This window comes from Chromohalobacter sarecensis (genome assembly GCF_023061135.1).
Lineage (GTDB): Bacteria > Pseudomonadota > Gammaproteobacteria > Pseudomonadales > Halomonadaceae > Chromohalobacter > Chromohalobacter sarecensis.
On sequence record NZ_JAKGAN010000013.1, the window covers coordinates 1 to 45,181 of the forward strand.

36 protein-coding genes and 3 pseudogenes are annotated in these 45,181 nt (G+C 60.2%); 22 read left to right on the forward strand and 17 right to left on the reverse strand.

Annotated features, from left to right (window positions below):
- The first annotated feature begins 244 nt into the window (after window positions 1-244).
- The 8 genes from L1071_RS15445 (at window position 245) to tusA (ending at window position 8,514) form a co-directional block, all read left to right on the forward strand.
- Window positions 245-958 carry a response regulator gene (locus L1071_RS15445; RefSeq protein WP_246976754.1) on the forward strand — a complete coding sequence of 238 codons (714 nt, stop codon included), beginning with the start codon at window positions 245-247 and terminating at the stop codon, window positions 956-958.
- Window positions 955-2,397, forward strand: coding sequence for an ATP-binding protein (locus tag L1071_RS15450; RefSeq protein ID WP_246976757.1), 1,443 nt, complete (start codon window positions 955-957; stop codon window positions 2,395-2,397). The genes L1071_RS15445 and L1071_RS15450 overlap by 4 nt, the downstream gene beginning before the upstream one ends.
- A 346-nt stretch (window positions 2,398-2,743) precedes the next feature.
- Window positions 2,744-3,997 carry an ABC transporter substrate-binding protein gene (locus L1071_RS15455; protein ID WP_246976760.1) on the forward strand — a complete coding sequence of 418 codons (1,254 nt, stop codon included), beginning with the start codon at window positions 2,744-2,746 and terminating at the stop codon, window positions 3,995-3,997.
- 72 nt (window positions 3,998-4,069) lie between these two features.
- Complete coding sequence (locus tag L1071_RS15460) at window positions 4,070-4,999, forward strand: carbohydrate ABC transporter permease (RefSeq protein ID WP_246976763.1); 930 nt, start codon at window positions 4,070-4,072, stop codon at window positions 4,997-4,999.
- Entirely contained in the window at window positions 4,992-5,870 is an 879-nt protein-coding gene (locus L1071_RS15465; protein WP_246976766.1) for a carbohydrate ABC transporter permease, read from the forward strand. The genes L1071_RS15460 and L1071_RS15465 overlap by 8 nt, the downstream gene beginning before the upstream one ends.
- Window positions 5,871-5,884: 14 nt before the next feature.
- Window positions 5,885-7,015, forward strand: a complete 1,131-nt coding sequence (locus L1071_RS15470; RefSeq protein WP_246976769.1) for an ABC transporter ATP-binding protein — start codon at window positions 5,885-5,887, stop codon at window positions 7,013-7,015.
- A gap of 116 nt (window positions 7,016-7,131) precedes the next feature.
- Window positions 7,132-8,205, forward strand: coding sequence for a 23S rRNA (cytidine(2498)-2'-O)-methyltransferase RlmM (rlmM, locus tag L1071_RS15475; RefSeq protein ID WP_246976773.1), 1,074 nt, complete (start codon window positions 7,132-7,134; stop codon window positions 8,203-8,205).
- Between the two features lie 57 nt (window positions 8,206-8,262).
- Window positions 8,263-8,514 carry a sulfurtransferase TusA gene (gene tusA, locus L1071_RS15480; protein ID WP_246900451.1) on the forward strand — a complete coding sequence of 84 codons (252 nt, stop codon included), beginning with the start codon at window positions 8,263-8,265 and terminating at the stop codon, window positions 8,512-8,514.
- A 12-nt stretch (window positions 8,515-8,526) separates the two neighbouring features.
- On the opposite strand, the gene L1071_RS15485 is transcribed toward tusA, so the two are convergent.
- The 8 genes from L1071_RS15485 to L1071_RS15520 all read right to left on the reverse strand — a co-directional run bounded on the left by L1071_RS15485 (window position 8,527) and on the right by L1071_RS15520 (window position 22,117).
- Window positions 8,527-9,228, reverse strand: a complete 702-nt coding sequence (locus L1071_RS15485) for a hypothetical protein (protein WP_246900450.1) — start codon at window positions 9,226-9,228, stop codon at window positions 8,527-8,529.
- A 167-nt stretch (window positions 9,229-9,395) separates the two neighbouring features.
- Entirely contained in the window at window positions 9,396-11,573 is a 2,178-nt protein-coding gene (locus L1071_RS15490; protein ID WP_246976776.1) for a TRAP transporter permease, read from the reverse strand.
- 87 nt (window positions 11,574-11,660) lie between these two features.
- The gene (locus tag L1071_RS15495; protein WP_246976779.1) at window positions 11,661-12,638 is read right to left on the reverse strand and encodes a TAXI family TRAP transporter solute-binding subunit; all 978 of its coding nucleotides are present in this window, start codon (window positions 12,636-12,638) and stop codon (window positions 11,661-11,663) included.
- Between the two features lie 232 nt (window positions 12,639-12,870).
- Complete coding sequence (locus L1071_RS15500) at window positions 12,871-14,256, reverse strand: sigma-54-dependent transcriptional regulator (protein ID WP_246976783.1); 1,386 nt, start codon at window positions 14,254-14,256, stop codon at window positions 12,871-12,873.
- A complete protein-coding gene (locus L1071_RS15505) occupies window positions 14,249-16,162 on the reverse strand; it encodes a sensor histidine kinase (protein ID WP_246976786.1) in 1,914 nt (637 codons plus the stop codon). The genes L1071_RS15500 and L1071_RS15505 overlap by 8 nt, the downstream gene beginning before the upstream one ends.
- Window positions 16,163-16,361: 199 nt before the next feature.
- Entirely contained in the window at window positions 16,362-19,505 is a 3,144-nt protein-coding gene (locus L1071_RS15510) for an efflux RND transporter permease subunit (RefSeq protein ID WP_246976789.1), read from the reverse strand.
- 9 nt (window positions 19,506-19,514) lie between these two features.
- Window positions 19,515-20,549: an efflux RND transporter periplasmic adaptor subunit gene (locus L1071_RS15515; RefSeq protein WP_246976792.1), complete on the reverse strand. Its 1,035-nt coding sequence runs from the start codon at window positions 20,547-20,549 to the stop codon at window positions 19,515-19,517.
- 152 nt (window positions 20,550-20,701) lie between these two features.
- The gene (locus L1071_RS15520; RefSeq protein ID WP_378110142.1) at window positions 20,702-22,117 is read right to left on the reverse strand and encodes an MATE family efflux transporter; all 1,416 of its coding nucleotides are present in this window, start codon (window positions 22,115-22,117) and stop codon (window positions 20,702-20,704) included.
- A gap of 190 nt (window positions 22,118-22,307) precedes the next feature.
- Here L1071_RS15520 and L1071_RS15525 point away from each other — a divergent pair, with 190 nt between their 5' ends.
- Window positions 22,308-22,853 carry an elongation factor P hydroxylase gene (locus L1071_RS15525; protein ID WP_246976798.1) on the forward strand — a complete coding sequence of 182 codons (546 nt, stop codon included), beginning with the start codon at window positions 22,308-22,310 and terminating at the stop codon, window positions 22,851-22,853.
- A 26-nt stretch (window positions 22,854-22,879) separates the two neighbouring features.
- On the opposite strand, the gene L1071_RS15530 is transcribed toward L1071_RS15525, so the two are convergent.
- Both L1071_RS15530 and L1071_RS15535 read right to left on the reverse strand, forming a co-directional pair.
- A complete protein-coding gene (locus tag L1071_RS15530) occupies window positions 22,880-23,356 on the reverse strand; it encodes a hypothetical protein (protein WP_246976801.1) in 477 nt (158 codons plus the stop codon).
- 1 nt (window position 23,357) lies between these two features.
- Complete coding sequence (locus L1071_RS15535) at window positions 23,358-24,206, reverse strand: TatD family hydrolase (RefSeq protein WP_246976804.1); 849 nt, start codon at window positions 24,204-24,206, stop codon at window positions 23,358-23,360.
- 120 nt (window positions 24,207-24,326) lie between these two features.
- On the opposite strand from L1071_RS15535, the gene L1071_RS15540 reads away from it, so the two are divergent.
- The gene (locus L1071_RS15540; RefSeq protein ID WP_246976807.1) at window positions 24,327-26,276 is read left to right on the forward strand and encodes an ATP-binding cassette domain-containing protein; all 1,950 of its coding nucleotides are present in this window, start codon (window positions 24,327-24,329) and stop codon (window positions 26,274-26,276) included.
- Between the two features lie 47 nt (window positions 26,277-26,323).
- On the opposite strand, the gene L1071_RS15545 is transcribed toward L1071_RS15540, so the two are convergent.
- On the reverse strand, window positions 26,324-26,779 hold the full coding sequence (locus L1071_RS15545) for a universal stress protein (protein WP_246976810.1): 456 nt from the start codon (window positions 26,777-26,779) through the stop codon (window positions 26,324-26,326).
- 96 nt (window positions 26,780-26,875) lie between these two features.
- Between L1071_RS15545 and L1071_RS15550 the strand changes: the two genes are divergently transcribed.
- Window positions 26,876-27,373, forward strand: a complete 498-nt coding sequence (locus tag L1071_RS15550) for a preprotein translocase subunit YajC (protein WP_246976813.1) — start codon at window positions 26,876-26,878, stop codon at window positions 27,371-27,373.
- 81 nt (window positions 27,374-27,454) lie between these two features.
- Here L1071_RS15550 and slyA read toward each other — a convergent pair whose 3' ends face one another.
- Both slyA and L1071_RS15560 read right to left on the reverse strand, forming a co-directional pair.
- Window positions 27,455-27,901 (reverse strand): transcriptional regulator SlyA, encoded by a 447-nt coding sequence (gene slyA / locus L1071_RS15555; protein ID WP_246976816.1) that lies wholly within the window; start codon window positions 27,899-27,901, stop codon window positions 27,455-27,457.
- 80 nt (window positions 27,902-27,981) lie between these two features.
- Window positions 27,982-29,112: a DUF5924 family protein gene (locus L1071_RS15560; protein WP_246976819.1), complete on the reverse strand. Its 1,131-nt coding sequence runs from the start codon at window positions 29,110-29,112 to the stop codon at window positions 27,982-27,984.
- 341 nt (window positions 29,113-29,453) lie between these two features.
- Between L1071_RS15560 and fadB the strand changes: the two genes are divergently transcribed.
- The 3 genes from fadB (at window position 29,454) to L1071_RS15575 (ending at window position 33,671) form a co-directional block, all read left to right on the forward strand.
- Window positions 29,454-31,637 (forward strand): fatty acid oxidation complex subunit alpha FadB, encoded by a 2,184-nt coding sequence (fadB, locus tag L1071_RS15565; protein ID WP_246976823.1) that lies wholly within the window; start codon window positions 29,454-29,456, stop codon window positions 31,635-31,637.
- A 26-nt stretch (window positions 31,638-31,663) separates the two neighbouring features.
- Window positions 31,664-32,842, forward strand: coding sequence for an acetyl-CoA C-acyltransferase FadA (gene fadA / locus L1071_RS15570; protein WP_246976826.1), 1,179 nt, complete (start codon window positions 31,664-31,666; stop codon window positions 32,840-32,842).
- 226 nt (window positions 32,843-33,068) lie between these two features.
- Entirely contained in the window at window positions 33,069-33,671 is a 603-nt protein-coding gene (locus L1071_RS15575; protein WP_246976830.1) for a Yip1 family protein, read from the forward strand.
- A 51-nt stretch (window positions 33,672-33,722) separates the two neighbouring features.
- On the opposite strand, the gene L1071_RS15580 is transcribed toward L1071_RS15575, so the two are convergent.
- Window positions 33,723-34,607, reverse strand: a complete 885-nt coding sequence (locus L1071_RS15580; RefSeq protein ID WP_246976833.1) for a LysR family transcriptional regulator — start codon at window positions 34,605-34,607, stop codon at window positions 33,723-33,725.
- Window positions 34,608-34,715: 108 nt separating this feature from the next.
- Between L1071_RS15580 and L1071_RS15585 the strand changes: the two genes are divergently transcribed.
- From L1071_RS15585 to L1071_RS15610, 7 genes and pseudogenes are all read left to right on the forward strand, one after another.
- Complete coding sequence (locus L1071_RS15585) at window positions 34,716-35,597, forward strand: HalD/BesD family halogenase (RefSeq protein WP_246976836.1); 882 nt, start codon at window positions 34,716-34,718, stop codon at window positions 35,595-35,597.
- A 91-nt stretch (window positions 35,598-35,688) separates the two neighbouring features.
- A complete protein-coding gene (locus L1071_RS15590) occupies window positions 35,689-36,972 on the forward strand; it encodes a M24 family metallopeptidase (protein ID WP_246976840.1) in 1,284 nt (427 codons plus the stop codon).
- A 55-nt stretch (window positions 36,973-37,027) separates the two neighbouring features.
- Window positions 37,028-38,515 carry a CoA-acylating methylmalonate-semialdehyde dehydrogenase gene (locus L1071_RS15595; RefSeq protein WP_246976843.1) on the forward strand — a complete coding sequence of 496 codons (1,488 nt, stop codon included), beginning with the start codon at window positions 37,028-37,030 and terminating at the stop codon, window positions 38,513-38,515.
- A 445-nt stretch (window positions 38,516-38,960) separates the two neighbouring features.
- A complete protein-coding gene (locus L1071_RS15600) occupies window positions 38,961-40,058 on the forward strand; it encodes a protein NO VEIN domain-containing protein (RefSeq protein WP_246976846.1) in 1,098 nt (365 codons plus the stop codon).
- Between the two features lie 804 nt (window positions 40,059-40,862).
- Window positions 40,863-41,111, forward strand: a pseudogene (locus tag L1071_RS15605) (aldehyde dehydrogenase family protein); the annotation flags it as partial.
- A 642-nt stretch (window positions 41,112-41,753) separates the two neighbouring features.
- Window positions 41,754-41,900 (forward strand): zinc ribbon-containing protein, encoded by a 147-nt coding sequence (locus L1071_RS16315; protein WP_378110139.1) that lies wholly within the window; start codon window positions 41,754-41,756, stop codon window positions 41,898-41,900.
- Between the two features lie 506 nt (window positions 41,901-42,406).
- Window positions 42,407-42,636 (forward strand): annotated as a pseudogene (locus tag L1071_RS15610) (aldehyde dehydrogenase family protein); the annotation flags it as partial.
- Between the two features lie 88 nt (window positions 42,637-42,724).
- Here the strand turns inward: L1071_RS15610 and L1071_RS15615 are convergent.
- From L1071_RS15615 to L1071_RS15625, 3 genes are read right to left on the reverse strand one after another with little or no spacing between them, the layout of a single operon-like run.
- The gene (locus L1071_RS15615) at window positions 42,725-43,606 is read right to left on the reverse strand and encodes a glycine betaine ABC transporter substrate-binding protein (protein WP_246976849.1); all 882 of its coding nucleotides are present in this window, start codon (window positions 43,604-43,606) and stop codon (window positions 42,725-42,727) included.
- 35 nt (window positions 43,607-43,641) lie between these two features.
- On the reverse strand, window positions 43,642-44,316 hold the full coding sequence (locus L1071_RS15620; protein ID WP_246976852.1) for a cysteine hydrolase family protein: 675 nt from the start codon (window positions 44,314-44,316) through the stop codon (window positions 43,642-43,644).
- Window positions 44,303-44,899 carry a GbsR/MarR family transcriptional regulator gene (locus L1071_RS15625; RefSeq protein ID WP_246976854.1) on the reverse strand — a complete coding sequence of 199 codons (597 nt, stop codon included), beginning with the start codon at window positions 44,897-44,899 and terminating at the stop codon, window positions 44,303-44,305. The genes L1071_RS15620 and L1071_RS15625 overlap by 14 nt, the downstream gene beginning before the upstream one ends.
- Window positions 44,900-45,056: 157 nt before the next feature.
- On the opposite strand from L1071_RS15625, the pseudogene L1071_RS16320 reads away from it, so the two are divergent.
- A pseudogene (locus L1071_RS16320) lies at window positions 45,057-45,181 on the forward strand (aldehyde dehydrogenase family protein); the annotation flags it as partial.

Consider the following 45,181-nt stretch of genomic DNA (forward strand, 5'->3'; position numbering starts at 1 on the left):
AATGCTGAGTGTGGCTCTGGTGAATGAAAAGCTACTACATCGAGTATCGTTCAGGCGCCTATAAAACCCACCCATATTGCGTATGTACGTTATATTCCTCCCCCTTTGGTCGCGTCACGCCATGATTCGCTTGATGCACAGAGAAGCCCATCGCATCATCGATACAGAATCGTGACGATAACCAACAAATACCCGCAGTGCCTTCTGTCGAATTGAGAAGCAGCGGCAGGGAGCGTCTCCCACCATGACGATGAATCATACGACAGTGGCGGTCATCGATGACGACGCCGAAATTCGTGAATTGTTGCAAGCTTATCTAGAGCGGCATGGTTTCAAGGTCGTGTTGGGTGAAGATGGCGATGCAGTACCTGCCTTGATACGCGATGAAGCCCCCGATTTGCTGATACTCGACATCATGATGCCGGGAGAGGATGGCTTATCGCTTTGTCGTGATCTTCGCCGCCACAGCAGCTTGCCTATCATCATGCTAACCGCCAGCGTGGATGAAACCGACCGCATTCTCGGGCTCGAGCTAGGAGCCGACGACTATCTAGCCAAGCCATTCAACCCGCGCGAGCTTCTGGCACGCATCAAGGCAATATTGCGTCGTGTTAGGCCGTTACCGGCTGCGGCTACACGCATCGTTCGCTTTGGGCCCTGGTCGCTGGACCGTATTACACGTGAGCTGATCGATGATGCGGGTAATCGGAGCCATTTGTCGGGCGCGGATTATCAGTTGCTCGGCGTGTTTCTTGATCATCCCGAGCAGGTTTTGTCTCGCGAGCGCTTGTTTGACCTGAGCCGGGGACGTCGCGCGCCGCCCCTGGATCGCTCCATCGATGTACACGTCTGCCGCTTGCGCCAGCGCCTCGGGGAAGACGCCCAGCATTCGCAATTGATCCGTACCGTACGCGGGGCGGGCTATGTCCTGGCCGCGCCTGTGGAATCGGTGGTGTGAAGCGGTGGTGGCGTCCGGGTACCCTGAGGGGCCGCTTCGTACTGATCATGTTGCTGGGCGTTTTAGGCGCTCAGGTTGCCAGCTACGGCATCTGGAGTTGGCAGGAAAATCGTGAGCGCCTGGTGAGACTCGACACCTTATCGCGTCATCTCGCCGAAAGTTTAGCCGCCACCGTACGTTACTTTAGTTCCTTGCCGTATGAGTATCGGCATATCGTGCTTGATCAATTGCGCGATATGGGCGGTACCCGCTTCTTCGTCAGCGTCAACGACCATCGCATCGACTTGCCGAGTACCAGTGGAGGCAAGGCGCGCGAGATGGTGGCCGCTAATTTGCGAGATGGGCTCGTGCAAGAGCTTGGGCAACGCGAGATGTACATCGGCTTTTCACGGCCCAGCGATCTGCGTGTGTTCAATAATGAAGTTCCCCTCGCGGAACTTCCCTCACATTGGGCGCATCGCAGCTTGGCCATCAGACCTTTGGCGACGCCCATTCTTGTCGTGCAAATGCCCCTCGAAGGAAGCAACTGGCTGTTCGTCGCCACCTCCCTGCCCATGGCGGAGTCCCTGGAAGACGCCACCTGGCTATCCGGTGATCGGCTCTTCGTTTCCATTGCCGTATTACTGACGGTCATCGCGCTGTCGTTATGGGGAATACGCTGGTCGACAAGGCCGCTCTCGGTCTTGGCCAAAGCGGCAAGACGTCTGGGGGATGATCTCGAGTCGCCGCCGCTTGCCGAACGCGGGCCGCGTGAACTGCGTGATACCGCAATGGCCTTCAATCGCATGAGCGAGCGGATTCGTCATCAAGTGGAGGAGCGTGAACGCTTGTTTTCTGCCATTTCTCACGATCTGAAAACGCCCATCACACGCTTGCGCCTGCGCGCCGAGATGCTCGACTCATCCGCTCAGCGCGAGGCGTTCATACGCTCCTTGGATGAAATGGATCAACTAGTGAAAGGGGCCTTGGCGTCGGTGAAAGGATTAGATCTTCATGAGACGGCTTCAGCGATCGACGTAGATGCACTGGTGAAGGGCATCATGGAGGATCTTGCCGTACATGAAGGTGCTTCGATCCACCTTGAGGGGCACGCAGGTTGGCTGTCGGCCAAGCCTTTGGCGCTCAAGCGCTGCTTGGCCAACCTTATTGAGAACGGCATTTTCTATGCGCAGCACGTGTTTATAACGCTGCAGCGAGATAGTCAGCGTATTGTCATCGACATCGGCGACGATGGGCCGGGCATTCCCCAAGCCCAGCGTGAGCGTGTCTTTCAACCGTTCGTGCGGCTCGAGCCTTCCCGAAGTCGCCACACGGGGGGCAGCGGACTGGGGCTTGCCATTGCTCGGCATATCGTGAGTGCCCACGGTGGAGAGGTCTACTTGAGTGAGTCGCGCGAAGGGGGACTGAACGTCCGGTTAAGCCTGCCCCTGGTGCATTGAGCGGCCCAAGGTGTCGTGAATATTACAGTGCTGCAATATGACGCCAAGACTTTGTAAGACTCGGTAACCCAAACGCATGTTGGCATGCGCTACGCTCAAAGCCAGGATCGGGGCGTTAGATCCGCTGGCTCATGGTCGCCAACAAGGGACTGACGTAATAACGATAACGGCTGCGGATGGCGTCATTCATTCGAGTGTTAACAGTGCTGGGCATGACTGCCCTTCGGGTCTTCTTTTTCCTTGCCCCGTCGACGCTTCGCTGGTCGCCCCCCGAGACGTGAAAGACATGAGGTTCCCTCGTGATTGAGCGACCCATGTCGCGATAACAACCATAAGGAGTTACGCCATGAAAACCATCCATGCGCTCGCCGCAGGTGCTCTGCTGGCTGCTGCCGCGGGACAGGCCAATGCCGCTGAAATCGAGGTCCTGCATTGGTGGACCTCGGGGGGCGAAGCCAAGGCTGCCAATCTGCTCAAGGAAAAACTCGAGGCCAAGGGCCACACCTGGAAAGATTTCGCGGTTGCCGGCGGCGCGGGTGATAGTGCCATGACGGTACTCAAATCGCGTGCGATTTCGGGGAATCCACCGGCGGTGGCGCAAATCAAGGGGCCCTTGATTAAAGAGTGGGGCGATATGGGGTTCCTCGGTAACATCGATAAAGCCGCCGAAGACGATGGGTGGAACGACTTTCTTCCAGAGGAAATTGCCGCCGCCGATAAAGTCGATGGTCACTATGCCGCGGTTCCCGTCAATATCCACCGTATCAACTGGATCTGGGCCAACCCTGAGGTGCTGGAAGACTCGGGCGTGGATCACGTGCCGCAGACTTGGGACGAGTTCTTCGACGCTGCCGACAAGATTCGCGAGGCGGGCTACATTCCGCTCGCTCACGGTGGTCAGCCCTGGCAGGATGCGACCGTTTTCGAAGTGGTCATGATGGGGATCGGCGGTGGCGATTTCTATCGCAAGGCGTTCGTCGACCTGGACCCAGAAGCGCTGACCAGCGACACCATGATCGAGTCGCTCAAGACCTTCAAGAAGCTACGCGGCACGATGGATGAAAACATTGCCGGGCGTGATTGGAACATCGCCACATCGATGGTCATCAATGGCAAGGCGGCCATGCAGATCATGGGCGACTGGGCCAAGGGCGAGTTCACTGCTGCGGGCATGACGCCGGGCGAAGACTATGAATGTGTGGCCCCGCCGATGACCGAAAGCATGTTCTCCTACAATACCGATAGCCTGGCCATGTTCGATGTCGACGACGAAGGTCAGCAACAGGCCCAGTTGGATCTGGCGAGTATCGTTTTGTCGAAAGATTTCCAGGTTCAGTTCAACCAAGCCAAAGGCTCCATTCCGGTGCGCTTGGACGTCTCCCTCGACGATTTCGATGCCTGCGCCAAGGCGTCGCGTGAGGCCTTCGATGTCGCCATGGACGAAGACGCGCTGGTACCCAGCCTGGCGCATGGCATGGCGGTGTCGGATAGTCAGCAAGGTGCGGTGTTCGATGTCATCACCAACTTCTTCAATGATCCTGACATGAAGGCCGAAACTGCCTCAGAACGACTGGTCAGCGCCGTACGCGCGGCCGAGTGAGGTAAGTCATTGCTCGCTGCCGAGGCTTGAGTCGGCAGCGAGTAATCGTGTCTTGTCAAAAGGATATCGTCGATGCCATCCAATGTATCTGCGCCTGCCACCGGCGAGCGACGACACCGTCGCTCTCTGGCGGGCCATATTGAACGTGTATTGCCCCGTCTGGTTGTCGCGCCCTCGCTAGCGGTGGCGTTGTTTTTCGTCTATGGCTACATGCTGTGGACGTTTCTGCTGTCGTTGACCAATTCGCGGATGTTACCGCAGTACGATTTCGTCGGGTTCGCGCAGTATGCGCGACTTTTTGCCAATGAACGCTGGCACGTGGCGGCCACTAACCTGGTGGTGTTCGGTGGCTTGTTCATCGTGAGCTGTCTGGTGATAGGGCTACTGCTGGCGATTTTTCTCGATCAGCGTATCCGCCAGGAAGGCGCGCTGCGCACGGTGTATCTCTACCCGATGGCACTTTCCCTGATCGTGACCGGGGTCGTCTGGCGCTGGTTGCTCAACCCGGGATTGGGTATCCAGGCGATGGTGCGTGGCTGGGGATTCGAAGACTTCACCTTCAACTGGCTCGTCGATAGCGATATGGCGATTTACACCCTGGTGATTGCCGCCGTATGGCAAGCTTCCGGGTTCGTGATGGCCTTGTTCCTGGCCGGTCTCAGGAGTATCGACGACAGCCTCTTTCAGGCGGCGGCGCTGGATGGCGCCAGTTTGCCGCGTATCTACATGCGTATCGTTCTGCCGAGCCTGCGCCCCGTGGTGTTCAGCGCCGTGATGATTCTCGCCCATATCGCCATCAAGAGTTTCGATCTTGTCATGGCGCTGACGGGAGGCGGCCCCGGCTACGCGACCGACCTGCCCGCCACTTTCATGTATGCGCACACCTTCACACGGGGGCAGATCGGCCTAGGGTCGGCGAGTGCGATCATGATGCTGTGCGGTGTGTTGGCGATTTTGGTGCCGTACCTGTATTCCGAATTGCGAGGGCAGCGAAATGGCTAACATGGTACGTCGACATACGACCTCGGCACGGCTATGGCGAGGTGGGTTATATACGCTGCTGATCGTGGCGGCACTCGTGTATCTATTGCCACTCGTGGTCATGCTCCTGACATCGCTGAAACCCCTGGATGACATCCGTGCCGGTGGCTTGTTATCGCTACCCAGTACGATTTCCTTCGAGGCCTGGAGCAAGGCATGGAGTTCGGCCTGCACCGGTATGCGCTGTAATGGCATGTCGGGCTACTTCCTCAACTCGATAGCCATCGTCGTGCCCGCCGTGGCGATTTCCTCTTTCGTGGGCGCGCTTAATGGCTATGTGTTGACCAAATGGCGTTTTCGCGGCGCCAACCTGTGTTTTGCACTGCTGCTGTTCGGCTGCTTCGTCCCGTTCCAGGTGGTGCTCATGCCCATGGCGAGGACGTTGGGGTGGCTGGGGCTGGCAAGTTCCACGGGTGGCTTGGTGCTCGTGCATGTAGTGTACGGCATCGCGTTCACGACGCTTTTCTTCCGTAACTATTACGTGTCGATACCCGATGAAATGATCGCCGCCGCCAAGCTCGATGGGGCGGGTTTCTGGCGAATTTTCTGGCGCATTCTGCTACCCGTATCGGGGCCCATCATTACCGTGACGGTCATCTGGCAATTTACTCAGATCTGGAATGACTTCCTGTTCGGGGTGTCGTTCGCGGGTTTCGACTCGCAACCGGTGACGGTGGCACTCAACAATATGGTCAATACCTCCACCGGCGTTAAGGAGTACAACGTCGACATGGCAGCGGCCATGATCGCCGCTTTGCCGACATTGGTGGTGTATGTGCTGGCCGGAAAATATTTCGTGCGCGGGCTGACCGCAGGTTCCGTCAAGGGTTGATTAAAGAGGTCATTATGTCCGCATTGGAAATTCGTAACGTAGACAAGACGTTTGGCATCGAAAAGGTGCTCAAGGATATTTCGCTGGCGATCGACTCCGGTGAGTTCCTGATCCTGGTCGGGCCGTCCGGCTGCGGTAAGTCGACGCTGATGAACGCCATCGCCGGCCTGGAGCCGGTCACTGCTGGCGAGATACTGATCGGTGGCGACGATGTGACTTGGCGCACGCCAGCCGAGCGCGATATTGCCATGGTCTTCCAGTCGTATGCGCTCTACCCGAGCATGACAGTACGCCAGAACATTTCCTTCGGGTTGGAAATGCGCAAGATGCCCAAGGCTCAGCGCGAAGAGGCGGTCTCGCGTGTGGCCGAGCTATTGCAGATCACGCCGCTGCTTGATCGCAAGCCGTCGCAGCTATCGGGTGGGCAGCGCCAGCGTGTGGCCATGGGCCGTGCCCTGGCGCGTGAGCCGCAGATCTATCTGTTCGACGAACCGCTCTCGAACCTGGATGCCAAGCTGCGTGTGGAGATGCGCACCGAGATTAAGAAGCTGCACCAGCGTCTCGGGACCACCATCGTCTATGTCACGCACGATCAGATCGAGGCCATGACCCTGGCCGACAGGATCGCGGTGATGCGCGATGGCGAGATCCTGCAACTGGGCACGCCCGACGAAGTCTATAACGATCCCGTGGACATGTTCGTAGCAGGGTTCATGGGCTCGCCGTCGATGAATTTCATTCCCGTGACGCTGGTCAAGCGCGACGCTGAGTATATTCTGCGTGTTCTCGATGAGCAGGATGTCTCAGGGACGCCGCTGGAATTGCCCTGGCCGGCAGCGCGCGAGGTACCGGCACTGCATGAACATGTCGGCGAACGGCTTGTGCTGGGACTACGCCCCGAGCACTTCGTTGAAGACGAGGCCCGCATGGAAACTGTCTACGACGGTACGGAGATCGAGGTGATTGCGACGGTGGTTGAACCCACCGGAGCGGATACCTTGCTGCAGGCGCGATTGGCCGGTCATGAGGTGACGGTTCGACTCGCCCCCAAGACTCACGTCGTCGCAGAGGATCGAGTAGCATTGCGTGCCGACTTGAGTCGCGCCGTCTTGTTCGATGGAAAGACCCAGCGGCGCCTGGCATAGCAAGACGTCAGATGCGCGAGGCACGGCCAGTGACGGAACCGAGTGCGGGGCATGATGGCTTGCCTCGCGTACTGTCCGCTGGTTAGACTGCCGGCCCGCTGATCCTGGAGTCGAACATGGCCGTCTGTCCGCACGAGTGGCTACTCTATTGCCGCCCCGGTTTCGAGAAGGACCTGAGCGCCGAAATCTCGGAAAAGGCCGCCCATGTGGGGCAGGTGGGATACCCTATCACGGCGTCGGGCAGCGGCCATGTGCGCTTCGTGCTCGATCCCGCCACGCCAGCCAATGACGTGCATCGTAACCTACCGCTCGCGTCCTTGGTGTTCGCGCGGCAATCGCTGGTGGCGTTTCCACCCCTTGACGATTTGCCGCGTGACGACCGGCTGACGGCAATCGTCGAGCTCGTCGTCGCCAGCGGCTGGTCGTTCGAATCGATCTGGCAGGAAACCCCGGATACCAATGAAGAGAAAGCGCTGGCCGGCTTGATGAAGGCGTTGCGCAAGCCGCTGGAAAGCACGCTCAAAAAGCGCGGTGCGCTGCGTCGCAAGGCCGGTGGCCGACGCTTGCATCTATACTGGACGGCGGGGGACCGCGTCCAACTGGCAATAAGTTTCCCCGGTAACCGTGCCGAGCATCTCGACGGCATATGGCGGCTGAAGTTTCCGCGTGAAGCCCCGAGTCGCTCGACCCTCAAACTCGAAGAAGCCTGGCATGTCTTCGTGCCGCGTGACGCCTGGCCGGTGCGCCTCAACGATGCCATGCAGGCGGCCGATCTCGGTGCCGCCCCCGGAGGCTGGACCTATCAGCTCGTACGCCAAGGCATGTATGTCTACGCCATCGACAATGGCCCCATGGACGCGACGCTGATGGCCACGGGCCAAGTCGAGCACTTGCGCGAGGATGCGTTTGTCTGGGAACCTCCGATGCGCCTCGATTGGCTGGTGTGCGACATCGTCGACAAGCCCATGCGGGTCATCGACATGGTGGAACGCTGGTTGATCAAGCAGTGGTGCCGTGAAGCGATCTTCAACCTGAAACTGCCCATGAAGAAGCGCTGGGAAGAAGTCGCACGTTGCCTGACACGCCTGGAGGAGAGCCTGCATCGAGCTGGCGTGCGGGCACAGATACGTGCTCGGCATCTTTACCATGACCGCGAGGAAGTGACCGTGCATGTGGTCCTGCAGGATTGAGGTCGTCACGGCGATAGCGCATCATCGAGCTTGAGCGAACACGAGGTTATGTCATTTATGTCCGATCCCGATACGTCCCTACCCACGCCGGATGCCGTGCTGGATACGTCCGGTCTGTATTGTCCCGAACCGATCATGATGATGCACAATCGGGTACGGGACATGCAGGTTGGCCAACTTCTGGAGGTCATCGCCACGGACCCCGCCACGACACGCGACGTCCCCAAGTTCTGTACCTTCCTGGGCCATGAACTCGTGTCGCAGCATCAGCAGGATGACTATTACCGTTACGTCATTCGCCTAGCCTGACGCTTCTCTTCGTCAAGGCGATGATGAAGGCGTTGTCATCACGGCGAGGGCCTCCATTGTAGTGGGGTCCTGCTGCTTGATCTGATTGGCGATATGACGCTGGAAGTAATACACCGTCGCATGGCGGCTATGGCCGGCGTAGAGGCAGGCATCGCCAGCCACGACCGGCGTCTGCTCGACACGCTTCTCGTCGACGAGTAGCGATTCCACGTTGCCGTCGTTATACAAGCGCCAGCCAAATACCTGCTTGAGTTGCCAGCTCTCACCGTCGCTGGCGAGGCACAGCGCATGCGTGCCCTGGGTATCGGGCAACTGCTGTATCAAGGTCGGTGCCGACGTCTCTTCATAATCGAAATACGCGGCGGCATGTTCCAGTTCATAGACTTTATGCTCGGGCGGCGCGTGGAAAATCTCTTCCGTTTCGGGATCGCGATAGCCAAAAAAGTGCCCATGATCGGGACTATCCAGCTCCTGGCAGACGGTCAGAGTCTCCATCCAGGGGACCAGGCCAACCACCTCGCCGCTTTCGCGGAGCCCCCAGGCCAATAGCGGCATGCCGTACAGCGTGTCCGGGTCCGACGCCAGGTGATACAGCATCTCGAGGCCATCCAGCTCAGGCGCCAGGCGTAGAAGGCGACGCTGCGCCTGACGTCGCTGCCTCATGGTATCCAGGTCAATGACCCGGGCGGTGCGTGGGGACGAAACGTTACCCATGGCAACCTCCTTGCGCAGCAGTAATAGGCCAAGACCTCACTTCACTATTAGCACAGGCCAACATGGAAAGTTAAGCACTGGCGTAGTGTTTTTTTCGGTTACCACACGTCACGCCCCCGCACGGTCGAACCGAACGGGGGCGTTTGGAGTAGTGCGAACCCAGGACGTTAACGCGGCGCGGCGGTCGACGTGCCATTACGAGTTCGTTGCATGGCATAAAGTCCCACGCCGATCATCAGGCCGATGATATCGGTGTAGATGCCACCATAAATCATGCACAGCGCGCCTATCAGCATCACGAGGCGTTGCCAGACTTTGACTGGCCCGAAGAACCACGCCTGCACAGTGGCCGACAGCAGCACGATACCGAGCGTTGCGGTGACGCCGACACGCAGAATCTGCAGCCACGAGCCCTCCATCAGCATGGCCGGGCTGTAGAAGAACATGAACGGCACGATGAAGGCTGCCAGGCCGATCTTGAATGAGGCCACGGAGGTGCCCATGGCATTGTCGCCCGAGATCCCCGCTGCCGCGTAAGACGCCAGTGCCACTGGCGGCGTGATGGCCGAGACCACCGCAAAATAGAACACGAAGAAGTGGGCCACCAACGGCTGAATGCCGATGTCGATCAAGCCGGGCGCCACCACGGATGCCGCGACGGCGTAAGCGGCGGTGGTCGGCATGCCCATGCCCAATAGGATGCTGATGCACATGGCGAAGATCAGCGCCAGCAATTGGCTGACCCCGGCCAGGCCGAGCAGTAAGGAAGAGAAGCGTGCCCCGACGCCGGTCAGCGCGATCACGCCGACAATCAACCCGGCACAGGCGCATACGGCGATGATCTGAATCGACATCGTCCCGGCCAGTTGCAGCGCCTTGAGGATGGCGCGTATTCCCATCTTGTTCGGCGAGATCCAGCTCACCACGGCGGCGGAGGCCGTCGCCAGCGTGCCCGCGCGAATCACCGAGTAACCCATGAACAGCGCGACGATCAGGATGATGATCGGTGCGAACAGGTAGACTTGCTTGACGAGCTTCGAGAAACGCGGGATCTCGTCCTTGCGCATGCCGCGCATGCCCTTGCGAGCGGCCTCGAAATCGACCATGAAATAGACCGAGGCGAAATACAGGATGGCCGGAATTAGGGCGGCGATGGCGATCTCGGTATACGGGATGCCGGTGATCTCGGCCATGATGAAAGCCCCGGCGCCCATGATCGGCGGCATGATCTGCCCGCCGGTGGAGGCGGCCGCCTCGATGGCGCCGGCGCTGCGTGGCGGATAGCCGACCTTCTTCATCAGCGGGATGGTCAGCGAACCGGTGGAAACCACGTTGCCGGCGGAGGTACCGTTGATCATGCCCATCAGTCCCGAGGCGAAGATCGAGACCTTGGCGGGGCCGCCACGCGTACGCCCGGCGGCGGCGAAGGCGAAGTTGACGAAATAGTCACCGACCTTGGAGGCCTGCAGAAACGCCGCAAAGATGATGAACAAGATGATGTAAGTCGAGGAAACGGCGGTGGTCGGCCCGAGAATACCGGCATCGGTGTAGACCTGACTGAAGAAGCGGCCGACCGAGAGGCCCGGGTAGCCGAGGAAACCAGGTAGATGAGGCCCGACAAAGACATAGACCAGAAAGATCGTGGAGATGATCACCAGCGCGAGACCGGCGACGCGGCGCGTCAGCTCGAGAATCATCAGCGAACCGGCAATGGCCGCGTAGGAAATTCCCATGGGGGCGAAGGGCGTGCCGGTGGAGGCGCGTAGCTGACTATTGAACATCACCAGCAAATAGCTGGCCACGGCCAGCGAGCAGACCATCAACACCGCATCCGCTGGCGACAATCCGTCGCGCACCTGTCGATAGCTCCATGACAGCACGATGCCCGCCACGGTAGCCAGCAGCAACGGATAGCCGAAGTGCCAGGCCTCGATCTCGGGGGCGATGCGCATGGCGCCATCGTTCATCGTTTGATACATCATCGCCACCCGAACCAAGGCATAGAGCGCCGGGAGCAACATGGCATAGCTCAACCAGCGCAGCCAGGCACTCGAGCGCGCTTGCGGGGTCTCGGCGAATTGTGTCCCGGCGTAGAAGCCATAGCCCAGTATCAGGGCCCCGGCGATGTGCAGAATGCGAAACGACCACGTCTCGAGGGGATAGATGTTGAGCGAGACTAGGTGAAAGAGTGAATAGGCGATGGCCAGGGCGCCGAATAGCCACCACTGCCATCCGCCGTAGAGGCGTCGATTGGACTCGACGGCGACCTCGTCGACACCGTCAGCATTGACGGACTGGACGACGTCGTCGACTCCCTCGTCATGGGATTGGGCACGTTGAGACATAAAAACACCCTTGGGTGTGAATAAGGAGGGTATGCATGCCGCCCCGCAGCGTAGCGATGCGGGGCGGCGTTCAGGTAAAAGAGCGACTTAGCGCTTCAGTTCTTCGGGAATTTCGTAGCCATTTTCCTCGTACCAACGCACGGCACCGGGGTGGAAGGGCAGCACGGTGTTGTACTCGAGATTCTCGGGAACGCTGAATTCGGCGCTGCGGTGGATATCGCGCATCTTGTCGTTGTTCTCCATGCTCAGCTTGGTGATCTCGTAGACCAAGTCCTCTGGGAGATCGCAGCCGGCGATGGTGAAGTTCCACATGGAGACCGCGCGAGCATCGTCTTCGAGGGTCTGGTAGGTATCGGCGGGAATCGAGAACGCCGAGACCGGGAATTCCTCCATTACCTTGGCCTGCTCCTCCTCGGTGAACTCGATGATATTGACGTCGGTTTGCACCTCGAGCTGGCTGACGGCGGGAATCGGAATGCCGGCGGCGAAGGCGATGACGTCGATCAGACCGTCCTGCAATTGGCCGCCCAGGTCATTCCATCCGCCGTTACGACGGTCGAACTCGACACCCAAGGTCTCGAGCATGGGCGGGAAGTAGGTGTCCGACGTGGACGCCGCCGGGCCGAAACCGATGCTGGCTCCGTCGGGGATATCCGAGATCGACTCGATGCCGCTGTCGGCAAGCGTGGTGATGGAAAACGGTGTCTCGTACATGGGGAACAGCGCACAGACATTGTCCATTTTCACACCCGGCGCCAATGAACTCTTGCCGGCCACGGCATCGGCCGCTGGCCCCATGGTGGTCAGGCCGAGCGCTACTTCACCTGTGTGTACCAAGGCCAGGTTCTGGTTGGGGCCGCCGGTGACTTCGCCACCGCCTGAAAGCCCCAGTTCGTCGGCGATCATATTGGCCCAGCCGGAGCCATACACGAAGTACGTGCCGCCCTGGCTGGCGGTGCCCACGGTAAAGTTCTCCGGCCAATCCTCACGGTCGGCTTGCGCCACGGTGGCGAAGCACATGGCCCCTGCGAGGGTGGCGGTCAAGGCGTGTGTCTTGATAGACATGGCGAATTCTCCCGATATCGATTGTGATTATGCGTATCCATTGCCGAGCTATGGGGGTATCAAGCTCGTTAAATACGTATTATCAGGGGCAACTGCCATTCCATTTTTTGATTAATATTTTATTTTCATATGGTTACGATCTTTATGTGCGACGAAGGTGGAAGAGAGATTGGCCTATCATGGCTGGAAGTCCGCACAAAGTGACCGAAACCTTGTGCGGATTTCCGCACAACTACTCTGCCTCGACGATGTGGCGATAATCCTCGGCCTTCAAGCCGTGTTTTTTCAGCTTGTCGTAAAGCGTCTTGCGAGGCACCCCCAGGCGGTCGCATATATCGGCGACGCACCCCTGGTAGCGCACCAGCGCCTGGTTGATCACGCTCTTTTCGAAGACTTCGACCTGCTGGGCAAGCGGCAGGTCGCCGTTATCTTTATGCGCGCCTTGAAGTAGCGTCTCGAGGCTATAATCACAGGTCGCCCCCAGCAACACGTAGCGCTCGGCGACATTGCGTAGCTCGCGGACATTGCCCGGCCAATCGTGGGCCAGCAGAGCGGAAATCCCCTGGCTGTCGAGCGGCGGCGCTTCCAGCCCGCTGCGGCTGGCGGAGACGGCAACGAAGTGCTGAAAAAGCAAAGGAATATCCTCGCGACGCTCGCGTAGCGAGGGAATCGGCAAAGTCACGACATTGAGTCGGTAATACAGATCCTCGCGAAATCGCCCCGCCTCGGCGGCGAGCTTGAGATCCGTCTTGGTCGCGGCGATCACACGTATATCGAGTGTCACCAGGTCATTCGACCCGAGCCGTTCCACGGCACGCTCCTGAAGCACACGCAGCAGCTTGACCTGCAGCGACAACGGCATCGACTCGATCTCATCGAGAAACACGGTGCCACCGTTGGCATGCTCGAATTTGCCCACGCGACGTTCCACGGCGCCGGTGAAAGCGCCTTTTTCATGCCCGAACAATTCGGATTCGATGGTGCTTTCCGGCACGGCCCCGCAATTGATGGCGACAAAGGGCTTGCCGCCGCGCGAGCTACGCTCATGAATCGCGCGCGCGACCAGATCCTTGCCCGTACCCGTCTCGCCATAGAGCAATACATCGGTTTCGACCTGACTGATGCGCTGTACCATCGAGGCGAGTTGCTGAATGGCGGGGGCGCGTCCTACCAGGCGTGGCCCGGGAACCGATTGCTGGGCCTCGAGCTCCGCCTTGAGATGACGGTTCTCCAGGCTCAGTCGACGCTTCTCGATACCACGCCGGACGACTTCCACCAGGCGCTCCCCGGCGAAGGGCTTCTCCAGGAAGTCCCAGGCGCCGTCGCGCATGGCCTCCACGGCGGTGGAAATATCCCCGTGGCCGGTGATCAACACCACCGGCAAGTCGGGGTCGCGGTGGCGGATCTCGCGCAATAAGGCCATGCCATCCATGCCCGGCATGCGGATGTCGCTGACCAATACGCCGGGAAAATCAGTGCTCAATGCCGCGAGCGCGGACTCCGCACTTTCATGCACCTCCGGCGCATAGCCCGCCAGTTCCAAGGTCTGACTGGCGGTGATGCGCAGGTGGGCCTCGTCGTCGACGAGCATGACGGGAATGGCGGATGTTTCATGCATGAGAGCTTTCCTCGGCGCGCACGGGATCGTCAGGGTCCGCGATACACGGCAAAGTGATACGGAAATGGGCGCCGCCATCCGAATGGTTGCCGGCGTCAAGGCGGCCACCGAGATCTTCGATAATGCGACGCGAGATCGAAAGCCCCAGCCCCAGTCCGCTTCCCATGGAATTGGTGGTATAGAACGGTTCGAAAATGCGTGTCAAATCCGCCTCGGCAATCCCTGGACCGTTATCGACGACATCCAGATGGACGCAGGTGGCCTCGGGGACGATGGTGAGCGTCAGGCATGGCGCGTGCGTTTCGCTCATCGCCTGCAGGGCATTGCCGATGAGATTCACCAGCACCTGCTCGAGACGCACTGGGTCGGCGCGTACCCAGGCTTCCAGCGAGGGCCAATGCTGCCTGACCGTGGTCTGGCTTTCCTGAATGCGTGACTGGAACAGGCGTAGCGCGTATTCGAAACAAGGTGTGACGGCCACCGCCGTGAGATTATCGCCGCTCTTGCGCGAGAATTGACGCAGTTGGGCGCTGATATCGGCCATGCGATCGGTGAGCTCGAGGACTTGTGCCAGATTGGCGTCGGCGGTCTCGATACGCTGGCGTGCGATGAAGGCGCGCGCGTTCTCGGTATAGGCGCGAATCGCCGCCAAGGGCTGATTGAGTTCGTGGTTGATGCCGGCGGCCAATTGCCCTAGAACGGCGAGCTTGGCAGCTTGCACCAGCTCGTCACGGGTGTCGCGCAGGCTGTCCTCGGCACGTCGACGCTCCTCGATTTCCGCCGATAGCTGGCGGTTGGTAGCGACCAGGTCACGGGTTCGGCTTTCCACGTGGCGTTCGAGCTCGTCGCGTGCCTGGGCGAGGGTCTGGCGTTCGCGTTCGGCGAAACGCTCCCGCTCGCGCCGCAGGCGCAGACGCTGCCAGCCGATACCGAGCCCCAGCGCGATGAGTCCATAGAGCCCGCCGGCCAGTACGGCGGCCAGCCACTGTGCCTGATGCACCGGTGTCAGGGGTTTGAGGATATGAATATGCCAGTCGAAATTGGCCATGGGTTGGGTCAAACTCAGGTAGCGTTGGCCGGCGAGCGGGCCCGAGTCGAACCCCACGAGGCGCGTACGTGTATCTCGGCGATGATGTTCGTGCAGTCCCGAGTACTGTAGCGCGGCGTTTCCGTAACGTCGGGAGGCGGTTACGGCCTGGCGCTGGGCGGTCGTCAGCGGCGCCAGGGTCGTCAAGCGCAGTTCGGGATGGCTGGCCATGAAGATGACGCCGTCATGATCGGTGACCAGTAGCTCGGCATCCTGTCCGGCCCAGCCGGTTTCCACCGTATCGAGCAAGACCTTGAGCACCATGACGCCATCGGGACGTGCATCGACGGCGGTCTCGTCGAGCCACACCGACGCCGAGAAATAGTAACCACGATCCTGGGACTGGGTGCCCAGGCCAAAGAAGCTGCCATTCTTGCCGGCCATGGCTTCCTGATAGTAAGGACGAAAGCGGTAATTCTGACCGATGAACGTATCGGGACGATGCCAGTTGCTCGCCACGAGGGTGTCGCCTGCCTGATCGAGCAAGTAGATGTCCGACACATTGGCCGTGGCTCGAAAACGGTCCAGCATGCGGTTCAACGGCATCGGGTCTTGAGCGTCGGGAGCGTTCAGGAAACGCTTGACCATTTCGCGCGAGGCCAGCAGTTCGGGGAGATAATCGTGTCGCGACAAATGGCCGACGAGACTCGCCGCCGACAGACGCAGCTCGTTCTCGGCATCTTGACGTAACGCCTGAAGCGCCTGCTCGCGTGCCAGGCGCGACGTTTGCCACATGCAGAGGATCAAGCCGACGATGACGCCCAGCAGCAAGAGTGTGCGCGGACGTAGCGGGACTGAAAAGCGGCGCAGAAAGGGCATGGGAACGTGCTGACTCGTGGCGAATGACGTGGCGTATCGTGGGGCCACATGGCCACGTTCCCATGATGAGCGGCGACTTGCTTAAAGTTAAGCGACAGCGCTTAATCTTTAGTCGTGGCCCTGGCCGCATCCGAGCCAGTGGCCGCCGGTTTCATGTTTACCCTACCCACCACTCGGCGAAGCCCTCAAGCGGCAATTTTTAACCCGGTTGCCGTTTCGTCCGCCAGTTGAGCACCGCCACGGTCAGCGCGGGCAGGAAGGTCACGGTGACGATGGCCGTACCCAGCAGCCCGAACAGCACAATGGCACCGACGCCGCGGTAAAGCTCGGTGCCTTCGCCGGGTAAAAACACCAGCGGCGAGAGCCCGCACAGGGTGGTGAGCGTGGTCATCGCAATGGGTCGCAAGCGGCTTTCCACTGCATTGAAGACCGCATCGCGTACGCTCATTGACCTTTCGCGGAGGTTCTCGCGGGCCTGGTGGACCACCAGAATCGGATTGTTGACCACGGTGCCCATGAGTATCAAAAAGCCCAGCATAGTGATCATGTCGAACGGCTGGCTGATGGCGTTCAGGCCAAAACGTGGCAGTACCGCGCCGACGGTATTCATCAGCCATAGCCCGACGATGCCACCGGCCGCGCCGAGAGGAATGGTCGCCAGAATCAGCAGCGGGTAGCCCCAGTGGCTGAAAATCGCCACCAGCAACAGATATACAATCGCCAGTGCGATCAAGCCATTGCCGGTTAGCGCCTGGCGAGTAGCGTCCAGCTGATCCCCCGCGCCTGTCACTGTCACATCAATATCGCCGGGTAGCTCCCCTGAGTCGCGCATTGGCTCGATCACCTCGCGCTGCATCCGTTCAATCCCCGCTTCAAGCGCCACGCTGCGCGGTGGAATGACGTCCAGAGTCACGCTGCGCCGACCGTCGACCCGGCGAATGGTGGCGGTGCCGACGGTTTCTTCGATATCGGCCACGTCACTGAGCGGCACGTTGAATCCGGCCGGGGTGTGAAGCGGCAGGCTAGCCAATTCATCAAGCTCGATATCGCCTGCGTTCGGGCCATAGCCGTAGAGGTCGATTTTTTCATCGTCGAGATAGAAATCATCCAGATACGCGCCGTTGGTCAGCACCGCGATGGCCGTGCCCAGGGCATCGGTGTCGAAGCCTAGCTCGGCGGCGCGCGCCCAGTCGGGATAGATCTCGATCAGCGGCTGGCCAAGGTCGAGCGCAGAGGGGCGCGACTGAATGCGCGGGTTATCGAAGGTCGCTTCCGCACGCTCGTAGATGCGGTTGGCCGTGGCGTACAGCGTTTCCAGATCATTGCCGGCAATATCCAGCGTGATACTGCGTGTGCCGCCGTCGTTGCTGGAAATGATCGAGCCGCGAGCGGCAAAGGCACGCATGTCCGGATAAGCCTCGTAGCGCTCGGTAAGCGCGTCCATCAGCGCTTCGATATGATTGGGATCGATGGTTGCGGCAATGATGCGCAAGCTCTGGGCTTCAGCCTCAATCCCCATGGTGCGGATCGGCGGAACGTCGGTATCGCCGCGCTCAAAGGCTGCCGGGTCGGCGCCCACATGAGGTTCGAGTTCACGCTGCAGGGTTTGCGCGATCTCGTCCATGGTGGCGAGGTTGTAGCTGGCAGGGGCATTCATGCTGGCAAAGGTCTTGGGTTCTTCACCCTCGGGTAAGTACTCCGCGGGCGGTGTCAGCCAGATAAAGATCGCCACGCCGCCGACAACGCCGAGTACGATGGCAGCCAGGCGTCGCCCGGTACTTTGGATCATGCCGTCGACCACCCATAGGCAGGCGCTCATCCAGCGCGGGCGGCGGGTATTGCCATTATCGCGCCCGCGAAAATCAATATGCGCGCCGAGGGTGGGGATCACGGTAATCGCGACGATCATCGAGATCAGTATCGAAGTGGAGATCGCCACGGCGATATCGGAGTAGAGCTGCCCGGCCTCCTGCTCGATGAAGAAAATCGGCACAAACACCAGAATCGTCGTCAACGTTGAGGCCAGCACCGCCGACCACACCTGCTTGACGCCCTCAAGTGCCGCCTGGAAGCGTGCCAATCCACGGCGGCGCTGGGTTTCGATGCTTTCGAGCACCACGATGGTGTTGTCGATGGTCATGCCGATGGCAAAGGCGACCCCCGCCAGAGAAATCACGTTCAGGGTGCGCCCGGCCAGCATTAGCCCGAGAAACGCGGCAATGGTACAGATGGGAATGCCGATAACACCGGCGACGGTGGCGCGCGCTGAACGTAAAAAGGCATACATCACCAGCGTGGCGAATAGCGCCCCCAGCCCGAGGTTGACCCAGACATTGGCAATCGATGATTCCACATAGCGCACGTCGTCATTCGACAGGGTCATCTGCATGCCTTGTTCGGCGAGCAGGCCGTCGTTCAATGCCTCGACTTCTTCGGTCATCGCACGTTTGATGTCGATGACGTTGGCCCCCGGTTCGCGGCGGACCTGAACGCTGAGTATCGGCTCGCCAGCGGCGTTGTACGACCGCGACGTGAGCTCGGCGTAGGACTGTTGTACCTCGGCGACATCACCGAGGCGCACGATCTCGTCACCCTGGCGCCGGAGGATCAGCTCTTCCAGGCTTTGCACGTCCTCAAAGCGCCCCACGGTGCGCAGCAAATAACGACGCTTATCGCTTTCCAGATTGCCACCCGACACGTCCTGGTTGCGGTCTTCCAGGGCGGTTTGAATATCGCTGATGCTCAGATCGCGGGCGGCGAGGGCGTCCGGGTTGAGCAGCAATTGCATCTGCCGTTCGGCGCCGCCGGACACGCTGACTTCCGACACCCCAGTCACGCTTTCCATGCGCGGGCGCACGTTATCTTCCAGATAATCGCGCATGGCCGGCATATCGAGCTGGCGAGGGTTGCCCTCGCTCGGGCCGACGTTGAAATACATGAAGGCGTTGGCCGAAAACGAGTTGGCGACAATACGCGGCTGGTCGACGTTGTTGGGGTAGGAGGGTACCTGGCTGAGGGCGTTGTTGACCCGGATCAGGGTTTCGGTGAGGTCGACGCCGAAGGGAAATTCCAGCTCGATTTCCGCGCTGCCACTGCTGGCGGTGGACTCCATGCGCTGCAGGTTGGGCACGTTACGAAGGTATTCTTCCTGCTCGATGAGGATATCTTTTTCGATGTCCTGCGGGTTGGCGCCGGCCCACTGGGTCTCGACGCCAATCACCCGGGTTTCCAGGTCGGGAATCATCTGGACGGGAATCCGCCAGATGGCGGCGATGCCCACAATCAGCAGAATCAGCGTGACCACGCTGACCAAAATGCCGTGGCGAATAATGGCGGCAAACATGTGTGGGCGTTACTCCTTGTCGTCGTTCAGGGTCAGTGTCTGATCCTGTTCGAGGCGTTCATTACCCACCACGATCACCCGGTCGCCTACCGCGATACCCTCATGGACAGCAACATTGCCCTCGAAGCCGCTGCCGATGTCGACGCGCTGCTCGACGGCGCGCCATTCGTCGTCTTGCTGGCGGGCAAGCCAAACGCTGACGCTGCCATCCGGGCGGCGGATCAACGCATCGCGGGGAACGCTGGGGCCGGTTTCTCCCACAATTCGCAGACGCCCCTCAATGGCCATGCCCGGCAACAGGGTACGCGCCTCGCTGGGGGCGGCGCGCAGCAGGAATTGACGGCTACTGGTGTCTTGGGGAACCTGCGCCTGGGGTTGGGCGGTATACCACTGGTCATCGCCCTTCTGGCGTACCTCGAGGGTGGCGTCATCCATTCGCGCGTAGGCAGAGAAGGGCACTGAGAAATCAATCGCCAATGCGTCGATATCGACCAGCGTCATCAAGGTATCGCCAGGGGTGACCCATTCGCCGAGTTGGGTGTCGCGCTGGGTGATCAGCGCATCAAACGGAGCGGTCACCTCGTGACGTGACACGCGTAGCTCCCAAAGTGCCTGTTCGGCTCGTTGCGCCGCCAGGGCGGCTTCAGCCGCTGCCAAGGCATTTTGCCGCTGGCGTTGCTCGCTGGCCGCGATGTGCTCCTGCTCTGCCAACTGGTTGGCTTCGTTAAGCAATCGTCTGGCGTCGTCGCGTTCGGCGCGGGCCTGATCGATATTGGCTTGGGTTCGTTGGCGCTCAAGCTCAGCTTCTCGACTATCCAGGGTCAATAAGCGTTCACCCTGACGGACGCGTGAACCCAGGTCGACGTTCAGCGTACTTACCAGGCCCGACTCGGCGCTGGAGATCTGCGACGTACGTGGGGCACTCACACTGCCGTTCAAGCGAAGCATCTCTATACGCGGGGTTGCCTCGACGCGCTGGGTTTCCACCCGCGTTTCCTGAGCGGAAGCGGCGCCCGCTGTGATCACCAGCAAAGTCAGTGCCACTGCGCATGCCTTGAACGTGCGGCCGATAGATCGGAATCGTCGCAAGATAGCTCACCATTCAGCTCAATAAACACCCCAGCATGCCATAATGGAACGGTCCGCTGGCGTTGGTGAGATCAACGTTATCTGTACTTGAAGGCGCCCTGCAGCGCTTAGTCTTTTGCAGCAGTCGCGGTCCCGGCTTCGGCCGGTGCGTCCAGGGCACGCAAGAGGCTACGCCGAGCACGGTGATGCAAGCGCCAGCCCAGCAATAGAGCAGCCACCGTCAGCCCGGCACACAGCCCCAGCCAATAGCCGTGGATGCCGAAGGGCGCGAAATGGCCCTCCCAGCCGCGTCCGAGCCAATGGCCGCCTGCCAGCCCGATCAGCCAGTAAGACAACAGCGTGATCAGCATGATGACGCGGGTATCCTTGTAGCCGCGTAGCGCCCCGGCGAGATTGGCCTGCAGCGAGTCGGAAATCTGATAGAGCATCGCCAAGGTCACCAGCGACATGGCCAGTGCGTGGACCTCGTCATTGGAGGTGTAAAGCGACAGGATCGGGCCGGCCGTCGCCCACAGGAGCGCATCGTTTAGAAGTGCCACGAGCAGGGACACGGCGATGCCGTTCCAGGCCACGAAACGCGCTTCTTGCGGCTGCCCTGTTCCCAGGGTATGACCGACTCGCACCGTCAGCGCCATGCTCAGCGACAACGGCAGCATGAACAGGATCGAGGTGTAGTTGAGCGCGATCTGGTGGGCGGCGACGACGACTTCCCCTAGGCGCGCGACGAACAAGGCAATCAGGGTGAATAGCGTGACCTCGACGAAGATCGCCACGCCGATGGGCACGCCGACGTGCAATAGCTCGAGGATGTCGCGTCGACGAGGCGGCACCGGCGAGTGCCACAAGGTGACGCTGCCGTAGGCACGGGCACGCTGCGTATAGACCATCATCGCCAGGCACATCACCCACATGGAGATCGCCGTGGCGATACCGCAGCCCACGGCGCCCAAGGCGGGCAATGTGGCGACCCAGCCCGGGGTGAGATCGCCCAATAGTGAGACGATACCCGGGCCACCGTAGATCAACGCATAGTTGCAAGGGATGTTGAAACCCAACCCCAGGAGGCTGATCCACAAGGCGGGGCGGGTATGATTCATGCCATCGGAGAAGGCGCGCAAGGCTTGATAAAGACCGACGCCCGGCATGCCGAATGCCACGGCGGCGAGATACCCGGCGGACAGCTCGGCCACGTGGCTGGGGACGCCCATGAGCCGGAAAACCGGGCGCACGCCGAACCACAGCAGCAACGCCGACAGGACGCCCAGCAACAACGCGATCCACAGCGCCTGGTGGACGTAAGGACGAATCGCCGCCTGGCGTTGACCCCCCAATAGCTGCGCCACGATGGGCGTGAGCCCCATCAGAGCGCCGGTCATGAAGAGCATCAGCGGCAGCCACAGGCTGGAGCCGACCGAGACGGCGGCCAGGTCGGTCGCGCTGGCGCGTCCCGCCATGATGATATCGACCGCGCTCATGCCCGACTGCGCCAATTGTGCGCCGCAGATCGGCAACGTCAGGCGCATCAAGAGGCGCGATTCACGAAGGCTGTGGGCGAACAAGGCCTGTGGCGCGATCAAACCGATCCTCCCGGATAGGCAAAAGCGGCATTCTAGCAAGGGTGCGCCGGAGATGCCTTGCATCGAGCGGCCCGAGAATGCCTTTCATCGTCTGGCAGAGTGCCTATAATGTGCCTCCGCTTTCGAAGGAGGCCGCGTGATTCACCGTATCGACGATGTCATCGCCGTGTTCGACGGCATCTTTGCCGCGCCATATAGAACCTGTCTGGTCAGTGGTGACGACGAGCCGCTGTACTGTCCCGCCGATGGTGAGCACGCCATGCACCGGATCATCTTCGCGCATGGTTTCTTCGCCAGCGCGCTGCATGAAGTCAGCCATTGGTGCATCGCCGGGGAGCGCCGCCGTCAGCTCGAGGACTATGGCTACTGGTACGCGCCGGACGGTCGCGACGAGGCACGGCAACGCGAGTTCGAAAGCGTCGAGATCGCCCCGCAGGCGCTTGAATCGCTATTCAGCGAGGCTTGCGATCTGCGGTTTAACGTCAGTGTCGATAACTTGGGCGGCATCGAGATCGATCGGCATGCCTTCGCCGAGCGCGTTGCCGCCCGCGCGGCGCGTTATCGCGAGATCGGCCTGCCTCTCCGAGCCGCGGCATTCCGCGAGGCACTACATGCCTTCTACCGTCGCGGGCTTTCGCGCGAGGCGGCAATCGCCGAGGGCCGGGCGTGCCTGAATCGGTAGCGTCGTTACCGTTATCGCCACCGGCGTTATTCTTCGCCGCGCAGGCGCTGGTGCAGATACAGCATGACTTGCACTTCGTGGTCGGCGCGCATGGGCTCAAGTCCTAAATCGCCGAACAGTTCGCCTCGGGCGCGTGCCCACTCGCCGGGATCGAGATCGGGGTAAAGCGTTTCCGCCGGGGCCAGTTCAACGAAAGGCGTCACCGCGAAGTCGTCGAATAGGCGTGACAGCGCCGCCTCGTCATCGCCAATGCCTGCCGTATAGAGCGTGACGTTGAAGTGATCGCCTTCCAGCTCACGCAATACGTCCAGGGGGCTGAGGCCCAGGCTGCGCAGCTCGTCCAGGCTGTAATCGCCAAGCTTGAGGAGGTCCTCGTCGAGCCAGTCGTCGTCGGGCTGAATGAGCGCGTGCTTGATCTGTCCATCGGGCAGGGCCCAGGAAATGGCGACGGGAAGCGCGTCCTCGTCGCCGGTTTCGATGGTAATGAAACCGGGAAAGTCCATGTTATTGCTCCTCGTCGAGTTGGAAGAACCGGCGTGCCGTGGCCGTCGTCGCCCCAGCCAGCGTCGCCTCGCTTTCACCGCGCCAATGGGCGATCTCGCGGACGATCCACGGCAGCAGTGCCGGTTCGTGGCGGCGTCCCTTGAGCTTGGCCGGCAGATTGCGCGGCAACAAGTACGGGCAGTCGGTTTCGACCATCAAACGCTCGGCGGGAATGTCGCCGACGATCTCGCGCAGATGGTGGCCGCGACGCTCATCGCACAGCCAGCCCGTCAGGCCGATATGCACATCGAGATCCAGGTAGCCATGCAGGGTCTCGCGATCGGCGGTAAAGCAATGAACCACGACAGCGCCGATCTCATCGCGCCAGTGATGCAGGATCTCGCGCATCCGCGGGCCGGCGTCACGCTCATGCAGGAACAGCGGCAGGTCGCTATCGGCCGCCAGGCCGAGCTGGGCTTCCAAGGCGCGTTCCTGCTCGGCGGGGGTGGAAAAGTTGCGGTTGAAATCCAGCCCGCATTCGCCCACGGCGACGACCTTGGGATCGGCGTGCAGCGCGCGCATGGCGGTTTCCATCGAGGCGTCCCAGTGGCTGGCCATATGCGGGTGCAGCCCAGCCGTGGCGTAGAGGCCGTCGTGGCGATGCGCCAGAGCGACGGCTTGCTCACTGTGCGCCATGTCGGTGCCGGTGAGAATCAAGGTCGCCACCTGGGCCGCGTGAGCACGTTCGAGTACGGCGTCGAGATCCTTGGCGAAGCTTTCGTGCGTCAGGTTCGCGCCGATGTCGACCAAGGGCGCGGGCGACGTCAGGCGCAGCGCGTCAGGTAGCGGGTTGGCGTCGTCTTGTGTCACGGGATATCACTCCAGCCCAATGAGTCGCGAAAACCCACCATTCTACCCCCGGACCTAGGAGGCGACCATGCGTTACACTAGTGTCTTTACTACGAATGTCTGTCAACGAGGTGGTGACGCGTGACGCTGTTACGTCTGGAACAGTTGCAATTGGCTTACGGCACCCAGGTTCTACTGGATAATGCCGAGCTGACGCTGGAAAAAGGGGAGCGCCTGGCGCTGGTGGGGCGCAATGGCACGGGCAAATCGACGCTGCTCAAGTTGATTTCCGGTGAGACGTTGCCCGATGGAGGGCACATCTGGCGTGCGCCCGGATTGAAGGTGGGCGTGCTGGCGCAGGAACTGCCGGATGCCAGCGGTAACACCATTTTCGATGTGGTCGCCCAGGGCCTTCCCGAGGCGGGCGCCTTGCTGAGCGCTTATCACCATCTGGTGATGAGCGATTCGCCCGACATGGATGAGTTGTCACGCTTGCAGACCCAGCTCGAATCGGTGGATGGCTGGTCGTTTCACCAGCGTATCGACACCATTCTCTCGCGTCTGGGGCTGCCGGAAGACACCGAGATGGCAAGCCTCTCCGGGGGCTGGCGGCGGCGTGTGGCGCTGGCGCGTGCCCTGGTGGCGGATCCCGATGTGCTATTGCTCGACGAGCCCACCAACCATCTCGATCTGGATACCATCGGCTGGCTGGAAGAACAGTTGCTCGCCTTCAATGGCTCGGTGCTGTTCATCACCCACGACAGGGCTTTCCTGTCGCGGCTGGCGACCAATATCCTCGAGCTCGACCGGGGCTTGCTGGGGCGTTATTCCGGTAACTACACGACGTACCAGGAGCAAAAGCAGCACGAGCTTGAAGTCGAAGCGCGCGAGCGCGCCGAATTCGACAAGAAGCTCGCCAGGGAGGAGAGCTGGATCCGTCAGGGCATCAAGGCACGCCGCACGCGCAACGAAGGCCGCGTGCGCGCGCTCGAGAAGATGCGTGGTGAGCGTGCCGAGCGCCGTGAGCGCGTGGGCCGTGCGCAGCTCAGCGTCGACAGCGGTGAGCGCACCGGTAAACGCGTCGTCGAACTCTCCGATGTCAGCCAGCGTTTCGGCGACGACTGGGTGGTGCGCGACCTGTCGCTGGAGATTCAGCGCGGTGACCGTATCGGTTTCATCGGCCGTAACGGCGCCGGCAAGACCACGCTGCTGAAGATCCTGCTGGGAGAGCTCGAGCCTACCGAAGGGAAGGTGCGGATGGGGACCAACCTCAGCGTGGCTTACTTCGATCAGCTGCGCGCCGGGCTCGAACTCGAGAAGACGGTCTACGACAACGTGGCCCAGGGCAGCGATCGCGTGGAAGTGGGAGGCAAGGACAGGCATGTCATGAGCTACCTGCAAGACTTCCTGTTCTCGCCGGACCGTGTGCGTCAGCCGGTCAAGGCGCTCTCGGGCGGGGAATCCAACCGCTTATTGCTGGCCAAGCTGTTCACCCAGCCGGCCAACGTCCTGGTGCTCGACGAACCGACCAACGACCTGGACGTCGAGACTCTTGAGCTGCTCGAGGAGTTGCTGCTGGATTTCGACGGCACCCTGCTGCTGGTCTCGCACGACCGTGCCTTCATGGACAACGTGGTGACCAGCGTGCTGGCCTTCGAGGGCGAGGGGCGCGTTCAGGAGTATGTCGGCGGGTATAGCGACTGGGTGCGTCAGGGCGGCAAGCTGCCCCCGGCACCGGGCGAGTTCGGCACTGCGGCGAACGTGCTGCCGGCCCGCGAGGCCGAGCCTGCGACGCCCGCGCCTGCCAGCCCGGATACCGCCAAGCCCCAGGACGCTGCGGCGTCGGCTACATCCAAGCGGGTCAAGCTTTCCTACAAAGTGCAGCGCGAGCTGGATCAGTTGCCGGCGACCATCGAGACGCTGGAAGCCGACATCGCCGACTTCGAGGCCGAAGTGGGGGCCCCTGAGTTCTACCAGCAGGACGCTGAGACCGTCACTCAACGCCTGGACGCGCTGGAAGCGAAGCAAGCCGAGCTGGATGCGGCGATGTCGCGCTGGATGGAACTGGAAGCGATGGCCGAAGGCGAATAAGGACGACGGGGCAGGGCGATGACCGCCGTGCCCCGACGCGGCGAAGGTTATTCCTCGACGTCGCCATCCTGACCGACGCGAACCGCCAGCACGTCGCAGCGTGCACCATGCAAAACGCCAGTGGACGTCGAGCCGAGCAGCAAGGCGAATCCGTGGCGCCCGTGCGAGCCTACGACGATCAGGTCGACATCATGCTCTGCGGAGAAGCGGTGGATCTCGGTATCCGGCATGCCCACTAAGACGTGTTGATTTTCCGACGACACCCCGTGGGGATCGGCGATTTCCGCGAGCCGCTGCTTGGCATGGTCGTCGAGCTGGTCCTGAATGCTGGTCAAGTCCATGGGAATATCGCCGCCATAGGCGAAGCCCAGTGGCTCGAGGGTATGCATGATCGACAGCTTGGCATGGTTACGTTCGGCGATGGGAATCGCGCGCTCGAGGACTTTATAGGAGTCCTTGGTCAGATCGACGGCGACTAAGACGTGCGTGTATTCGTTACTCATGGGGCATCTCCCACCTTGTCGATGAACGCTTCCACTTTAGGCTCGCCGAATCGACGAGACAATGCTTCAGATCAATCAGCGCCTACGGAGGCAGGCTTGGAGATCTTTCTATTCTTGGGGTTGGCGGTGTTTCTCGTTCTCTCGCCAGCCTTGTGGCTCAGGCCGGGGCTTCATGAAAAACGCCGCGATGCGCTGCGGGTGGCGGCGCGTGAATCGGGCGCGGCAATACGTGCCGACAAGCCACCGTTGCAGGTGGATGGTCTGATAGGGTATCGCTGGCGTTATCCGCAAGCCGCGCCGGGGAGTGACTTTACGCTGGTGCGCGACGGCCATGCCAGTGATCGTTTGCAAGAAGCCATGGCGGGATGGCGTTGGCGTCAGGCGCCACTGCCGCCGTTGAGCGATGACAATGACCGCCGCTTGAAAGAGGTGCTGCTCACCTTGCCCGAAGACGCGCTGGTGGTGGCGTCGGGACCGCAAGGCTTGACGCTATGGTGGGAGGAATCCCGCGAGGCTAAGGCGTTCGAGCCATCACTGCGCGCACTGGTCGCTCTCGTCGACCAGTTGGGTGGAAGTGGCCGCCATCGCAAATAAGCATCGTTGCAAATGAGCAGCGTCACACATGAGCACCGCGTGATGGCTCACGCGATGCTCATGGCGATTCACAGCGCTCGCTCACTCCTCGCAAGGTGAGCGTGACAGCAGCCGCTGTCCGTTCTGCTCGATGCGCGTCAAAATGGCGTCCAGCTGATCGACGTCCGCATCGCTCAGCCCTTCGATCATTTCGACACGCGCCTGCTCGACGACGGTCTCGATCTTCTTGAGCAGAGGCGTCGCCTTGTCGGTGAGATAGACACGCTTGGTGCGGCGATCCTCGTCACTCGGGCGGCGCTCGATGAGCCCTTGCTCGGTGAGTTGGTCGAGCGTCCTGACCAAGGACGGAGCTTCCACGCCGATCGAGCGGGCCAGATCGCATTGCGGCTGACCATCACCCATTTTCGACAGGTGGTAGAGCGTTACCCAACGCGTCTGCGTCAGCTCCAGGGGAGCCAGGCGTTCGTCGAGGATGGCGCGCCACAGGCGTGGTACGCGTGACAGTTTGAGTCCGATATCCTGATGCATGGGCCTTGTATTTGGTTAGGAACCTAACGGGATTGTCCCGAGTGTGACGTGCTATTGCAAGTCACACTATCGTCGACCTTTCATTCATCGTCCTGGGCCGAACCGGCAACCAAGTGACGGATGTTCCAGCCAGGCAAACCCGGGGGTGAATGGATGTCGCCATCGGCATGCGTGGCCTTTGAGGCGTCTTCGTCGACACGGAAACGCAGTGTGCCGATCCGCTGGTCGGTGGCCGTCATCACGTCGACCTGCCAACGTCCCTGCGATCCCGTGGGGAAGTTCTGCTTGTGCGTCCAGGCGCGGTAGCCCTGTTCGCGTCCCCCGCGGATGACCAGCGGTATACGATCGACCACCTCGCCATCGTGCCGCCACACGTGATAGATCTTCTCGCGTAGGCCGCGTGGCGCGCGAATCGCGGTGTAAGCGTACAAGCCTTGCCCCGAGAGTGTCGATGGGGTCAGCACGCTTTCGCCGCGCGGCTCGCGGTCCCCGACATCGAACCCCGGCGAGAGGGCGCTTCCGGATAGCCACAGCGTAGCCGGAGGAATCCATACCCGCCCCATCCAGGCCGCCGAGGCCAACACCGCGATCAGTCCGATCATCGCCAGCCATCGCCAGAGTCCTTGAGGCTGCATCAGGTTGATCAGACTGGGCACGCTGAAGATGGCCATGGCGATGATCGCCAGTATCAGGCTTTGACCGGTGGTCAGTTGCAGCATGACCGGCAACGTCACCAGCACCACCACGAACACGCACATTGCGTGGAACATGAAATACAGCCAGCGATGGCGTTGCGCGAGGCCGAAATAAAGGGGATCGAGAATCGCCAGCAAGCCGCAACCGATCAGCAGCAACGTGAAGACGGCCTGGCCGCTCGCCCACACCGTGGTGGCAAGAAAAAACGGCAATACGAAGAACAGCGTCTCCTGGTGGATGAGCTGCGCGATGAAGGTCGTCACCATGCGTGGCAGGCCGGGCTGCCCACGAAATTTGAGCAACCGTGTCAGCAAACTTTCGGCCAACAGCAGGCACCAGGCGACCAGCAGCCCCAAGGCCAGCACGGCGCCGAGCCATTGCTGGCGGTTGACCAGGAAAAACCCCAGTAAACCGATGACGAAAGCCGTGGGCGGCCACAGCCAGGCATAGCGCTTGAGACGTTCGACGAGCGGCGTGATACGAGCGATCAGTGTCGCGCTAGTGGGTAAGGACATGAGGTGTATGGAAGTTCCGATGCAGCAAGTAGTAAGAGGCAGCGCGTAACACAGAGACGCGATGGTTGGAGGACCGCAAAGGCGCCTATCCTATCAGGAGTCCAACGCCTCCGGGAGTTGTCTCATCGGTATGTGTCTCGATAGAGCGTGTTTCAACGCGACTATCTGTTCGCGACTATCTGCTAATGGGGGGAGACTTGACGCCACCGCTTGGCTGGCGCAAGCTGATCTGCATTCAAACGACTGTATGAAAGTGTGCGAGGAACAGCGCCACGCCCGAGCCCGGCGCCTGTCTCCTTCGTGAATCGTAAGGTCCAGGCCAACAGCAGGGAGAGCCCTGAATGATTTATCAAGGTAACGCCATCACGGTGGTGCAGCGCGATGACGGCATCGCCACGTTGACCTTCGATGCGCAAGGCGAGTCCGTCAACACGCTCTCGAGCAAGATGATCGAAGAGTTCGAAGCGGCCCTGGCGGCGCTCGGCGAGGCCACGAATGTCAAAGGCCTGGTCATCACCAGCGCCAAGGACGCCTTCATCGTTGGCGCGGATATCACCGAGTTCCATGGCATGTTCCAGCGTGATGAAGACTTCCTGGTCGACATGAACACGCGCGTGCACGGTATCTTCAACACGCTGGAAGATTTGCCGTTTCCCAGCGTGGCGGCGATCAACGGTCTGGCACTCGGCGGCGGCTGCGAGATTACCCTGGCGTGCGATTTCCGGGTGATGAGCGACAGCGCCAAGCTGGGCCTGCCCGAGACCAAACTGGGGATCGTGCCGGGTTGGGGCGGTTGCGTGCGTCTGCCGCGTTTGATCGGCGCCGACAACGCCATCGAGTGGATCTCTGGCGGGACGGAAAACCGTGCCGATGCCGCCTTGAAGGTCGGCGCGGTGGATGCCGTCGTCGCGGGGGACGCCCTGGAAGTCGCCGCCCTGGATATCCTCGCCCGCGCCAATGCCGGCGAGCTCGACCACCAGGCGCGCCGCAGCGTCAAGCAGTCCCCGCTGATGCTCAACGCCATCGAACAGATGATGGTCTTCGAGACCGCCAAGGGCTACGTGGCGGGCAAGGCAGGACCGCATTATCCGGCGCCCATCGAGGCGATCAAGGTCATCCAGAAGGGCGCCGGTGAAGACCGCGAACGTGCGCAGGCCATCGAAGCCAAGGCGTTTGCCAAGCTGGCCAAGACCGACGTCTGCTATCATCTGGTCGGCTTGTTCCTGAGCGATCAACTGGTCAAGAAAAAGGGCAAGCAGTACGCCACCCAGGCTGCTGCCGTGAACAAGACGGCGGTGCTGGGCGCGGGCATCATGGGCGGCGGTATCGCCTATCAGAGCGCCTACAAGGGCACGCCGATCCTGATGAAAGACATCAAGGAAGAGGCGCTGCAACTGGGCCTGCAGGAAGCGCGCAAACTGCTTGGCAAGCAGCTCGAGCGCGGCCGTCTGAGTAGCGATCAGGTCGCCGAAGCGCTGTCCAACATTCGCCCCACGCTCTCCTATGGGGACTTCGCCGATGTCGATCTGGTGGTCGAGGCCGTGGTCGAGAACCCCAAGGTCAAGGAGGCCGTGCTGGCCGAGGTCGAGGGGCTGCTCGACGACAACGCCACGCTGACCTCCAACACCTCGACGATCTCCATCGACCGCCTCGCCGCGACGCTCAAGCGCCCCGAAAACTTCTGCGGCATGCACTTCTTCAACCCGGTGCATCGCATGCCGCTGGTCGAGGTCATCCGTGGCGAGAAAACCAGTGACACCGCCGTGGCGGCGACCGTGGCGTATGCCCGTCAGATGGGCAAGACGCCGGTCGTGGTCAACGACTGCCCGGGCTTTCTGGTCAACCGTGTGCTGTTCCCCTATTTCGGTGGCTTCAGCCTGCTGGTCGAGCAGGGCGCCGACTTCGAGCACGTCGACAAGGTCATGGAGAAGTTCGGCTGGCCGATGGGACCCGCGTATCTTCTGGACGTGGTGGGCATGGACACCGCCGTGCATGCCCAGCAGGTCATGGCGGAAGGCTTCCCGGACCGCATGGCGCAGGAAGCCAAGAACGGCGGCAAGACGGCGATTCAACGCATGTACGACGAGGATCGCCTGGGCCAGAAGAACGGCAAGGGGTTCTATCGCTACGAGGAAGACAAGAAGGGCAAACCCAAGAAGGTCTCCGACGAGCAGGCTCATGCCTTGGTCGAGAAATCCGTCGATACGCGTCGCAAGTTCAACGACGACGATATCGTCGCGCGCATGATGGTGCCGCTGTGCATGGAAGCCGTGCGCTGCCTGGAAGACGGCATCGTGGCGACGCCGGCCGAAGCGGATATGGCATTGATCTACGGCATCGGTTTTCCGCCGTTCCGGGGTGGAGCGCTGCGTTACATCGACGCACTGGGGGTTGATACGTTCGTCGCTCAAGCCGAGGCGCTGGCCGAGGAACTCGGGCCGCTTTATCGCCCCACCCAGCGGCTGCGTGACATGGCCGCCAAGGGCGAGCGTTTCTATCCCGACACGTCCGAATCCGATCAATGAGCCACCACGCAACGAGGAGCGCGAAAATGAGTTTGAATCCTAGAGATATCGTGGTGGTCGATGCCGTCCGGACCGCCATGGCCAAGGCCAAGCACGGGGCTTTCCGCAACGTGCGTGCCGAAAACCTCTCCGCCTCGGTAATGCAGGCGCTGTTCGATCGCAATGCCAACCTGGTGCCCGCCGAGGTCGACGACGTGATCTGGGGGTGCGTCAACCAGACCCTCGAGCAGTCCATGAACATCGCGCGCAACGCCGCGATCATGACCGGGATTCCGCGCAGTGTGCCGGCGCAGACGGTCAATCGCCTGTGCGGTTCGTCGATGAGCGCGCTGCACATCGCCACGGCCAACATCAAGGCCGGCATGGGTGACTTCTATATCATCGGTGGTGTCGAGCACATGGAGCATGTGCCGATGGATCATGGCGTCGATGTCAACCCGGCGGCCAGCAAGTACGCCGCCAAGGCCGCCATGATGATGGGCCTGACCGCCGAGTTGCTGGGCAAGATGCACGGCGTGGGCCGTGAAGAACAGGACGCGTTCGGCGTGCGCTCGCATCAACGCGCGGTGGCCGCTAACGAAAACGGCTACTTCGACAACGAGATCGTCGGCGTCGAAGGGCACGACGCGAATGGCTTCCGGCGCCTGATCGACCGCGACGAAGTGATCCGCCACGACGCCAATCTGGAAGACATGGGTAAGCTCAAGCCGGTCTTCGACCCCAAGGGCGGCACGGTCACGGCGGGTACCTCCTCGGCGCTTTCAGTCGGCGCCTCGGCGCTGGCGGTGATGAGCTACGAGCGTGCGCAAGCGCTGGGGCTCGAGCCGCTGGCACGGGTGGTCTCCACGGGCGTTGCCGGCTGCGATGCCTCGATCATGGGCTACGGCCCGGTGCCGGCGACGCAGAAGGCCCTCAAGAGTGCGGGCCTTAGCATCGACGACATCCAGACCGTCGAGCTCAACGAAGCCTTTGCCGCGCAATCGCTGCCCGTGCTCAAGGATCTCGGACTACGCGAGCGCATGGACGAGGTCGTCAATCTCAACGGCGGTGCCATCGCACTCGGCCACCCGCTGGGCTGCTCGGGGGCGCGACTCTGCACCACGCTGCTCAACGTCATGCGCCAGCAGGACACCACCCTGGGCCTGGCCACCATGTGCATCGGCATGGGCCAAGGCGTAGCCACGGTGTTCGAACGCCTCAAGTAACGCGCTACCCGCTTTTCGCCTGTAGTACAGCGATAACAAAAAGTACAGCGATAGCAAAGCGACACCCGCCACGGGTGTCGCTTTTTTACGTGGCTGCCGTTTCAACCGGTAAATCTGATATTACTGAGCAAAATACTGACTACACTGATAAAAACGTCGGGGCGCAGCGAATCCTGAAGCGCGTCGCGATGTGATGCGACTATCGGCGATGGAGGAGGTGTTTTCTATGCTCACGCATGTCTGGGGACTTTTGGTACACCCGAACCGTGAATGGAAGCAGATCCACGACGAAAGAGAGACCATTACCCACCTCTACAGTCATCATGTCCTGGAAATGGCGTTGATCCCGGTGGTGTGTGCCTTCATCGGCACCACCCAGGTCGGTTGGGATTTCGGTGGCGGGCCTACCATACAGCTCAATTACCTGGATGCCCTCTTCGCCGGGATCGCCTTCTATGTGGCGATCTTGATAGCGGTGGGCTTCATGGGGACGGTGATCCACTGGATGGCGCAGCGTTATTCCAACCCTCCGAGTCGTAGACGCTGCATCATCTTCGCCGGCTACGTCGCCACGCCGATGTTCGTCGGAGGTGTCGTCGCGCTCTACCCATTGGTCTGGCTTTGCATGCTGGCGACCATTGTCGGGCTCTGTTACAGCGCCTATCTGCTGTATCTGGGGATTCCCAACTTCCTCGACATCAGCTCTGAAGAAGGCTTCATCGTCACCGGCTCGACGCTCGGTATCGGCGTGCTGGTGCTCGAGGTCCTGCTCGGCGTGACGGTGTTGCTGTGGGGCTACGGCGCCAAGTTGCTGGGCATCGACTTGTAGTCTCTTCAATGAAGCAGACGCCAACGGCGCCCTCGAGGTGCCGTTGGTCGTTCAGGCCTCGCCGCTTACATACTCAACCGATTGCAGCGACTCGGTGGCGGTGACGATGCTTTCCAGCTCGTCGCAGAAGGCGGTGAAGGCGTCGCTGGAGTGGCCCGGCGTGCGATGCAGTTCGATCTCGACATGTCCCAGCGGCGGCAGGCCTTCGTCCTCGCCGACGATGCGGCAGCCTTCGGGGACGCTGCGCGGCGTCTTGACCGTGGCTGCCAGTCCCGCCTGCACCGGTAGATTAATGCCGGTGGGGGACTGGCTGGAGTAGCGCACGTCCCAGCGTCGTTCGGTGGGCCCCAGGGCGGCGAACGCGTGGGCGCGGAAGGTGCAGCCCTCCGGGTTCAGGGCCAAGGGCAGAATCTCCCAGTCGGTGATCGAGCGGTTCTCGGCGACCACCCACACCATAGGCTCGCGGCCCAGCAGCCGGCCGGTCTGGGTGGGGCCGTGGCGCACCACTAGAGCGACATCCAGTAAGCCCTCCTGAAAGTCATGTACCAGCGAGCCGCTGATGTTGCAGCTCACTTCCAGGCGCACCTCAGGAAAGCGGGCGGCGAAGCGCGGCAATAGCTCGGGCAGATAGGTACTGGCCTGTTCCTCCGAGGTGCCCAGGCGGATCAGTTCGCCCTGGCGGTCTATTCCCATCACCCGGCGCGCCTCGTCCTGAAGCTTGAGGATATGCCGGGCGTAGGGCAGCAAGCGGCCACCCGACGGGGTCAGCATCACGCTGCGGCTGGTGCGCTCGAACAGCGACTCGCCCATCTGATCCTCGAGCCGCTTGATCTGCAGACTGACCGCCGATTGCGTGCGATGCAGCACCTTGCCGGCGGCGCTGAAACCCTCGCACTCGGCGACCGTGACGAAGGCGCGAAGCAGGTCGGTATCCATGATCTATGAGCCCTTGCAATCTTTTTGATCTTAACCATTCATTTCTATTATTGAACCTGGCTCTCTACCCTGTCCATATGTAATTGGACACGTCAGGAGCAGATTCGCATGTCAGCCAACACCATGCAGGCAGACGACACCGCACTTAACGGCCTGATCGATCTCGAGCGCTATCCCATCGATCAACTCGACGGCGAGCGCGGACGCGCCCTCATCGAGCAATGCCGAGAACAGCTCGGCGAGGACGGCTGCGTGGTGCTCAAGGGCTTCGTGCCCGACGAGGCGCTGACACGGCTCGAGCGCGAGACCGAGCGGCTCTCGCCAGAAGCGCATTACAACCAGACCGAGACCAACCCCTACAACAGCGACGGCGACCCCAGCCTGCCGGCCTCGCATCCCAAGAACCGCTTCGGCGACCGCACCAACGGCTTTGTCGCCGGGGATCGCATCGACGCCGATACCATCATTCGCCAAGTCTACTCGCATGCCGGGTTCCAGCGCTTCATCGCTCGCGTGGTGGACATGGAAGAGATCCATCAGTACGCCGACCCGTTGGCCGATCTGGTCGTCAACGTGCTGCGCGAAGGCTGCCAGCATCCGTGGCACTACGACACCAACGAGTTCATCGTCACCATGATGACGCGCCAGTCCCAGGGCGGTGGGCGCTTCGAATACGCGCCGGGCATCCGCAGTCCCGAGGGTGAGAATTTCGAGGGGGTCGAGAAGGTCATCGACGGCGACCGCTCGCAAATCAAGTCGCTGGATCTCCAGCCGGGCGATCTACAGATATTCTTCGGCCGTTACTCGCTGCACCGCGTGACGCCGGTGGAAGGCGACCGCGAGCGGCATACCGTGATCTTCGCCTACGCCAAGGAGCCGGGCTTCATCGGCCGCCCCGAGCGCGCCAAGCGCATCTTCGGGCGCATGGCGCCGGTGCATGAGCGCTTGATGGAAGAAGGCATGCAGCGCAGCGATAGTCTCGCCGATTGACGCGCTTGAACGGCTAGGCAGCACGACCCGCCTAGCCGCGCTCGCGACGCATCGTTACGCATATGCCCCCCGTTTTTCTCAAGGAAACACCATGAGCATCGTCGACTTCGAAAACCTGACCGACAACGAACCCAACGCCATTCCGGTCGTGTCCTCCGCTCCCATGGCCAACGGCGACAGCATTCCCACCGCCTTCGACCCGGTACAACTGCGCGGCGGGCGCCTCAAGCGCCTGCGCGCGATGATGGCCGAGCAAGGCTACGCCGCGCTGGTACTGTTCGACCCGTATAACCAGCGCTACGCCACCGGCTCGCGCAACATGTTCGGCTACTTCCTGCGCAACTCCACGCGCTATATCTATGTGCCGCTCGAAGGCCCGGTCATCCTCTTCGAGTATCCGGGCAGCGCGCATGTCTCCACCTGGCTCGAGACCATCGATGAAGCGCGCACCTCCAAGGTGGTGTGGTCGGCGGTCAACCAGCGCGACAACATGTCCTCCGACCCCTTCGGCATCGAAATCGCCGAGCTGATGGAAGAACACGCCAAGGGCAACAAGAAGATCGGCCTCGACCGCTGTGCGCTGAACCTGGCGCGTTCGTTGGAGGCCCAGGGGCTGGATGTTTTCGATTGCATGCAGGACACCCTGCATTGCCGGCGCATCAAGACGCCGGAAGAGATCGCCTGCCTGGCGCAATCGATGGCCGGCAGCGAGGCCGCTGTGTCTGCCGTGGAAGCCGCCATCAAGCCCGGCGTCACCGAGAACGAGCTGTTCGCCATCATGTACGGCGACGTCATCCGTCAGGGCGGCGAGTTCATCGAGACGCGGCTGTTGTCTTCGGGGCCGCGCACCAACCCCTGGTTCAACGAAGCCAGCAACCGGGTGGTGCGTCCCGGCGAGCTGGTGGCGTTGGATACCGACACCATCGGCTGCCACGGCTACTACTCCGACTTCTCGCGCACCTTTCACGTCGGGCCGGGCCGCCCCAGCGCCTATCAGCAGAGCCTCTACCAGATGGCTTATGACCAGGTGCACCACAACATGTCGATCCTCAAGCCGGGCATGAGCTACCGCGAGATCGCCGAAAGCGCCTGGAAGATTCCCGAGCGCTTCCTCGACCGCCGCTACCCGTCGATCATCCACGGCGTGGGCATGCACGGCGAGACCCCGCTGGTCGCCCACCACATGGACTTCGACCGCTTCTCCAAGGACGGAGTCCTGGAGCCCGGCATGGTCGTCTCCGTGGAAAGCTACATCGGCGAGGTCGACGCCGCCGACGGCGTCAAGCTCGAGGAAGAAGTGCTGGTGACCGAGACCGGCATCGAAAAGCTCTCGCGCTATCCGTTCGATGAGGCCTTGCTGGGTCGCCAATTCTGATCCGGCGCGACACCCCGATACCGCGAACACGACCCAAGGTTGGAGTCATCCCTAGATGCATACCCTGAATCATCATATCGCCGGTGACGCCGTCGGCGGCGAGCGCACCCTCGAGGTAGTCAACCCGGCGACCGCCGCGCCGGTGCGCCACCTCGCGATGGCCGACACTGCCACCGTGCAGCGCGCCATCGACGCCGCCCGCGAGGCCCAGCCCGCCTGGCGCGATATGCCACCGGCCAAGCGCGCCCAGGTGATGTACCGCTTCAAGACACTGCTCGAGCGTGACGCCGACGAGATCTGCGCGCTGATCAGCGAGGAACACGGCAAGGTGCTGGAAGACGCCATGGGCGAGCTCAAGCGCGGTATCGAGAACGTCGAGTACGCCTGCGGCGTGCCGGAGCTCTTGAAGGGCGAGTACTCCCACAACGCCGGGCCGGGCATCGATACCTGGTCCAACCATCAGCCGCTGGGCGTCGTCGCCGGTATCACGCCGTTCAACTTCCCGGCCATGGTGCCGCTGTGGATGTACCCCATGGCGTTGGCCTGCGGTAACGCCTTCATCTTGAAGCCCTCCGAGCAGACGCCCTCGGCCGCCGTGAAGATGGCCGAACTGCTCGACGAAGCCGGGCTGCCCAAGGGGCTGTTCAGCGTGATTCATGGCGACCGCGAGGCCGTCGATGCGCTGATCGAGGCGCCCGAAGTGCGCGCGCTGTCGTTTGTCGGCTCCACCCCCGTGGCCCGCAAGATCTACGAGGGCGGCACCCGGCAGGGCAAGCGCGTGCAGGCCCTCGGTGGTGCCAAGAACCACGCCGTGGTACTGCCGGACGCCGACCTCGATAACGCCGCGAGTACCCTGATCGGCGCCGCGTTTGGCAGTGCCGGTGAGCGCTGCATGGCGATCTCCGTCGCTGTGTGCGTGGGCGACGCCACCGCCGACGCCCTGGTCGAGCGCTTGGCTAGCCAGGCCCGCGAACTCAAGATCGGCCCCGGCACCGAAAAGGGCCTCGACATGGGCGCGCTGATCAACGCCGGTCAGCGCGACAAGGTCGCCGGCTACATCGAGCAGGGCGCGACCGCCGGCGCCGAACTGGTGGTCGACGGCCGCGAGCATCCGCTAGTGGAAGGCTCGCCCGGCTACTTCCTCGGCGCCACGCTGTTCGATCGCGTCACGCCGGAGATGAGCATCTACCGTGACGAGATCTTCGGGCCGGTACTGTGCGTGGTGCGCGTCGAGACCTTCGAGGACGCCATCGCGCTGATCAACGCCCACCAGTACGGCAACGGCACCTGCGTGTTCACCCGTGACGGCGAAGCTGGACGACGCTTTGCGGATGCCATCGAAGTCGGCATGGTCGGCATCAACGTCCCGCTGCCGGTCCCGGTCGCCTTTCACAGCTTCGGTGGCTGGAAGGACTCGCTATTCGGCGACCTGCACGCCTACGGCCCCGACGCCGTACGCTTCTACACCCGCCGCAAGGCCATCTCCCAACGCTGGCCGAAGCGCAGCGACCAGGAGACCGCCCAGTTCAGCTTCCCCTCCTAAGCCACACCCACCGCTAAACCCCACGCCCGCGCCGCTCACACCGGCGCGGGCGTTTTTGTGTGTACTCCTTTCGTGTAGCGACATGTTAATCGACGTTAAATTACGCTAGGTTAAGTATTGTTTGATGTTGCCGATAAAACCTAATGAACCGGGTGGTGGAGCGTTCAGTGCTTCGCCTGGCGGTAGCGTGGGTAAAGCGACGACGGGGCGAATGGAGGGCTGGTGTCGGTCTTCAGGTGACCGAGTCGGCAAAGGTCGCAGACACACGAACTCGACATAACGCGCCGAATTATTCTGAGTATCCTTAAAATCAATGGTCTAAGCGTTAAAAGGCGGGTTAGATAGGATTTCTTGAGCACGCGTGCTTGTTCAAGTGGGAAAACGAGAAAGCTATCTAATAAATTTTGTATTTATTAGAAAATTTATTAAAATAATAGGCTAATTAATGACCAAGTTTGTTGCCATTAAAGTGCATTATGACCATCGGGGCCAACTTCCCAGACACCTGAAATACTCTATTCCACCCACTGCTGAGGAGTACAGTAAGTATCTGGAGCTATTTTCTTCTGGCGTAGGTGGAGAAGGATTTCATGAATGTATGAACTTCGCCATACCTGAAAGTGGCGACGTTCCAATTTATTTGCCACCGACATGCATCCCCGCAGCAAGCGCTTTCGATGAGGAGTTTGTATTTTTTACTTTCACTTATAAAGGAGATCGTGAACTTCCAGCATCTATAGTTGGTGTTCACGCGCAATCCAAGATGGTCGATCGTGTCGGTCTTGATCGGTCAGACATAATGCTTGATTTCCTCGATGTTAACCTTCTTTATCAAGCTGTCGCAAAATCAGAGTACGTCACTCTATTTACTGAGCCTCTGGGCTACGACTATAAAGAGGGTGTTTATACGCCCTCATTCGATTCATGGGGCTACGGACTTCGTTACTTAGAAGATCAGCACGCCAAAAGACTCATAACGGATGCGTTTTCGGCAGCCTCAGAAGCGCTCAGGCAGCAAGATGAAACGACTGCAATAGTATCGGTCAGAGAACTCGAGGTTCTATCACGGATTCATCACAGGTATTTTGGAGCCCCCCTTGCTCTACCTGCAGAAACAGAAAATCGCTCTACTTTTAATCCATCGGAACCAGATCCAGAAGTTGGTAACCTTGGGGAGCGTGTCATTTACGAACAGGAATTAGCTTATGCTAAGGCGCACAAAATACCATTACATAAAGTTCAATGGGTATCCCAAGCAACGCCAAGCTCAGTCTATGACATTCTTTCTGCTCGGCTAAAAAATGAAAAGATCGTACCCCATTACATAGAAGTTAAATCAAGCAGAATGGATCTTGGGCAAAACATTATAGTTTCACACCGGCAAGTGGTTTTTTTGGAAAAGCATCGTACCACTTCTTCAGTAGCGTTAGTTAGTTTTTCGGAGGGGCGAGATAGTCCGAATTCGAATTACTATTTGGCTGGTGATTTTCTTGATCAATTTGAGCTAGAACCAGTCAAGTATCGAGCTGTTTCTAAAAAATGAGTATAACAAATAGTTGGAGAGGGACTTAAAAACCGCTTCGCGATTTTAAGCCACTCAGCTCAGGTGTTAGGGGGACGTTTTGACCAGGGAAGAGGCTACCGTTCTAGCGGCTGTCACAGCGGCTATATTTTCATTGACTTCGGCATTCATATCGCTCATCGCACGAGATCGGCTGATTCAAAAGCTGCACGGAGAGGGCTTCTTAAAGAAGACTTGAATGAGTTCGGCTCCGCTTTGTATGAAGTGGTGGCGCTTAGTCAAAAAATGACGAAGCGGAAGACAGACGGTAGTTTTAAGTCTGCTAGACACAACGCTATGAACGTATCCCGACGAATTGATTTCTTCGTCGCTCTAATCGATATTCGTTATGGGGGCTGGATGAAGGCTTTCGTACTATGCTCTGGATGCCGGTATATATCGCCCATAATAAAAAGACTCGTGGCGGAAAGCGCGCAGCGAAACTTATAGTTTTAGGCACGGGCCTTCGAAAATCACTCGATAAAGCAATCATTCGTTCTTACGTGAAAGGAAAAGCGCCGGGGTTTTGGAGTAAGTCAGTTGTCCGTTTCCGAGCGTGGCACCTCCGCGCATATTTTAAGTTTGGTAAACGTAAGCGTTGACTTAAATAACTGCTGCAGTTGACCGTGAACCGCCCCCGGTTTAGTGGACATGCATCGATAACTCCCACGGAGGAGAAAGCTGATGCCCGCAATAATCACGGGGAAGAAGACGCAACGTTACAGCACTGAGTTCAAGGCGAAGGCGATGGAGTGGAGCCATCAGCTTGTAAGGAAAAGCTGCCATGACGGCGAAGGTAGGAGCCGCTTCGCCGCCGCCATCGAAGTCGGCATGGTCGGCATGGTCGGCATCAACTTGCCGCTACCGGTCCCGGTTGCCTTCCACAGATTCGGCGGCTGGAAGGATTCGCTATTCGGCGACCTGCACGCCTACGGCCCCGATGCCGTGCGCTTCTACACCCGGCGCAAGGCCATCTCCCAACGCTGGCCGAAGCGCAGAGCCCAGGAAACCGCCCAGTTCAGCTTCCCCTTCTAAGCTACATGGACCGCTAAACCCCACGCCTGCGCCGCTCACACCGGCGCGGGCGTTTTTGTATGTACTCCTTTCGTATAGCGACATGTTAATCGGCGTTAAATTAAGCTAGCTTGGGTAATTAAGGACTTGCCTTCTTAGGAAGCGCAAATAAGCCCTGGTACATTACTGAGGCCGGTGCGGTGGCGCATGAAGTGCTGCACCTTGGCGGTAACGTGGCCGGGATGGTAGCGGGGCAGGGCTGGTGTCAGCTCCAACGTGAATGAGCTGGCAAAGGCAGTAGTCACGCGAGTTTTGTATAGATTGCCGAGTTATTCTTGATTTGGTTTTAAACCAATAAGTTAAGTGTGAAAAAGGCGGGCTAGTAAGATTTTTGAATACGCAGGCGTTTTCAAGAGGGTAAATGGCCGCACTAGCTAATACCTGTAGGATATCGGAGGGGCTATGAAGCGGCCGAAACCGCCAAAGCCACCAGATAGACCTCAGAATCCGCGGATACCAAGGCCGCCGGGGAAATCTGAATGGGTGAGGGCGCATTGGCGCTGGGATTACGGAAATCGTCAGTGGGAGTGGGTCAAAGGCCACTGGCGCAAGTAGGGTGCGAGTGCACTGAACCGCATCTGCCCAAGTCGAAGGAGGAGCGATATGTACAAAGTCGGTGAAAAGCCAGGAGTTGGAAGGTATTGCTGCACAAATTGCGATTGGAGTGCACGATTGGACGACGCGTCGGACCGTCTCCCGCCGTGTGGAAAGTGCGGTAAAGGACACAACACCACCTATCGGAAGTGTTGAAATCCAACAACGGCTTCAGCCGACGCGGCAAAGCCGCGCGGCTGAAGCCTGGCCATTATGAAGTATACGAAGAAGAGGCTTTGAGCCTTTACCGTCTCTTCTAGGCAAACCCTGCTGACGAGCCGGTGAGATTCCGGCGAAAAGAGACCACGATAAAAGGAGCTCTAGCTATGGCTGTTAAGCATACGCCTACTGGTGTAGTCCATAGTGGAAATAAAGGTGGCACTACTAGTTGCGGCTACAATACCAGAGAAAATCCGAGCCATTGGGTTCAATCCCATGAGCGTATCAATTGCGATAAAAATGGGTGCAAGAACTAATGCATAACAAGCTCAGGCATAGCGATGTGGACTTCCCCAAGTTTAGTAGACACGTACCGATAACTCCCACGGAGGAGAAAGCTGATGCCCGCGATAATCACGGGGAAGAAGACGCAGCGTTATAGCACTGAGTTCAAAGTGAAGGCGGTCGAGTGGATCCATCAGCTTGTAAGGAAAAGCTGCCATGACGGCGAAAGTAGGAGCCGCTTCGCCGATGCCATCGAAGTCGGCATGGTTGGCATCAACGTCCCGCTGGCGGTCGACTTCCACAGCTCGGTGGCTGGACAGACTCACTGTTCGGCGACCTGCACGCCTACGGCCCCGACGCCGTACGCTTCTACACCCGCCGCAAGGCCATCTCCCAACGCTGGCCGAAGCGCAGCGACCAGGAAACCGCCCAGTTCAGCTTCCCCTCCAACTTATGTTGCTCTGCCCCTTGTGTCCGCCCATCTTTGGTGATGGGCGGTACTGCTTCGATTCTCTAGAGCGGCATCAGGCACCGAGTCAATTCCCGAGCATTTCGTTCACGCGCTCGCGGTTATCTTCGATCCATGCGGCGGCGGAATCCTCGAATGGGACGTCGTCGTTCTCGTACGCGGCCATCATCGCTTCCAAATCGGCTACGCTAATATGCCACTGGGACATGATGTCGTAAGCACGCGGATACTTGTCTTCGATGCCTTTATAGGAAAGCACGAAAACGCTGTCATACTTGAAGTGTTCTTCCGTATCTTCCAGGAACTTCAAGTCGTATTGCGAGAACATGGAGTGCGGGCGCCAGCCAGTGATGATAAATGGCTCCTGCTTGGGCACCTTGTCTTTGATTACGCCCATCATGGCGGCTTCGCTGGTATAGGCAAGCTGGTACCCATCGAGGTCATAGTCTTCATCTGCCATCACCTGCTCGGAGAGGTCGACGATGCCCGCTCCGGCGCCAATGGTTACTATTTGGCCGCCGAACTTCTCTGCCTTGCCCGCCAGATCTCCGATTGTCTCTTCTTCGACATAGGTAGGAACCACCCAGCCTAGCGGTACGTTTTCATAGCTGGTGGCGACTTTCTGCAGATCATCTTGGTATTCACTCCACAGTGCCTGCTCGGTGTAGGGCAGCCAGGCGTCCATGAAGAAATCGATCTGCTCGGCTTGCATCCCTTGGAAGATCGCTGGTTGAGCAAGCAGCTTCTTTTCGACGTTGTAGCCTGCCTCTTCCAGGATCAGTTCGGCGATGGCCGTTGGTGCTTCGGTACTAGTCCAGGCCGGCATACCGAAAGTGATGGTCGTGTCTTCGACCCCTTCAGCGACCAGCGGACGCTGATCGGTGGCATGGGCACCTGTAGCGATCAATGTGGAAGTTAGCAGCGTCGTGGATAAGGTTATTAATTTCATATTTTCTCCAGTCTCTGTGGCCAAACTCGCCCTGGTTACTGCTCAGTGGTAGGGGATGTTAGCGTGGCGAAGGTTTCGCGCAGGGTGTCCGGGGTAAACGGCAAGGCATCGATCTTGTCTGCATGCCAGGCGGCATACTGGTGTCCTTCCAGACACTGGATCATGTTGTCGGTATCCAGCACTTCCAGGGAGTAGACCCAGTTCGCCATGAGGGTCATCGCAGCCATGTGAGCGCCCTCGTTAGAGGCGGTACACATGTCGTGGACCAAATGGATGCGGTAATCGCGGAAGTAAGCGTCGAACACGGATGTCATCAAGCAACCGTCCGTTACTACACCGCCGATGATCAGCCGCTTGACGCCGAGGCTTTTCAGCACCAGGTCCAGGCTGGTTTCAAAGAAGGCGCTCCAGCGATATTTGTCGATCACAATGTCCGTGTCTTGAGGCTGGACCGCCTCGATGATCTCGATGCTATCGCGGTTATCGGCGTAGAACTGCGGTTCGCCATTGGCATGGCGTGGTTCATCCAGCGAGAGTCCGACACCGTCGTGTCGATTGATCTGGCGTGTGTAGATGACCGGGATACCAGCCGCTCGGCAGGCTTCGATCATGCGCTGAGTGTTGCGCACGACACCATCCAGCCCGAGCAGACCGAAGCCGCTCTCTTTCTGCAGATCAATCACTACCAGGGCGGTTTCACTTGTCTTCATGCTTGACGTTCTCTTGGAGGGATTTGTGGTCCGGTAGCGGCTCATCGCGCTCGGGCCGCGGGAAATGTTCGAAGATCTCTCCTGATTCCATGGCATTGGCCAGTTGCGTAATCCAGTTCAGGTAAGCTTTCGAGCCGCTTACCAGTGCCTGGTCTTTTGCAGCTACTTCTCTGGTCTCGCTGTCCGTCCCGTGGTCAGCGATCTCGCGCATTACTGGCTCGGTTTGCTCCACCGCCTTGTTAATGATTCCGCGCTCCAGGCGCAGCATCTTGACCATGAAGCTCAGGAAATTCTTGAAGAAGTCCTTTTCGGCAATGTAGTGGTCCTTGCGATCACCTTTCTTCCACACCTTTACCACCATGCCGGTGTCGATCAGTTCGCGGACACCGGTACTGACGCTCGCCTTGCTCATGGCGACTTCGTCCTTTATGTCGTCCAGCGTCAGCGGTGATGCAGAGAAATAGAGCACGGCGTAGATCCGTCCCACTGAGGGTGTGACACCGTAGGCCACCATGCTCTGGGCAAGGGCGCTGATCATTACATCGCGCGCTTCTTCCAGGCGCTGTGTGTCCGTCTTCTGCATGGCATGCTCGGAAGTTTTGTGTATATTGAACGTTTTGAACAAAGTAAACAAGAATGCGGAAGTCGTCAAATCGACATACCTCCCTGGTCACAGGTCGCGGTATGGAAGCTAAGCGATGGAATAAAGGAAAAGGGTACCGCGTTGGTGGTCGACAGCCGCCTGCCATAGCTTCGGCGGCTGGAAGGACTCTCTGTACGGCGACCTGCACGCCTATGGCCCCGACGCCGTGCGCTTCTACACCCGCCGCAAGGTCATCTCCCAACACAGGCCGCAGCGCAGCGA

What these genes read in the sequence shown, in the direction of transcription:
- L1071_RS15625 (WP_246976854.1), bottom strand. Translation starts at nt 44,899, where the DNA reads ATGCAGAAGACGGACACACAGCGCCTGGAAGAAGCGCGCGATGTAATG.
- L1071_RS15495 (WP_246976779.1), bottom strand. Translation starts at nt 12,638, where the DNA reads ATGTCTATCAAGACACACGCCTTGACCGCCACCCTCGCAGGGGCCATG.
- L1071_RS15465 (WP_246976766.1), top strand. Translation starts at nt 4,992, where the DNA reads ATGGCTAACATGGTACGTCGACATACGACCTCGGCACGGCTATGGCGA.
- L1071_RS15545 (WP_246976810.1), bottom strand. Translation starts at nt 26,779, where the DNA reads ATGAGTAACGAATACACGCACGTCTTAGTCGCCGTCGATCTGACCAAG.
- L1071_RS15455 (WP_246976760.1), top strand. Translation starts at nt 2,744, where the DNA reads ATGAAAACCATCCATGCGCTCGCCGCAGGTGCTCTGCTGGCTGCTGCC.
- L1071_RS15460 (WP_246976763.1), top strand. Translation starts at nt 4,070, where the DNA reads ATGCCATCCAATGTATCTGCGCCTGCCACCGGCGAGCGACGACACCGT.
- L1071_RS15510 (WP_246976789.1), bottom strand. Translation starts at nt 19,505, where the DNA reads ATGTTTGCCGCCATTATTCGCCACGGCATTTTGGTCAGCGTGGTCACG.
- L1071_RS15505 (WP_246976786.1), bottom strand. Translation starts at nt 16,162, where the DNA reads ATGCCCTTTCTGCGCCGCTTTTCAGTCCCGCTACGTCCGCGCACACTC.
- L1071_RS15590 (WP_246976840.1), top strand. Translation starts at nt 35,689, where the DNA reads ATGAGCATCGTCGACTTCGAAAACCTGACCGACAACGAACCCAACGCC.
- fadB (WP_246976823.1), top strand. Translation starts at nt 29,454, where the DNA reads ATGATTTATCAAGGTAACGCCATCACGGTGGTGCAGCGCGATGACGGC.
- L1071_RS15575 (WP_246976830.1), top strand. Translation starts at nt 33,069, where the DNA reads ATGCTCACGCATGTCTGGGGACTTTTGGTACACCCGAACCGTGAATGG.
- L1071_RS15560 (WP_246976819.1), bottom strand. Translation starts at nt 29,112, where the DNA reads ATGTCCTTACCCACTAGCGCGACACTGATCGCTCGTATCACGCCGCTC.
- L1071_RS16315 (WP_378110139.1), top strand. Translation starts at nt 41,754, where the DNA reads ATGTACAAAGTCGGTGAAAAGCCAGGAGTTGGAAGGTATTGCTGCACA.
- L1071_RS15485 (WP_246900450.1), bottom strand. Translation starts at nt 9,228, where the DNA reads ATGGGTAACGTTTCGTCCCCACGCACCGCCCGGGTCATTGACCTGGAT.
- rlmM (WP_246976773.1), top strand. Translation starts at nt 7,132, where the DNA reads ATGGCCGTCTGTCCGCACGAGTGGCTACTCTATTGCCGCCCCGGTTTC.
- L1071_RS15500 (WP_246976783.1), bottom strand. Translation starts at nt 14,256, where the DNA reads ATGCATGAAACATCCGCCATTCCCGTCATGCTCGTCGACGACGAGGCC.
- L1071_RS15595 (WP_246976843.1), top strand. Translation starts at nt 37,028, where the DNA reads ATGCATACCCTGAATCATCATATCGCCGGTGACGCCGTCGGCGGCGAG.
- tusA (WP_246900451.1), top strand. Translation starts at nt 8,263, where the DNA reads ATGTCCGATCCCGATACGTCCCTACCCACGCCGGATGCCGTGCTGGAT.
- L1071_RS15490 (WP_246976776.1), bottom strand. Translation starts at nt 11,573, where the DNA reads ATGTCTCAACGTGCCCAATCCCATGACGAGGGAGTCGACGACGTCGTC.
- fadA (WP_246976826.1), top strand. Translation starts at nt 31,664, where the DNA reads ATGAGTTTGAATCCTAGAGATATCGTGGTGGTCGATGCCGTCCGGACC.
- slyA (WP_246976816.1), bottom strand. Translation starts at nt 27,901, where the DNA reads ATGCATCAGGATATCGGACTCAAACTGTCACGCGTACCACGCCTGTGG.
- L1071_RS15620 (WP_246976852.1), bottom strand. Translation starts at nt 44,316, where the DNA reads ATGAAGACAAGTGAAACCGCCCTGGTAGTGATTGATCTGCAGAAAGAG.
- L1071_RS15600 (WP_246976846.1), top strand. Translation starts at nt 38,961, where the DNA reads ATGACCAAGTTTGTTGCCATTAAAGTGCATTATGACCATCGGGGCCAA.
- L1071_RS15530 (WP_246976801.1), bottom strand. Translation starts at nt 23,356, where the DNA reads ATGGACTTTCCCGGTTTCATTACCATCGAAACCGGCGACGAGGACGCG.
- L1071_RS15580 (WP_246976833.1), bottom strand. Translation starts at nt 34,607, where the DNA reads ATGGATACCGACCTGCTTCGCGCCTTCGTCACGGTCGCCGAGTGCGAG.
- L1071_RS15470 (WP_246976769.1), top strand. Translation starts at nt 5,885, where the DNA reads ATGTCCGCATTGGAAATTCGTAACGTAGACAAGACGTTTGGCATCGAA.
- L1071_RS15615 (WP_246976849.1), bottom strand. Translation starts at nt 43,606, where the DNA reads ATGAAATTAATAACCTTATCCACGACGCTGCTAACTTCCACATTGATC.
- L1071_RS15520 (WP_378110142.1), bottom strand. Translation starts at nt 22,117, where the DNA reads ATGCGCCTGACGTTGCCGATCTGCGGCGCACAATTGGCGCAGTCGGGC.
- L1071_RS15585 (WP_246976836.1), top strand. Translation starts at nt 34,716, where the DNA reads ATGTCAGCCAACACCATGCAGGCAGACGACACCGCACTTAACGGCCTG.
- L1071_RS15445 (WP_246976754.1), top strand. Translation starts at nt 245, where the DNA reads ATGACGATGAATCATACGACAGTGGCGGTCATCGATGACGACGCCGAA.